The following is a 55,222-nucleotide window of genomic DNA, read 5'->3' as shown; positions in this document are numbered from 1 at the left end:
GGCCGTTAGATGCTCCTCACGTACACCCATGCCTCGGCGCCCGAGGAGAGCGTGGCGAGCACCCGCTCGTAGTCGTCCACTTCGTACTCGTCGGCGGCGGCGAGCTCGGCGTCGGTCACCTCGAACACCGCGCCCGCCACGCCGTCCCGCCCGTCGCCGGTCCGCACCACGATCGGGTGGCGGGCCAGGCCGCTGACGTCGAGCACGTACGGGTCGTCGATCTCGAGCACGTCCAGGCGGTACCCGGGAAGCTCGTCCTCCCGCCCGACCAGCTCGCGGCCGAAGTTGGCCAGCTGGACCTTGGGGTCGCGGAGGGTGCCGTACGAGAAGAGCAGAGGCATGTTTCCCCTTGGCTTCTGGAACTACTCTGGGTGGATGCTCAACCTACGCGACTGGAAGGCCCGCAGGGCCGAGAGGCGGGCGGCGAGGATCGCCGCCCAGGCCGACCGCGCGGCGCGGCGGGCGGCACGGGAGTCGGAGCGGATCGCCAACCAGGGCCGCGACGCGAGCGCGGCCGGCCCCTGGACCAACGGCGGCGCCGGCGCCTAGGACCCCAGGTGCGGCGCACCTGGGCAGGTCTCGCTCGACGATTCTTGGGGATCTGGCCACCTTGCGGCGCCGGCGCCCGGCGGGCCCCGGGCGGGCCCCCGCCGGTGATCGAAGCTCCTTTCAAGTCGTTCTAACGACTTCAAAGGAGCTTCGATCACCCTGCACCGCAAGGTCTTCGGAACGGTCGGGGTTCGCGTGGCACCCTCAGTGTTCAGGGTTCGAACGCGCCGCCGTTTCCGGCGGCCATCTGCCGCTGACCGCGGCGTCCGGAGTCGGGGCTCGGCGGCATCGAGTCGCGAAAGCAGATCGTGGTACCTGGGTGCCCTCAGAGGGGCACTGGAATACCACGATCTCCCCTGAGAGCCTTGATCGGCCGGCGGGTTGGGGAGCGCGGAGGGTGAGGCCGCGGGAGCAACGGTCCGGACCACGACGGGCGTCGCGGTAGCTCTCGTCTATGTCTTTCCGGTCGGCGGCGGCGCGGTGCTCTCGCGGACGACGAGGTCGGTGGTGAGCTCGACCCTGCGCTCGCGCGGTGCCTGGCCCGCGGCGAGCGCGACGAGCATCGCGGCGGCCGTCGTGCCCATCCGCTTGAGCGGCTGGCGCACGGTGGTCATCGGCGGGCCGGCCCAGCGGGTGAACGGCAGGTCGTCGAAGCCGACCACGCTGAGGTCGTCGGGGATGCGCACGCCGGCCTGCCGGGCCGCTTCGTAGACGCCGTGCGCCTGCAGGTCGTTGGTGGCGAAGAGCGCGGTAGGCGGCTCGGGCAGGCGCAGCAGGGCGGCGGTCTCGCGGGCCGCGCCCTCGACGTAGAGCGGGCCGACCCGGACCAGGTCGGCCTCGACCGGCACGCCGGCCTGGTCCATCGCGGCGCGGAAGCCGTCGAGCCGGGCGCGGCAGAACGGCCACTTGAGGTTGCCGCAGAGCATGCCGATCCGCCGGTGCCCGAGCTCCAGCAGGTGGCGGGTGGCGACGAGCGCGCCGCTGTAGTTGGCCGCGCCGACCGAGGGGGTGTCGTGCAGCGGCTCGCCGGTCGGGTCGAGCGTGACGAGCGGGATCGAGCCGGTGGCCAGCTGCGCCTGCTGGTGGGCGGTCAGGTCGGAGAGCACGGCGATCACGCCCATCGGGCGGCGGGAGAGCACCTGCTCGGTCCAGCCGGCGCCGGGCGTGAGCCGCCCCTGCATGGTGGTGAGCACGACGCCGAGCTTTTGGTCGCGGGCGACCTCTTCGACCCCCTGGATGATCTCCAGCGCCCACAGGCTGTCGAGCGCGTGGAAGACGAGCTCGATCAGCGGCGCCTGGGCGGTCGCGTCGCCGCGCTGGTAACCGTGCTCGTGCAGCACCGCCTCGACCCGCCGCCGGGTGCTCAGCGCCACGCCGGCCTGGCCGTTGAGCACGCGGGAGACGGTGGGCGCGGAGACGCCGGCCAGCCGGGCGATCGTGGCCACGGTGACCTTGCCGCGGCGACGGCCGTCGCCGACGGATGCGGGAGCGCCCGTCGCGGTCACGCTCGGCATTCTACGATGCGGACCTTGCGGCTGTCTTTCCGGAACCTGCCGGCACCGCCATCCATCTCCGCCTCCTCCAGGCTCTCGTGAACCTTCCATTTTGTCCGCCCTGGCCTCCTTATATAGATGGACATTTGCACGTTGATGTGTTCCGGTACATACTACGGAATGTTTCAGCACGGGCGGCACCGACGGTGAGCCCGTACACCGGCGCCCGCGCCCCGCCCAGGGCATCCGACGGTTCGGGAGGACCTACCCCGCATGAGACTCAGAAGCATCGTGATCGGCGCCGCGGGGCTCGCGACCGCGCTCGTGGCCGCCACCCTCACGCTCGCCCAACCCGCGTCCGCGGCGACGCTCGTCGAGGTGACCAACTTCGGCACCAACCCGAGCAACCTGCGCATGCACCTCTACGTGCCGGACCGGGTGCAGGCCCGCCCCGGCATCCTGGTGGCGGTGCACTACTGCACCGGCAGCGGACCGGCCTACTACTCCGGCACCCAGTTCGCGCAGCAGGCCGACCAGTACGGCTTCATCGTCATCTACCCGTCGGCCACCCGCAGCGGCCAGTGCTTCGACGTGTACTCACCGCAGGCGCTGCGCCGCGACGGTGGCAGCGACCCGGTCTCGATCCGGTCGATGGTCGGCTACGTGCAGCAGCGTTACAACGCCGACCCCAACCGCGTCTTCGCCGCCGGCACCTCGTCGGGCGCGATGATGACCAACGTGCTGCTCGGCCTCTACCCGGACGTGTTCAAGGGGGGCGCGGCGTTCGCCGGCGTGCCGTTCGGCTGCTTCGCCACCACCGACGGCTCCACCTGGAACAGCCAGTGCGCCAACGGCCAGATCGTGCGCACCCCGCAGCAGTGGGGCGACCTGGTCCGCAACGCGTACCCCGGCTACACCGGCGCGCGGCCGCGGATGCAGCTATGGCACGGCACGAACGACGAGACGCTGCGGTACCCCAACTTCACCGAAGAGATCAAGCAGTGGACCAACCTGCACGGCCTGAGCCAGACGCCGACCTTCACCGACACGCCCGCTTCGGGACAGACCCGCACCCGGTACGGCAGCAGCGGCGGCCAGGCTCCGGTCGAGGCGATCAGCCTCCAGGGCGTGCCGCACAACCTCCCGGTGAACGCGGCTGAGGCGATCCGCTTCTTCGGCCTCGACACGCCGACCCCGCCGACCTCGCAGCCGCCCACGTCGGGCCCGCCGACGTCCTCGCCGCCCACCTCGCAGCCGCCGACGTCGGGCCCGCCGCCCACGGGTGGCGCGTGCCGGGTCGGCTACACGGTCAACTCCTGGAACACCGGCCTGACCGCCTCCATCACCATCACGAACACGAGCAGCGGTACGGTCAACGGCTGGACGCTCGCCTTCACCCTCCCCAGTGGACAGACCATCACGTCCGGCTGGAACGCCTCGTACTCACCGAACAGTGGGGCGGTGACCGCCCGCAACGCCTCGTACAACGGCACGCTGGCGCCGAACGCGTCGACGGGTATCGGCTTCCAGGCCACCCACACGGGCAACACCGGACGCCCCACCTCGTTCACCCTCAACGGCACCGCCTGCACGCTCGCCTGACGACTCCTCGCGTACGCCGCCGCCGGTCCACGCGCCGGCGGCGGCCTGCGCTTCGGCCGGCTGCCTCGGGTCGGCCTCGCGCCCGGGGGTGGCGGCTCGCGCGGCGGGGCCGTTGTAGGGCGCGTAGATGTAGCGGGCCAGCATGGCGCGGAGCAGGTTGAGGTCGTCGTAGGTCAGCTCGGGATAGCCGTGCTTGACCAGCACCGCGCGCACGTCGGTCACGAGGTCGAGCGTGAGCCGGTGGTCCCCCGTGTGCCCGGGTACCGGGTAGTTGTTCATTCACCAACGGTCGGTGCCAGGCCGGTGGTGGCGTCGCACGAGGTGTCCGCATCTGCGCTGGGCGCTCCCGGCAGGGGCCGGGGTGAGACCGCGGACATCGCGGTGGCTCGAAGTCTCTTTCCGGGTTGGATCCGCTCGACACCGCCGAGCCGGCGCGGCCCGCCCGGTGGCCGGGGCCCCACGGCATGGCCGGTGCGTGGACCGGCCAGCCGAGGGACCTCGGGTCGCCCCGACGGCGTCCTGCCCGCGGGTCAGGTCGCGATGCCGGCGTACTTGGTGTTCAGGTACTCCTCGATGCCCTCCGGCCCGCCCTCGCGGCCCATGCCGGACCACTTCACGCCGCCGAACGGCGCGGCCGGGTTGGAGACCAGCCCCTTGTTGAGACCGACCATGCCGCTCTCCAGCCCTTCGACGACGCGCAGGCAGCGGTTGAGGTCGCGGGCGAAGGCGTAGGCGACGAGGCCGTACTCGGTGTCGTTGGCCAGCCGCAGCGCCTCCTCGTCGGTGCGGAACGGGTAGACCGGCGCGACCGGCCCGAAGATCTCCTCGCGGTGCATCGCCGCGTCGGTGGAGACCCCGGTGAGGACGGTCGGCGTGAAGAAGTAGCCGTCCCGCTCCGGCGCGCCGCCGCCGGTGAGCACGTCGGCGCCGCGCCCCACGGCCTCGTCGACGAGCTCGGCCACCTTGCCGCGCTGCTTCTCGTCGATCAGCGGGCCGACCTTGACGCCGGCCTCGGTGCCGCGGCCGAGCGGCATGGCGGCGAGCGCGGCCGCGAGCCGCTGGGCGAACTCCTCGGCGACCGACTCGTGCGCGTAGAACCGGTTGGCCGCCACGCAGGACTCGCCCATGTTGCGCATCTTGGCGATGACTGCCTGCTCGACGGCGAGCTCCAGGTCGGCGTCCGCGAAGACCAGGAACGGCGCGTTGCCGCCCAGCTCCATCGAGAGCCGCAGCAGGTTGCCGGCGGACTGCTCGACCAGCGCCTTGCCCACCTCGGTCGAGCCGGTGAACGACAGCTTGCGCAGCCGTCGGTCCCCGATGATCGGCTTGACCACCCGGCTGGCCGAGGAGGAGGTGATCACGTTGACCACGCCGGCGGGGAGGCCGGCCTCGGCCAGCAGGCTGACCATCAGGTTGTTGGAGAGCGGGGTGAGCTGGGCGGGTTTGACCACCATCGTGCAGCCGGCCGCGATGGCCGGGCCGATCTTGCGGGCGCCCATGGCGAGGGGGAAGTTCCACGGGGTGATCAGCAGGCAGGGGCCGACCGGCTGCTTCATGGTGAGCAGGCGGCCGGCGCCGTTCGGCTCGTCGGACCAGCGGCCACTGACCCGCACCGCCTCCTCGGCGAACCACCGGAAGAACTCCGCCGCGTACTTCACCTCGGCCGCGGCCTCCGCGATCGGCTTGCCCATCTCCAGGGTGACGAGGAGGGCGAGCTCGTCCACCCGTTCGTTCATCAGCTCGAAGCAGCGGCGCAGGATCTCGCCGCGCTGCCGCGGCGGCGTGGCGGCCCACGAGGCCTGGGCCCCGGCGGCGGCGTCCAGCGCGGCCACCGCGTCGTCCGCGGTGGCGTCGGCCACCCGGGCGAGGGGCCGCGTGGTCGCGGGGTCGACCACGTCGACCCACTCGCCGCCCGAGGCCTCCCGCCATTCACCCCCGATGAAAAGCCCATCGGGTACGGAAGCGACGAGTTCCTTCTCGTCGACGCTCATCGCACGCCTCCCTCCACTGTGGACGGTGTCCACTCGACGTTCGCGCTGGTCCGCCCGGCGGGGACCGCGTCGCTCATGAGGTCGAGTCTGCCGTAAAAGGCCGACTGTTAACAGATACTGAACACATCACACATCCGCGGGCCCCCCGGTCGGGGCGCGCAGCCAGCGGCGGAAGTCCTCGGCCAGGATCGCCGGGTCCGCCAGCAGGTAGTCGGTCCGGATCTGCTCGGTGCCCACGAAGACGCGCACGAGCAGCGGGCCGGCCGCCTCCCGTGCCCAGTCGAGCGCGGCGGTGAGCTCCTCGCCGGTACGCACCTCGCGGGCACCCGCCCAGCCGCAGGCCAGCGCCATCGCGACGAGGTCGGCGCCGGCGGCCGCGGTGGGCTGGCCGCCGGTGGCGAGGTACACGCCGTTGTCGAGCAGCAGGACGACCAGGTTGTCCGGTTTCAGGTGGCCGGCCGTGCTCAGCACGCTCAGCCCCATCAGCAGCGAACCGTCCCCCTCGACGGCGACCACCCGGCCGCCCCGCGTCCCGCGCAGCCCCAGGGCCAGCCCGAGCGCCACGCCGACGGTCTGGCCCATCGCGTCGAGGTTGACCAGGTGGTTGGGGCGGCGGCCGGCGACGGCGACCATCTCGCGGGCGGTGCCGCCGAGCGTGAGGACCACCGGGTCCGCCGGGAACGCCGCGTCGATCCGCCGCAACACGCCGGCGCGGGTGAGGGTCACGATCAGCCGCCCATGAGGTTGACGAGGGTGAACACCGGCCGGTGGGTGGTCCGCGAGTAGGTCCAGGCCCGCTTGATCTCGGGCGCCCACGCCTCCACCGGGGTACGCGCGTCGAGCTGGAACCAGCGCACGCCGGCCGCGTCGAGGATCGCCTCCACCCGCTCGCTGACCGTGTGGATCATCGAGTTGTACTCCCCCAGCCCGCCCCGGCGCGCGACCACGCCGTAGAGCGGCACGTGGTACGCCTGGGGCAGGGTGAGCAGCACGGTCAGCAGGTTGCCCACGCCGTTGTCCTGGAAAACCATGACCGGCCGGCGGCCGGCGAGCTCGAGCCCGCAGGTGACCGCGACGCCCTCCTCCTCGCGCGGCATCGCGAAGACCGTCCGCCCCGCACGGGCGCCCGGCCCGGCGAGGAAGTGGGCGAGGACGGCGCCGAGCGTGCTGCTGGCCAGGTGCAGGACGAAGTCGGGGTCGATGCTCTCGATCCCCTCGATCACCGCCCGGCTGCGCGCCGTGTGGATGGCGGCGAGCCGCTCCGCCTCGTCAGCCACCCGCGCCCACGTCCTCGATGCCGAGCACGTCGAACGTCGTCGCGCCGGCCCGCAGCCGGGCGAAGGCGGCCGCCTCCTTGTCCCGCCGGGCCTCGGCGGCGTCGAGGACCGCACCGACCCGGGCGGCCGGTACGACCACGACGCCGTCGTCGTCGGCGAGCACGTAGTCGCCGGGCGAGACCAGTACGCCGCCGGCCACCACCGGCTCGTTGACCGACTGGGCGGTCCTCTTCACGGTGCCGTGCACGCAGACGCCGGCGGACCAGACCGGGAAGCCCATCCGGCGCAGGGCCGCGGTGTCCCGGCAGCCGCCGTCGACCACCAGGCCGGCGACGCCTTTGTGCTGGGCCGCGACCGCGAGGATCTCGCCCCAGTAGCCGGCCAGGTGCCCGCCGGCGGCGACCACGAGCACGTCGCCCGGGCCGGCGGCGAGCAGCGCGCGGTGGATCGCCAGGTTGTCGCCGGGATGGCAGTGCGCGGTGACCGCCCGGCCGGCGACGGTGGCGCCGCTCTGGATCGGCCGGATCCCCGGGTCGAGGTCGCCGGTGCGGCCGGCGGCCTCGTGGACGGTCGCCGCGTCGAGGTCGGCCAGGCGGGCGACCGGGTCGCGCGGGGCGGGCGCTGCCATCCACTCCTCCAAGATCTTGAGTTACCTGACGGAACATAACCCAGGATCCGGCCCGCGGCAGAGAGTGGCGTCGCCCACGCCGCGGCCGGCCGGGTCGCGGACCACGGAGGGCGAGCCCGCGGGAAAGCACCCCGCGCGACGGTCCGGACCACCGCGGGCGCCGCGCGGGGGCCCCGCGCGACGGTCCAGACAATGCCGCTCACGTAATTCGATCAAGGTCGTGAGCTGGGCACGCCCGGGAGTGTCAGGCCGCCGCCCGGCCCGCCCCACCGGGCGGCGGTTGAGATCGTGGTACGAATCCGCCCTCGGGCGGGCGGATTCGTACCACGATCTGCTGGGACGGTCCGCTGTTGAGCCGTGAGCTCCGGTTCGAGGTCCGTACACCCCTTGATCCCTGGCTTTGGCTGATCTCGCGGCGCCGATCATGGCAAAGGTGGTCGGCTCGGGCGAGGCCGGTGATCGTTGGCCCGAGGTCGGGGTCATACGGTGCGCAAGCGCCCGATCGAGGAGGCGAGCGTCCCGGTCGTGCATGGTGCACGGTTGCCTGGCCCTGATCAAATTGGGTGAGTGGCATTGGGTCCGGACCACCGCGGACGTCGTGTCTTGAATGGACCTTCAGGGCGCGACGGCGACCACGGCCCGGTGGTGGCGCGGTGTCTCGACCTCGTCGACCAGCGCGACCGCGAGGTCCGCGTAGGAGAGCGTGCCCATCGACAGCACGCCGGTGCCGCCGGTCCGGTAGCGGCCGGTGCGGGCGGCGTCCGCGTCCAGCGGGGTGGGCGGCGGCACGAGCAGCACCCAGTCCAGCGCCGGCCCGGCGGCGCGGAGCACCTCGACCTGGGCGGCGTGGCCGAGCGAGAACGGCCGGTATTCGGCGGGGTAGTCGGGCGCGTCGTGCACCGCCACGCCGGGCGCGGTCTCCAGGGTGCTGCCGATGCCGATCACGACCAGGCGGCCGACGCCGGCCCGCGCCAGTCCGCCGACCAGCGCCCGCGCGGCGGCCGGGAAGAAGTCCGCCGCCGGTACGTCCAGCCGGGCCGCCGCGTGCACGGCCGCGTCGTGGCCGGCGGCGAGGGTGGCCACGTCGTCCGCCGACGTGACGTCGCCGGCGACCGCGGCGAGGTCGGGGTACCGGCCGGGGTCCCGCACGACCGCGGTGACCTCGTGCCCCCGCGCGGCCGCCTCGGCGGCGACCCGCCGGCCGGCCCGCCCACCCGCGCCGAAGACGATGACCTTGCTCATGGACCGCGCTCCCATCCCCGGGGGCCGGCGCCTGCTGGCCGGCCTTCGCCGCGGACGGTAGCGGGCGAGACCGTGGTTACCGCAACGATAGTTACGTACGGTGGGCGGGATGAGGGAGCCACTCGACGCGGACATGTTCACCGGCTGCACCACGACCGCCCCGCTGATCCAGATCGGTGACAAGTGGACCGCGAAGATCATCGCGTGCCTGCGCGGCGGGCCGCGCCGCTTCTCCGAGCTTCAGGTGCCGCTGCGCGGGGTGACGCCCAAGGTCCTCAGCGAGTCGCTGCGCGCGATGCGCCGCGACGGCCTGGTCACCCGCACCGCGTACGACGAGATCCCGCTCCGGGTCGAGTACGCGCTCACCCCGCTCGGCCGCTCGCTGCTGGAGCCGATGGCGGCCTGCTGCGCGTGGAGCGAGGCGCACCTGCCGGCGGTGCGGGCGGCCCGGGACGCTTCCGGGGCTAGCGGGCGTTGATCAGGCCGCGCACGTAGGCGGCCTGCCCGACGTGCTGGTCGTCGTCGTTGAGCACGCTGACCAGCCGCACGCCGAGCGTCACCGGCGGGTCCCACCGCTCGTCGACGACCCGGTCGAGGTCTTTGGCGCTCAGCCCGCGCAGGAAGTCGGCGGTGCGGGCGGCGACCGCGTCGAAGTACCCGATCAGCGCCTCGCCGCTCTCCGGCCGGACCCGGTCGACCTGGGCCGGGCTGTGCCCGTACCCGGTGTCGCCGGACGCCGGGTCGAGCCCGAAGCGGCTCGCCCACCCGTCGCGGACCCACACCTGCTCCTCGCCGACGAGCTCGGCGACGTGGTCGTCCTGGATCCGGGTGAGGTGCCAGACCAGCCAACCCACCGAGTTGGCCCCCGGTGCGGGCACCCAGTGCAGCTCCTCCGGGGTCAGCCCCTCGACGGCGGATCGGACCAGGTCGGGGAGGCGGTCGAACGCCTCGGCGAGTACCTCTCTCGCGTCCACGCCCCCACCCTAGCCGACCGGTGTGCCGGGCGTGCCCGACTCGCGACACCGTCCACAGTGGTACCGCGGCGCCCTTGAACGGGGTGGCATGGACCGTGCCGGCCTTCCGCCGCGTACCGGACCGGACTCCGTCGAGCTCGTGATCGCCGAGACCGGCGGCCCGGGCCTTCGCGGCGAGCTCGGCGTCGGCCTGGCCATCGCCTCGGTGGCGGCGCCGGCCTGATCACGGCGGTGACGCTGGTGTTCGGCCAGTTCTCGTGGGCGCCGGTGCCCGGCACGGCGGGTGGCGCCTTCACGGTCGCAGCCGCCGTGCTGGGCTCGCAGGTGCTCGGGCGTACCCCTGGTGGTGGAGACCGTCCAGCCGGACCTCTACGACCCGGAGGCCGCCGACGAGGGGCGGGCGGCACTGGCCGCGTTGGCCGCGCCGCGCCGCGAGCGCTGGCACTGAACGCAGCGTGAGGCGTGGCGGCCGGCGCGCAAGGGGCATTTTGGCCATAGTGGACAGTAGCCCGAACGGGCCGTGCTGCCCCGGCTACAGTGCGCGTTCCCCCTCCCAGCCGGCCGCCGAGCTTGGTAGTCTGCCGCTCTCACGGCTGGGATCCAGGGAGGTCTTCCAGTGACTGACAGTGGGATGAGAGGTCGTGTGAAAGGACTACTCGGCGGGCCTACGCCCTTCGTCAACGACACCCTGGAGCCGATGGACGTGTCCCCCAACGATGCCAACGCCCAGCACCACGCCCTTCAGGTGCTCACGCTCGCCCAGCGCACGGGCGAGGAGCACATCGCCAGCGCCCGGCGGGAGTCGGACCGGATCATCGCCGAGGCCCGTGCCCAGGCCGAGCAGGTGATGCGCGACGCCCAGTCGCACGCCCAGGTGTTGCAGAAGGACGCCGAGAAGGCGCTCGCCGACGCGCACAGCTCGGCCGCCCAGATCACCGAGGCGGCGCAGGCCCACTCCGACGCCGCGCAGCGCAGCGCCGAAGACATCCTCAACGACGCCCGGGCCCGCGCCGACGAGCTGGTCAAGGCCGCGCAGGCCAACGCCGACGAGCTCAAGCACCAGGCCCACCAGCGGTACGAGGACGTGGTCGGGAGCCTCGCCAACAAGCGCGAGTCGCTGCAGCGGCAGATCGAGGCGCTGGAGCACTTCGACCACGACTACCGGGCCCGGCTCACCTCGTTCATGCAGCACCAGCTCCGCTCGCTCTGGGTGGACGAGCCACGGGTCGACCCCAACGCGATCGACGGGTTCGAGGAGTTCGACGAGGCGGAGGAGGAGCAGCCGCGGGCGGCGCTCGAAGAGGCCACCATGGCGGTGCCGGCGCAGGGCGGCAAGACCGATCTCTCATAACGATCATCACGCTCGTAACAATCCGCCACGCCGCCGTAACATTTGAAGATCATCGGCGGTAACACCCTCGCCATTCACTCCACACGGTCGCGCGATCCGGACGGTCGCGCGCGTCGCGAGGAAGGAATGGCATGGCTGCTCCCACGCCGCCCACCGACGCCGAACTCGACACCTACATCAAGATTCGTTATGCCCTGATCGGCATCGACCTCTCCACCCTGCCCGAGGAGGACCCCGCCGCCCCCATGGACCAGGCGCGGGTCATGGCGAACGCGCGCAGCACCGTCCGCCAGGAGGTGCAGTACTCCGACTACGTGCCCGACCAGCAGGCGCACGCCGCCGTGCTCTATCCCGCCCCGTTCGCCGTGTGGACGGGAGAGTACAAGCCGTGACCGTCGACCTCCCCCAGGATTCCGCTGGTTCGCCCGCTCCGCCCGCCTCGGCCCCGGGCGCCGGCTCGGTTCGGGCCGGTCGCCCCGCACCCAGCTCCGAATCGAGCCAACCCCAGGACCTTGCGGTCGACCGCCGCTGGTTCCTGTCCCGCATGGCGGCCGTCTGGGCCGCGGCCGGTGCCGGCGTCGCCGTCGGCGGCACCGTGCTCGCCTCCCCGGCGATGGCCACGGGCGGCGGCTCCGGCGGCGGCCCGAGCTGGGCCGGCGCGTACGCCAGGACGATCCGCCGCGCCGCCCTCGAAGACCCCACCGAGCTGACCGTCAGCGAGGCGGCCGCCGCGTTCCGCCGCGGCAAGCTGCGCCCGGTCGACCTCATGGAGGCGTACCTCGACCGCCTCGGCAGGTACGAGGAGATCTACAAGGCGTTCCTGTGGCGCCCCACCAACGCCCAGCTGCTCGCCGCCGCGCGGCGGGTGCGGATCGACTCGCGCTCCACGCCGCTGGCCGGCATCGTCACGGCGGAGAAGGACAACTACTACACCAAGGGCATCCCGACCACCGCGATGTCGCCGGTGTACGCGGGCTTCGTGCCCGAGTACGACTCGACCGTCCACGCGCGGATGAAGGCGGCCGGGGCCATCATGATGGGCAAGGCGGCGATGGGGCCGCTCGCCTCCGGCCGGGCCCGGCTCCCCGACGGCACCGCCACCACCGTGAACGCGTGGACGCCGGACGACATCCGCTACAGCCCGAGCGGCTCCAGCGGCGGTACCGCCACCGCGGTCGCCGGGCGACTGTCCACATCGGGCACCGGTACCCAGACCGGCGGCTCGATCACCAGCCCGTCGCAGGCGCAAAACCTCACCGGCCTCAAGCCGACCTTCGGCCGCGCCTCGCTGTACGGCATCGTGCCGCTCACGTTCACCCGGGACCACCCCGGCCCGCTCGCCCGGGACGCGATGGACGCGGCCATCATGCTCCAGTCGTTCGCCGGGCCGGACCGCAACGACCCGCGTACGCTGGGCATGCCGCCGGTGCCCAACCTGGTCAAGGCGGCCAGCGTGTACACGCACGGCGGCAAGCCGAAGGTCCGCTGGGCCACCACCGTCGGCTACCCGCCGGACTTCCTCACCGGCGCCAACGCCGAGATCCTCCCCATGCGACAGTCCCTTTTGGACGCGCTGGCGAAGGTGGGGTGCCGGGTGAAGGAGATCCCGTACCCGGCCGACTGGGACCTGCTCTCCGGCCTGTCCAGCACCGCCGGCGAGGCGACCAACATGTTCCTGCCGTTCCTGCGCAAGGACGTGAGCCTCTTCTCCGACCGGCTGCCCGGCTTCCTCAACGGGATGTTCCGCAGCTCGGACAACTACATGAAGATGCTCCAGGCCCGCTACCAGTTCCTGCGGCTGGTGCTGGACCAGATCTTCGACAAGTGCGACGTGTTCCTCACCGGTACCGTCTTCGACGGCATCGGGCTGCCGCTGATCGCGTTCCCGTACGGCATGGGCGTGGACACCACCACGGGCCTGCCGGTGCCGCGCGGCACGACGCTGGGCGCGCCGCCGTTCGGTGAGGAGCGGCTGCTCGCCGTCGTCGCGGCCTACCAGGCGGTGACCGACCACCACCTGCGCCGTCCCCCGGACCCGACGCCGCCGGCCGCCGCGGGCGCGCGCGCCTTCTCCGCCCCGTACAAGGTCCCGTCCGACTACGACGCGACCGACGAGACCTGACCGCCCTCCCCCACGTCGCGCCGCTGACCCGCCACGATCGGGTCGGCGGCGTGGCCGGGCCGCTCCCGCCGGCCGCTCAGGGGATCAGGCCGTCGGCCGCCAGGGCGCGCCACAGCCGCTCGGGCACCGGCTGGTCGAGCAGTGCCACGCTGCCGGCCACCTCGTCCGGCGTCCGGGCGCCGACCACCACGGTCCGCACCGCCGGGTGCCGAAACGGGAAGCGCAGCGCCGCGGCGAGCACCGGCACGCCGTACCGGGCGCAGGCCGCCCGGATCGCCTCGGCCCGACCGCGCAGCGCCGCCGGGAGGTCGCCGGCGACCGCGGGATCGGCCAGCGCGCCACCCTGGAACACCCCGGCCGCCATCACCGCCACGCCCCGCCGCTGGCACAGCGGCAGCAGGTCGGCGAGGCCGGACTGGTCGAGCAGCGTGTACCGCCCGGCCAGCAGCACGCAGTCCGGCCCCGGCGCGGGCGCCTCGCGGATGAACCGGGCGGCCACGTCGGCGTGGTTGACGCCGAGCGACACCGCCCCGATCCGCCCGGCGGCGCGCAGGTCGGCCAGCGCCCGGTACGCGTCGGCGAGCGCCACCGGGTAGTCCTGCTCCGGGTCGTGCACGTGCAGCACGTCGACCCGCTCCAGGCCGAGCCGGTCGAGGCTGTCGGCGAGCGAGCGCAGCACCGCCGGGTAGCGGTAGTCGAGCCGCGGCCCCACGCCGGGCGGCGGGTCGGCCCAGATCGGCTGGGTGTCCGGCCCGCCCGGCTCGATCAGCCGGCCCACCTTGGTACACAGCGCGTACGCCCCGCGCGGCCGCCGCCCCAGCGCCCGCCCGGCGTACGTCTCCGAGCGGCCGTACCCGTACACCGGTGCGGTGTCGAAGAGCCGGACGCCCACCTCCCACGCCCGGTCGACGGTGGCGATCGCCTGCTCCTCGGGCACCGGCGCGAACATCCCGCCGAGCGAGGCCAGCCCCAGCCCGAGCCGGCTGACCGTCACGCCGGTGCGGCCCAGCGGGACGAGATCGCCGGCGCGCATCTCCACGACGCCGGAGGCTAGCCGCCGCACGCCCCGCGGCGCCACCGACTTCCCGCCCCCGCGGCGCCACCGACTTCCCGCCCTGCCGCGCGGAGCGTTTAGGGTGGCTTTGTGGGGGGCGACGGCTACCGGGTCGGCATCGACTTCGGCACCTCGAACACCGCCGCCGTCCTCGCCTTCCCCGACGGCCGCGTACGCCCGCTGATCTTCGACGGCTCGCCCCTGCTGCCGTCCGCCGTCTTCGCCGAGCCGCTTCCCGCCGAGCCGTCCGCCGTCTCCGCCGACCCGTCCCCCGCCGAGTTCCTCGCCGCCGACCCGTCCCCCTCCGGGGTCGCGCCGGCGGCCGGTGGGCTGCTGGTCGGGCGGGACGCCACGCACGCGGCCCGGACCCGGCCGGACTGCTTCGAGCCGCACCCCAAGCGCTGCGTCGACGACGGCACCGTCCTGCTGGGCGGCCGGTCGGTGCCGGTACCCGAGCTCATCCGCGCGGTGCTGCGGAGGGTGGCCGGGGAGGCGGCGCGGGTGGCCGGCGCACCGGTGTCCCGGGCGGTCCTCACCTGCCCGGTCGGGTGGGGTACCGCCCGCCGGGAGGTGCTGCTGCGCGCCGCGCGGGCGGAGTTCGCCGAGGTGACGCTGGTGACCGAGCCGGTCGCCGCGGCCACCTACTTCGTCGCGGTGGCCGGCGGGCGGGTCCCGGTCGGCGCCAGCGTGATGGTGTACGACCTCGGCGCCGGCACCTTCGACGCCTCCGTGGTACGGCGCACCGCCGGCGGGTTCGAGGTCCTCGCCGCCGAAGGGCTGCCCGACGTCGGCGGGCTCGACATCGACGCGGCCGTCTTCGCCTCGCTCGGCCGCACGTACGGCGAGCGCGACCCGGCGGCGTGGGCCCGGCTCGCCGCCCCGGCCGACCGCGCCGACCAGCGGGCCGCGCGGGCGCTCTGGGACGACGTGCGCCACGGCAAGGAGATGCTGTCGCGGGCGCCGCGCACCACCGTTCACGTGCCGCTCTTCGACGACGACGCGCCGCTGGGCCGCGAGGAGGTCGAGGAGCTGGCCGCCCCGATCCTGGAGCGCACCGTCGCGCTGAGCGGCCGGGTGCTCGCGGCCGCCGGCGTCGCCGCGGCAGGCCTGACCGGGCTGTTCCTGGTCGGCGGGTCGAGCCGGATGCCGCTGGTCGGCCGGCTGCTGCACCGCCACCTCGGCGTCGCCCCGACCGTCGTCGAGCAGCCCGAGCTCGTCGTGGCCGAGGGCAGCCTGCACGCCCGCCCGATCGCCGCGCCACCCGGCGAGGCGGCCCCGCCCGGTCCGGACTGGCCGGGCGAGCCACCGCCGCCGCCGGAGCCGGTGGAGCCGCGACGGCGGCTGTCACCGCGCGTGCTCGCCGCGGTCGGGCTCGCCGTCGCGCTGCTGGCCACCACCGCCGCGGTCCTGCTCCACCAGTGGCGCGAACCCCCGGCCGCCGACCTCGCCCGGCTGCCGCCGGCGTTCGGCGACGACTGCCGCCGCGGCGCGGCGTCCGACCTGCCCGGCGCCACCGCGGCGCTGCACTGCCCGGGACCGACCGGCGACGCGGTGGTCGGCCTCTTCGCCGACCGCGCGGCCGTCGACACCGCCTACGACCAGGCGGTACGCGAGAGCGGCGGGACACCCGGCGAGGGCGACTGCGGCACGGACGGACGCGGGGAGCACCGCTACCCCGACACCGGCCCGGCGCGCGGCCGCGTGCTCTGCTACCAGGAGGCCGGGACGGCCACGTTCCTGTGGACCGACGACGAGACCGCCACCCTCTCCCGTGCCGTGTCGTCCACAGAGGACGTACCGGGGCTGCGCGAGGCGTGGCGGGCGTGGACCGGCTCGCCGGACTTCCCCACCGCCGAGGAGGGGGAGCTGGCCGCGCTGGTGTCCCTCCAGGGGTGCCGGCGGGCCGGGGTCGCCGACCTGGACGACTTCGCGGGCGCGGTGGCCGCCGTCACCTGCCAGCCGAACGCTCCGGGGGCGACCGAGGTCAGCTACTTCCGCTTCCCCTCGCTGGAGGCCCTGCGGGGTGCGATGGACGCCCGGGTCGCGGTGACCGGCGCCGGGCCGGGCGTCGACTGCGCCGACGGCAAGGCGCCCGGGTTCAGTGGCACCCGCCGCTTCGACCTGCGCAGCGCGGACCTCGGCGTGCTGTCCTGCCACCCGGGTCCGCGCAGCACGCTGGTGATGGAGTGGAGCGTCGAGGCGCTGCTCGTGGCCGGCCGGGCCGTGGGGACCGACGCGGCCGCGCTCGCCGGCTGGTGGCGAGGCAGCTTCGGCCCGCCGGTCGCGCGCATCGTCGAGGCGGTCAACGCCGCGTCGACACCGCCGTTCCCCTCCGCCGAGGAGCGGGCGCTGCTCGGCCACATCCCGGAGCGCACCCGGGTCAACTGCCTTCGCCCCTCGGCCGAGCAGCGACGGGTCAACGTCGGGGCGGCCCCGGTCGTCGCGGCCGTCGTGTGTGGACCGACCAGCGGCGCGCGGATCGTCTTCTACTACCGGTTCGCCGACGTGGCGTCGATGCGGCGCAGCTACGGCAGCGGAGACGACGGCGGGAAGGACTGCACGAGGCTGCCGGACGGCTTCAACGGCGAGTCGCGGTACAGCCGCGGCGGCGCGACCGGGCGGCTCCGGTGTGGACAGTCCGAGAACGGCAACCGGTACCTGGAGTGGACCACCGACCAGCTGGCGGTCCAGGCGTTCGCGTTCCAGGGCGGCGATCCGTTCGCCATGATCGACTGGTGGCGGCACGACGCGGGACCGGTCCTCACACCCCGCTGACCCACCGCTCAGCCTCGCCGGTCTGGCGCCCGGCCGCCGGCCGGCATCAGCCGAGGACGGAACCGCCGGTGCTCGCCGTGCCCACGCCCGACGTGCTGCCCCGCGCGGTGCCCACGACGTTGCCGTTGAAGATGGCGCGCACGTCGACGTCGCCCTTGCCGTGCTCGATGACGACGCCCCACTCGTGCCGCAGGCCGTCGGAGGGGACGTCGACCGAGAGCCGCCACGGCAGCTTCCGCACACCCACCTTTGTGGACTCGCCGTCGAGCGTGTAGGTGAGCGACGTGATCCGGGCCGTGCCGGTCGCGGTGAAGACGAGGATGTGCGGCTGCCGGGCCGCCGGCGTCGAGGGGGGCGCCGGGGCACTCGGCGACGCCGCGGGCGTGCTGGCGGGGGCCTTGGCCGTCGCGGGCGGCTCGGCGGAACCGCCGGCGCAGCCGGTGGCCAGCAGCACCACCGCCACGGCCGCTGGGACAAGTCGTGCTATAGGCGGCATGCGCCGTACTCTATCCACCCGCCGCAAGCGCCGAGTGGCGGGTTTTAGGCTGGGCGGGTGGGTGGCGCGGTCGACAAGGCGTTCGAGGTGATGGAGGCGCTGGTCGAGCAGAGCCGGCTGGCCGACATCGCGGCGGCCACCGGCCTGCCGAAGGCCACCGTCCACCGCATCCTGCGGGTGATGGTCGACCGCGGGCTGGCCCGCCCGACCGGCGACGGCGGGTACGTCAGCGGGCCGCGGATGCTCGCCCTCGCCGGCCGCGTGATGCACCGCCTCGACCTGCCGGCCCAGGTCCGTCCGCACCTGGAGGAGCTCCACCGGCGCACCGGCCGCACCGTCCACCTCGCGCTGCTCTCCGGCGACGAGGCCGTGTACGTGGCCAAAGTGGAGGGTGACAAGCCGTACCGGCTCGCCTCCCGGGTCGGCATGAGCCTGCACCTGCACAGCACGTCGATCGGCAAGGCGATCCTGGCCGCGCTGGGCGACGGTGAGGTGGCGGGCGTCGCCGAGCGGACCGGGCTGCCGCGCCGGACGCCGCGCACGATCACCGACGTGGACGGCCTGCTCGCGGAGGTGGCCGCGACGCGGGTGCGGGGCTGGGCCGAGGACCACGAGGAGAACGAAGCCGGGGTCTGCGCGGCCGGCGCGGCGGTCTACGACCACACCGGGCACGTGGTGGGCGGGGTGAGCGCGGCGACCCTCGTCCTCGAGGCCGGCCCGGACCAGGTCGGACCCGAGGTCGTCATGACGGCTCGGCAAATATCGAAGGCTCTCGGTTTACCTCGGGACTTCGACGGTCAATAATGTGATGTAGGTCTCTGTTGAAACACCGTTCCATGTGACGGAACGGGAGGCGACGCCCCCGACGCGAGTTGAGGAGCGCATCACGATGACTGACACCACCGCACCGGAGCTGCGCCGGGTGGTGACCGGCTCGCTGGTCGGCACCGCCCTCGAGTGGTACGACTTCTTCATCTACGGCACCGCCGCCGCGCTCGTCTTCGACGAGTTGTTCTTCCCCGAGGCCGAGCCGGCCGTGGGCACCCTGATCGCGTTCGCCACGTTCGGTGTGGCGTTCCTGTTCCGGCCGGTCGGCGGCTTCTTCTTCGGCCAGCTCGGCGACCGCATCGGGCGGCGCTCCACACTGATCATCACCACGCTCGTCATGGGCGTCGGCACCGGGCTGATCGGGCTCCTGCCCACGTACGCGTCGATCGGCGTGTGGGCCCCCATCCTGCTCGTGCTGCTGCGCATCTGCCAGGGGCTGGGCGCCGGCGCCGAGTTCGGCGGCGCGTCGACGCTGCTCGCCGAGCACGCGCCCGAGCACCGGCGGGGCTACTACGCCTCGTTCGCGCAGACCGGCGTGCAGATCGGCCTGGTGCTCGGCACGGTCGCGTTCCTGCTGGTCGGGCTGCTGCCGGACGCGTCGCTGGAGGCCTGGGGCTGGCGGATCCCGTTCCTGGTCAGCTTCCTGATGATCTTCGTGACCCTGTACGTGCGGCTGCGGGTGACCGAGTCCCCGGTCTTCCGCGCGATGGAGCGCGACCGCACGGTCGTGCGCACGCCGGTCACCGAGGCGGTCAAGCGCTACCCGCGCAGCTTCCTGGTCGGCATCGGCGCGCACATCTGCGACACCGCGATCGTCTACATCTTCGCCAGCTGGACCGTCTCGTACGTGACGGACGAGCTCGACCAGCCCCGGTGGGTGCCGCTGACCGGCGTGATCCTCATGGGGATCGTGGTGATCACCGCCCAGCCGCTCTACGGCGCGCTCTCCGACCGCATCGGGCGCAAGCCGTTGAACTTGTTCAGCGTGGTCTTCTCGGCCGCGTTCGCGTTCCCGTACTTCCTGCTGCTCAACACCGAGGTGCCGGCGCTGATCTGGCTGGCGCTCGTGGTCGCCGGCGGGGTCGGGTTCGCCCCGATGATCGCGGTGCAGCCGGCGTTCTACGCGGAGCTGTTCGGCGCCGGCGTGCGGTACACCGGGTTCGCCGCCTCCCGCGAGATCGGCGCCGCCATCTCCGGCTTCTCCCCGCTCGTCGCCGCGTTCCTGCTCCGCGAGGGCGGCGGCGAGCCGTGGCTGGTCGCCGCCTGGATCATCCTGACCGCGGTGGTGTCGCTGGTCGCGTTCCTCGCCGCCCGCGAGGCCCGCACGATGGACATCCGCGTGGTACACGCGAGCCAGGACGAACTTGTGGGTACCCCCAAGTTGGACGACGTCGACCTGCCGGCGTCGAAGGCCGCGCCGTGACCCGCCCGCTCGCCAAGGCGGTGGCCGTGGTCACCGGCGGCGGCACCGGCATCGGGCGGGCGGTCACCCTGGCCCTCGCCCGGGCCGGCGCCCGCGCCGTCGTCGTCACCTACCGCCGCTCGGCCGCCGAGGCGGAGGCGACCGCCGCACAGGTGCGGTCACTCGGCTGCGAGGCAATGGTGGAGGCCGCCGACGTGGCCGACGACGCGCAGGTGCGGCGGATGGCCGAACGGGTTGTGGAAAACTTCGGCGAACTTGACGTGCTCGTCAACAACGCCGGCACCACCCGCGCGGTGGACCACGCCGACCTCGACGGGCTCACCGACGAGATCTGGCACGAGGTCCTCGACACCAACCTGCTCGGCGCGTTCCACTGCGCCCGCGCCTTCGCGCCGGCCCTGCGGGCCAGCCGCGGTGCGATCGTCAACGTCGCGTCCATCTCCGGCTACCGGGCCGGCGGCTCCTCCATCGCGTACGGCGTGAGCAAGGCGGCCCTGCTCCAGCTCACCCGCAACCTGGCGGTGGCCCTCGCCCCGGAGGTCCGGGTGAACGCGGTCGCCCCCGGCACCGTGGCCGCCACCCGCTGGCAGCCCGGCCTGCACGGCGAGGAGGGGTTCGCCCGGCGGGCGGCCGCGGAACGGGAGGTCGTGCCGCTACGCCGCACCGCCGAGCCGGAGCACGTCGCGCAGGCGGTGGTCGGCCTGCTCGGCATGGACCTCGTCACCGGCGAGGCGCTGATCCTCGACGGCGGCAAGCACGTGCTGTACTGACCGGCCCGTCACCCTAACTTCGCCCGGGCGTCAACATGCCGGGAGGTGCGGGTTCCACGAAATGACCAGGATCGAAGTCATGATCTTCTCATTCCGTACCGGAATCCTGGCGACCACGACGGCGGCTGCCCTGGCCGCGGGCCTCACGCCCGGCGTGCCGGCCCTCGCCGCACCGGCTTCCGCGGGCCGCAACCCCGGCGTGGCCCCACAGGCCGCCGGCCCGGCCGCGTTCGGCGCCTCGGCGCCCGCCGGCGTGACCACTCGCCCCGGTGGGCCGGGCACCCCGAGCCCGCTGCCGCTCGGCGACGCCGACCTGGCCGAGACGCGGACCACGAAGACGCTCGCCCGGGGCGTGACGCTGACCCGGATCACGCGGGGCACCGAGCCGGCGCCGGCCGACCAGATCAACACCACCACCCGCGGGCCGTGGGTGGTCAACGTGCTGGCCATCGACCCCCGCCGGGCGCGCGGCCACCTCGAGGCGACCTACGGCCCCGACCTCGGCCAGGTCGAGCCGACCACCGAACTGGTCCGGGGCGCCGGCGCGCTCGCCGGGGTGAACGCCTCGTTCTTCACGTTCACCGCCGACCCGCTGTACCCGGGTGACCCGGTCGGGCTGGGCATCTTCGGCGGCCGGCTGCTCAGCGAGCCGACCACCGACCCGGCGGAGGTCGGCTTCGTCGTCGACGCCGCCCGCGACACGGTACTGATGGGGCACCTCTCCTGGACCGGCTCGGTCCGCAACCGGCGCACCGGCGCGGCGCTCCCGCTGGAGTTCCTCAACCACCCGCCGGTCGTACCGGCCGAGTGCGCCGCGCTCACCGACCAGACACTGTGTACGGTCAGCGGCGACCTGGTCCACTTCACGCCGGAGTTCGGCCCGTCCACCCCGTCCGGCGCGGGCGTGGAGGTGGTGCTGGACCGCGACGGCTGCCCCGCGCGCACCGCCACCACCCGCGGCACCTCGCTGGCCGCCGGGCAGACCGCGCTGCAGGCCACCGGGCGGGAGGCCGCCGCGCTCCGGGACATCACGGCCACCGGCTGCCTGACCCGGCGGGTCACCCTGCGCGACCCGGACGGCGACGCGGTCGACCTGCGCCCCGGCCTGTTCGGGGTCAACGGCCGTTACCCGCTCACCGCGGACGGCCGCGTCGTGGTGCCGGCCGGCACGGGCAGCTTCTTCGCCCGCAACCCGCGCACCGTCGCCGGCACCACCCGGGACGGGCGGATCGTCCTGGCCACCATCGACGGCCGCCAGACCACCAGCGTCGGCACCACCATGGACGAGACGGCGGCGGTCGCCCACGCGCTCGGCCTGCACGACGCGGTCAACCTCGACGGCGGCGGCTCGACCACGATGTCGGTACGCGGCGCGCTCGTCAACACCCCGAGCGGCGGCGCCGAGCGCGCGGTCGGCGACGCGCTCGTGTACGTCGACCGCCCGTGGCGCGCCGGCCACCGCTAGGCCCTGTTTCAAAAGGATTGTCGAGGCGAGCCGGAGTCCAGGCGGCGATCCGGCAAGCCGGGCGCAAGGCCGCATACAACACCGGTATGCGACCTTGCGCCCGGCGCCGCCGGTCGTCGTCTGGGCCCGGCGCAGCCCGGCAAGGATTTTCGAAACAGGGCCCAGTGCGGTGGCCACCAACCTTTGCCGGCTTCGCCGACCCGGGTGACCAGCGGCCGGAGGCCGCCGGTCACCCGGTGAACGTTGGTGGCCACCGCACTGATGTGGAAGCTCTCGGGGCCACCGTCATGGGTTGTGATCGAAGCGGTCGTGCGTCCCGGCGTTTCTTCGGACCGGACTTGGGGTGCATTCCCGCGGGCAACGCGGAGGCCGGCGGGATCCTCGGCCTCCGCGGCACAAGCCCCACGTGCGGGGGCGCCGGTTGCGGTGCTCAGGTGCCGTGGACGCGCGGCCCCGAAGCCGCCCCTGACAGCGGTGATCCGGGCGCGTCATGCGTCAGCAATTGCCGGAATCGTGATCTTAGTTATGGCCGAACGGACAGGAAAACGGGCAGGTGGCGGGCGCCGCCGCCCTGCTACTGTCCCCGCCGTGACTCAGCCCCCTCCGTACGGATCCCCACCGCCCTACCCCACCTCCGGCGCGCCGCAGCAGCCCGACCCGTGGGGCCCGCAGCAGCCCGCCCCGTGGAACCAGCCGCCCCAGGACCAGTGGGGCCAGCCGCCGTCGGGGCAGTGGGGCCAGCCGGGACAGTGGGGGCAGCAGCCGCCCGGCCAGTGGGGGCAGCAGCCGCCCGGCCAGTGGGGGCAGCAGCCCCAGACCACCAACGGCTTCGCGATCGCGTCGCTCATCTTCGGCGTGCTCGGCGGCATCCTGTTGAGCGTCATCTTCGGATTCGTGGCGCTGTCCCAGATCCGCCGCCGGGGCCAGTCCGGCAAGGGGTTGGCGATCGCCGGCATCTCCCTCTCCGGGGCATGGGTGCTCGTCATCGTGGCCGTCGCGGTCGTCGGCGCCCTCAGCTCCGGCACGGACCCCGACGGCCCGACCCTCGCCGACAGCGGTGACGTCGACGTGCAGGAGCTCGCGCCCGGCCAGTGCATCAACGGCCTGAAGGAGGGGCGCGCCATCGGCGACCTGCCGGCGGTGGCCTGCACCGAGCCGCACGAGGCCGAGGTCTTCGCGGTCTTCGAGCTGCCGGGCGGCGGCTTCCCGGGCGACCAGGAGGTGGCCAAGCTCGCCGAGGACGGCTGCGTCGAACGGCTGGACACGCACGCGCCGAAGGTCGCCGACGACCCGAGCGTGGAGGTCTACTTCCTGCACCCGACGCGGACCTCGTGGCGCCTGGGCGACCACAGCGTCGCCTGCGTCGCGATGTCCAGCACCGGCAAGGTGACCGGGTCCATTCAGGACTGAGTGTCCGGTCAGCGGCGCCGGCGGCGCCTTGCCCGCCGGCGGTGCTTCACCGCCCGGCCGCCTCGTGCCGCACCGCCTCCGCGGCCGCCTTGGCCGTCGCCGGCCGGGCGGCGGCGTCTGAGGCGCTCAACGAGTTCGGCCGCTGCGGCGGGTTCGGCCGCCGCCCGCCGGACGGCGGCGACTGAAGCGCCCAGCGGCGCCTCGGGCTCAGCGACGCCTCAGGGCGAAGACACCCCAGCCGAGGTACGGCCGCAGGTAACGCACGTAGTCCAGCGGCGCCCGGTCCAGCTCGGCACGCATCTCCCCGGCGAGCACGTCGTCGGGGTTGGCGTCGAGCCATTCGCGGACGGTGAGCCATTGCGCGGCCACGTACCGGTCCCAGCTGTCCTCGTCGGCGAGCACCATCTCGACCAGGTCCCAGCCGAGCTCGCCGAAGAGCGCGACGAGTCCGGGCAGGTCGGCGAAGTCCTCCTTCTTCGTGGCGTGACAGCCCTCCAGCGTGGCCTGGTCCGGCGGGTCCTTTCGCCAGAAGGGCTCGCCGATCAGCACCAGGCCGCCGGGGCGCAGGCTCCGCTCCAGCAACGCGATCGTGCCCGCGACGCCGCCGCCGATCCAGGTGGCGCCGACGCAGGCGGCCACGTCGACCGGGTCGGGCGCGACGTGTCCGGCGGCGTCACCGTGCACGAACGTGACCCGGTCCGCGACGCCCAGCTCGGCCGCCCGGTCCCGCGCCGTGGCGAGGAACGCGGTGCTGATGTCCACCCCGGTGCCGGTGACGCCGTGGTCGCGGGCCCAGGTGCAGAGCATCTCGCCGCTGCCGCTGGCGAGGTCGAGCAGGCGGTCACCCGGCCTCAGCCGGATCGCGCGGCCGAGCACCGCCAGCTTCTCCTCGGTGAACGGGTTGTGGACGCGGTGGTGGCGCTCGCGGATGACGAACGGCTCCGGCAGGTCTGCGGTCACGGACCGCAACCTAGCCTGCCACCACGCGATCCGCGACCGATTTGCGCCACGGCGCGGCTACCGGTTCCGGCTGAGCACGGCCCGCATGTACTCCAGCGCGCCGCGGTCGTCCAGCTCCACCGGCGCCTCACGCGCCGCGCCTCCCGGCAGCGCCGCCGCCTCCTCCGCAAGCGCCGCCGCCTCCTCCGCAAGCGCCGCCGCCTCCTCCGCAAGCGCCGCCGCCTCCTCCGCAAGCGCCGCCGCCTCCTCCGCAAGCGCCGCCGCCCCTTCCGCCAGCGGCGCCAGCGGGGAAGGCGCCGGCAGCACCGGCTCCACCTGGGCCCGCCACACCGGCGAGTCGAGCAGGCCGCTCCCCCGCAGGTACGCCAGCACCGGCTCCGCCTCGGCCAGCCGCCCCGAGCGGGCCAGCATCGCCACGAACTCCACCGATGCCACGCACGCGCCCTGCATGTTGTCGCTGTCGAGCAGGTCCTCGACGTGCGTGCGCAGGACCCGGTACGCCCGCGGCCGATCACCCCGCCGGAACGCGACCCGCGCCTCGACCGTCCGGTTAGGAGAGTGGGTGCGCGGTGGCACCTCGACGTCGACCGCCGCGTCGAAGAGCCGTTCCGCCGCCTCGTGCCGGCCCTGCGCGGCGGCCGAGTAGCCCAGCAGCATGAGGGTCCAGTTGTGGAGCGTCGGCGGGCCCTGCACCCGGTACCGCTCGGCCAGCCGCCCCACGAGCGCGTCGTGCTCGGCGAACCGGCCGGTGAACAGCAGCGCCGCCCCGACGTCCACCTCGGCGTGCTCGGCCAGGTCGTGGTCGCCTTCGCGGCGCAGGTCTGCGACGGCGTCGGTGGCGGTGAGCGCCGCCCAGTCGTCGTGGACGGCGGCCCGCGCACGCCGTACGGCCGGGTGGTCCGGCGGGCCACACCCGGCCGCGAGGCGGTCGTACGCCGCTGAGTCGTGGCTCAGCTTGTAGCGCTGGGCGGCCACCGCGAGCGCGAACGGGGCACGCTCCGGCGCGAGGGCCAGCAGCCGTTCGGCCCAGTCCCCCACCTCCGCCCGGCTGCGAAACGGCACCTCCGACGCGACCGCCCGGACCAACGCGTACCCGAGGTCGCGGTCGCCGCTCGCGCAGGCCCACTCGAACGCGGCGCGCAGGTTGGGCCAGTGCTCGTCGAGCCGGGCCACTCCCTCCACTTCGGACGGCCCGGCGAGCAACCGGTTGACGGCGGCGACCCGGTCGCGGCACCAGCGGGCGTGCGCGGTGGCCGCGGGGCCGGTCCCGCCCGCCTCGGCCAGGCGTTCCGCCGCGAACTGCCGCACCGTCTCCAGTAGACGGAAGCGCCGCCCGAACGGTCCCGCCTCGGCGAGCACCATCGACCGCGCGACGAGGTGACCGAGCGCCGCTTCCACGCCCGGTCCGCCGACCGCCTCCGCCGCGGCCAGGTCGAAGGGGCCGGCGAAGACGGCCAGCCGGCGCAGCAGCGCCCGCTCCGGGATGCCGAGCAGGTCGTACGACCACTGGATGGTGGCCCGCATCGTGCGGTGCCGCTCGGCGCCGGTGCGCCGCCCGCCGACGAGCACGCCGAGGTGGTCGTCGAGGCGGGCCAGCAGGTCGGCCGGGGTGAGGCTGGTGGTCCGCGCGGCGGCGAGCTCGATGGCGAGCGGTACGCCGTCGAGGCGCCGGCAGATCTCCTCCACGTCCCGGCGGTCGTACGCGGTGGCGTCGTAACCAGGTGCGGCGGCCGCGGCCCGCTCGTCGAACAGCTCCACGGCCGCGCCGGCCGGATCCAGCGGCGGGACGGCGACCAGCATCTCGTGCCCGTACCCGACGTCGAGGCCCTCGCGCGAGGTGGCCAGGACCCGTACGCCGGGGCTGCCCTCGGCCAGGGCCCGGGCCAGCGCGGCCGCGCCGTCGACGACGTGCTCGCAGTTGTCGAGCAGCAGCAGCGCGTCCCGGGAGCGCAGGGTGGCCACAATGGACTCGCGCAGGCTCCGCCCGGCGCTCTCCCGCACGCCCAGCGCGCCGGCGACCGCGCGGGGCACGTCGGCCGGCGACGTGATCTCGGTGAGGTCGACCAGCCACGCGCCGTCGCCGGCCACGACCTCCCGGGCGGCGGCGAGCGCGAGCCGGGTCTTGCCGATCCCGCCCGGCCCGACCAGCGTCACGACCGGGTACGCGGCCAGCGCCGCCCGCACGGCGAGCAGCTCGCGGGCCCGCCCGATCAGCCGGCCGGGCCGCAGCGGGAGGTTGCCGGCCGGCGGCGGTGCGTCGAGGCGCTGGTCGAGGATCTCCGCCTCCAGCTTGCGCAGCTCGGGACCGGGCTCGACGCCGAGGCCGTCGACCAGGTGCCGCCGGGCGGTGCGGTACGCGGCGAGCGCGTCCGCCTGCCGCCCGGACCGGTAGAGCGCGGTCATCAGCAGCGCCCACAGCCCCTCCCGGTACGGGTGGTCCGCGGTCAGCTCGGCCAGCCGCCCCACCGTCGCGGCCGGGTCGGCCTCCACTCTGGACACCAGGTCGGCCTCGACCGCGCCGAGCCAACGCTCGACGAGGCCGTCCACTGTGGCCGCCAACCCGGGCGCGGTGAGGCCGGCGAGCGGGTATCCGGTCCACTCGGCGAGGGCACCGGAGACGTCGCCGGCGTCGAGGCGCCGCTGGAACCGGGCGGCGTCCACCGCGTCGCCGGGCAGGTCCAGCCGGTACGCGGCGCCGGTGCGGGCGATCGTGCCCGGGCCGAGGGCGGCGCGCAGCCGCGTCACGTACGACTGGAGGGTACGCTCGGCCGTCCGGGGCGGGTCGTTTCCCCACACCAGCTCGACCAGCCGCCACATCGGCACCGCCGCGCCGGGGGCCAGGGCGAGCGTGGCGAGTAGCGCCCGGCACTTGGCCGGCCCGACGTCGACCGGCTCCCCGCCCGCGGCCGTCGCGGCGACACCGCCGAGGAGCTGGATCCGTACACCCGCGCCCACGCTCAACAGTCTCTCAACCGGGACCCAACACGCGCCGGTGACAGTCGGCCGATGAGATTGGCGAACGCCCGCCTCGCCGGGCTGCTGTACCTGGTCATCTTCGTCTTCGGCCTCTTCAGCGAGGGAGTGGTGCGGGCCGGCGTCACGGTCGCCGGCGACCCGGCGGCCACCGCCGCGAACATCCTGGCGTCCGAGGGCCTCTTCCGCGCCGGCTTCGCCCTCAACCTGGTGTACCTCCTCGGCGAGGTGGCCCTCGTGATCATCCTGTACCGGCTGTTCGAACCGGTCAACCGAGATGTCTCCCTGCTCGCGGCGGCGTTCCGGCTGGCCTGTGTGGTCATCTCCGCGCTCAATCTGTTGAACATGTTCAACGCCCTGCTCGCCGCGCGGGACGGCGACGGCCGTGCGCTGTACTTCCTCGACCTCCACGGCTACGGCTACGGGATCGCGCTGGCCTTCTTCGCGGTCAACTGCGCCCTCATGGGGTACCTGACGATCCGCTCCGGCCGGGTGCCGCGGACGCTCGGCGCGCTGCTCGCCGTGGCCGGCCTGGCCTACCTGGTCAACAGCTTCCTGCTGTTCCTCGTCCCCGACTACCGGCTCTTTCCCCCGCTGCTGGCGCCCGCGGTGGTCGCCGAGGGCTGGTTCACGCTCCTGCTCCTGCGCCGCGGCGGCGGTCCGGAGCGGTGGTCCACGGCGGCTGCCGAAGCGGTGCCGGTCCGCTGAGCCGCACCGGCCGCCGCGGGTGCCCAGGCGGGTGCCGCGCGGCAGGTCGCGAGCACCGGCCCGGCAGCGGCAGGACGGCGGCGGGTCGAGTTGCGGCAGGTCACGGGCGCGCGGAAGACTGGCGAGCCATGAGCCTGCCGTTCCCGTCGCCGAGCGACCCCGCCGCCGGCCGGGCCGAGGTCCTCCTGCGCTACCTCGACTTCTTCCGCGACATCGTCGTCGAGCTCGCCGGCGGGCCGGTCGGCGAGTGACCGGGCGCTACGCCGCCGTCGACGTGCACTACCCACCGATGGGCGGCGCCCGGGCGGCGGTCGCGGTCGCCGCCGACGAGCGGTTCGCGTCCATCGTGGACGAACGGACGTGCTGGCTGCCGGAGGTGGCGCCGTACGAGCCGGGCCGCTTCTTCGCCCGCGAGCTGCCCGCCGTGCGCGCGGTCCTGGCCGGCCTCGGCGACCTGGAGCTGGTGGTCGTCGACGGCTACGTCGACCTGGACCCGACCGGCCGGCCGGGCCTCGGCGCGCGCCTGCACACCGAGATCCGGATCCCGGTGGTCGGCGTGGCGAAGACCGCGTTCCGGAGCGCCACGCACGCGGTACCGGTCCGCCGGGGCGGCGCGACCCGACCGCTGTACGTGACCGCGGCCGGCCTGCCCGCCGACCGCGCGGCGGCGCTCGTCACCGCGATGGCCGGCCCGCACCGCCTGCCCGACGCCCTGCGCCGCGTCGACACGCTCGCCCGCGGCGGCTAGTCCCAGCCCCAGTGGCGGCGGTGCGCGCCGGTCGACCACTCCGACACCGCGGCCAGGTCGGCCTCCGGCCGCAGCGGCGTGTCACCCGTGCGCAGGCGTTCCTCCACTGTGGCCCGTACGTGCCAGCCATCGCACGATCATCCCACCGGCGGGCGCGGCGCTCAGCCGGGTTTATACGAGCGACGAGGCGGCCGCGGCGAAGGCGTGGTAGGTGGGGGTGCCGGGCGCGCGGTCGAGGACGGCGAAGACGACGTGGTCGAAGGTGTCGACGCGGTCCAGCGCCGCGGTGAAGGCGTCCGCGACCGTCGCCGGGTCGTTGCCGAAGACGCCGCAGCCCCACGCGCCCAGGACGAGGCGGCGGTGGCCGTGCGCGGCGGCGACCTGGAGCACCCGGAGGGCGCGGGTGCGCAGGACGGCGGGGACCGTGTCGGCGAGGTGCGGCTGGTTGTCGCGTACCGCCCGCAGGTTGGGCGCGGCCGCGGTGAGGAACGCGGTCCGGTGTGGACGGTCGAGCAGGCGCAGGGTGTCGTCGCGGAAGACCGGCACGCCGGGCGAGTAGACGACGCGGTCGCTGTAGCGCAGGTCGTCGTTGGCGCGGTGGTGCAGGTAGAACGCGGGCGTCGCGCGGAGGCAGGCGTGCAGCGCGGAGGCCCGGGCGATCTCCTCCTCCTGCGCCCGGGCGCCGGTGAGGAAGCCGCCGCCGGGGTTGCGGGCCGAGGCGAACACCAGCGCCGCCGCGCCGTCGCCGAGCCGGCGGGCGGCGGCCAGTGTGGACTCGTTCGAGACCTCCACCAGCCCGCCGCCCGGACGGACGAAGCCGGCCGGGAGCGGCTCGCCGGGCAGGTACATGTGGGTGCGGGCCACGGCGCCCCGGACCGCGGCGCGGATGTCGACCCAGGCTCCGGAGCGCGCGCGGTAGCCGCCGACCTGGGTGATCGTGACGGTGTCCGCGGCGACGGCCCGCAGCCGCTGGTTGTTCACAGCCGCTCCCGCACGTCCATGAGCGCGAAGCCGAGCAGGTTGAGCCCGCGCCACTTCAGCGGGTGGGCGACGTCGGGGTTGTTGGGCCCCATGCCGATGCCCCACACCCGGTCGTACGGGCTGGCCTCCACGAGCACCCGGTCGCCGGTGGCGAGCAGGAACTCGCGCAGGGCGCCGTGCTGGCCGAACTTGGCGAGGTTGCCCGCGACCACGATCGCGTACCGCTCGTCGGCCCACTTCTGCTCGTGGAAGTCGCGCACCTTGCGCCCGGCGGCCTTGGCCGTGGCGGGGCTCGTGGCCGCGAGGACGGCGGCGAGCGCCTCGTCGTCGCCGAAGAGGCGTGCTTTGGCGGCCATCATCCAGTGCTCGGCGGTCCGGTACGCCACACCGTCCACTGTGAACTCGACCGGCCACCACTGGCTCAGGCAGCCGGGCCCGACCGCGCCGCTCGCGGACGGCCGGTGGCCCCAGAACGGAGTGATCCTCATCGGCTTGCCGTCCAACTCGGCGTCGCGCAGCGCGGTGAGGCGTTCCTTCGGTGTCATGACACTCCTTTCCCGAGGGCCTCGACGGTCGCGAGGGCGCCGACCGTCCCGAGGGTTTCGACGGTCGCGAGGGCGAGGACGGTCCCGAGGGTTTCGACCGTCCGGCGGGCGTCGAGGCCGCCGGGGCGCCGCGCGGCCGCCCAGCCGGGACGGGCGGCGATCCCGGAACGGGTGGGCACCACGCCCGGAGGCATACCCCCGAGCGGCGCGACCGCGTGCCGCGCCCACGTCTCCGGCGTGGCGTCCCCCGTGCCCCAATCCATGGAAACATCATGACTCACTTTGAGTCTTTACACAACTCATCGTGAGTAGAATGCTCTGCGTGACCGTCGACAACTACCTCACCGACGAGGACCGGAGCTTCCTCGCCAGCTACGACCCGCGGGCGTTCCCGCCGGTCGCCGTCACCGTCGACCTGGTGATCCTCACCGTGCGCGACGGTGAGCTGTGCGTGCTGCTGATCCGCCGCGGCGAGCCGCCGCAGCGGGGGCGCTGGGCGCTGCCCGGCGGCTTCGTCGGCCCGGACGAGACGCTCGACGAGGCGGCCGCGCGGGAGCTGGCCGAGGAGACCGGGCTCCGGGCCGGCGCCCACCTGGAGCAGCTCGCGACGTTCGGCGACCCGGGGCGGGACCCGCGCATGCGGGTGGTCTCGGTGGCCTATCTGGCGCTGGTTCCCGACCTGCCGATGCCGATCGCCGGCACGGACGCCGCCGAGGCGCGGTACCGCCCGATCGCCGACATCGAGTCCGGCGCCGTCCTGGCCTTCGACCACGGCCGCATCCTCGCCGAGGGGGTGGAGCGGGCCCGGGCCAAGCTGGAGTACACCGGGCTTGCCACGACGTTCCTGGACGAGCCGTTCACGGTCGCCGACCTGCGCCGGGTGTACGAGACGGTGTGGGGCGTGCCACTGCACCCGGCCAACTTCCGGCGCAAGGTGCTGTCGACGCCGGGGTTCGTGGAGCCGACCGGGGAGAAGCTGGCGACCGGGCGGGGCTGGGCCGAGCTCTACCGCCGCGGCACCACCGCCCACCTCCACCCGGCCATCCCCCGCCCACCTGCCGGCTGAGCCCCCGCGCGAGCTGAGCCCCCGCGCGAGCTGAGCCCCCGCGCGGGCTGAGCCCCCCGCGCGAGCTGAGCGGCCCGGCACGCCGACCCCGAGCCGGCAGAGCGACGACCCGCTCGGCCAACACGGACCCGAGCAAGCCCCCGTCCGGCCGAGCCCCCCGCACGAGCTGAGCGGCCCGGCCAAAGCGACGCCGGCACGCCGACCCCGAGCCGGCAGAGCGACGACCCGCTCGGCCAGCTCGGACCCGAGCGAGCCCCCGTCGGGCTTGAGGCCCGCCGGCGAAGCGGCCCCGGACGCCGACCCCTGACCGACCCGGGCAGGGGGTATGCTGCGGGTGGCGTGTTCCCGCGCCCAACCTCCTGACCGGGTCCCCACGCGACCCGGCGGTGCGGAGGCAAAGGGGTTTTCCGGCCTCGGGATGTGGTTCGGTCCGTGCAGTCTGTTCGCACCCGATGGTCGCGGCGGCCGTGCGAGCGTGGGTCGGCGGTGGCGCGCGGCCAGGCGAAGGACGCACGATGACCAGCGGCAAGCACCTCAAGGCGCGGATCCGCGCGCGCATGGCCCGGACCGGCGAGCGCTACAGCACGGCTCGGCGGCACGTCGTCGGCGCCGAGCCGGCACCCACCGACCACGGCTGGGCGCTGCGCGGCGGCATCCACCCCGACTCGGCCAACATCGCCAACCTGCTCGCGCACGCCGGCGTGCCGGGCCTGTCCGAGGCGACGGTCCTCGGCATCGGCGGCGGGCTGGGCGCCGGCTACATCCTGTGGGAGTTCAAGGAGCACCGGTACACGAACCTCACGCTCGGCTACCGGTACCGGTGGAACTACATCGACTGGACCGCCCGCACCCTCGACCGGCTCGGCGCCACCGCGCACGTGCACGCCACGTCCGGGGCGAAGGGCGCGGCGGCCGAGCTCAGCGCGCGGCTCGACGCCGGCCAGCCGGCCATCGTGTGGCCGGACCGGCAGCTGATCGGGTACTGGCACCTGCCGTCACACATCGACGGGTTCGGCGGGCACCCGGTGGTCGTGTACGCCGCCACGGGCGACGCGGTGCGCGTCGACGACCGCAACCTCGCTCCGCTCACCGTCGAACGCTCCACACTGGACCGGGCCCGGGGGCGCGTCTCCTCGTACAAGAACAATCTGGTGGTGGCGGAGACGGTGACCGCGCCCGCGGACCTGGCGCCGCTCGTGCGCGCGGGGATCGTGGACTGCGTGGCGCACCTGGGCGGGGAGTCGGCGTCTTTCGCGGTGCCGGCCTGGGGCAAGTGGGCGCGGCTGGTGGCCGACCCGCGCAACGCCAAGGGCTGGCCGCGGGTCTTCGCGGACGGCCGCGGGCTGACCGACGCGCTGCTGTCCATTTGGGAGGGTGTCGAGCCGGTCGGCATGAGCGGCGGGCACCTGCGCGACCTGTACGCGGACTTCCTCGACGAGGCGGCCCCGCTGGTCGGCGAGACGGGTGCGGCGGCCGAGGCGTTCCGGGAGGCGGGGCGGCGGTGGCACGACCTGGCCGAGGCGGCGCTCCCCGCGGACGTGCCGGAGTACCAGCGGCTGCGCGAGCTGACCGCGGACCTGGCCGCCGGCGTGGCGGCCGGTGACGACGGCGCGACGGCGCGGGCCGAGGCGGCGGGCGAGCTGTGGGCGCTGCGCGCGGACATGTACGAGAAGCCACCGGCCGAAGTGGACTTCGCCGCGCTCGCCACCCATGTGTCCACTGTGTACGAGGCGGAGCGGGACGCGGTTGAGGCGCTGCGCCGGCTGGCGTAGGCCCACCCGGCGGGGGTCGGGGCCCCACCCGCGGCGGGTGATCCGGGCTCACCCCGTCGCCCGGACGGTGGGCGGATGGAGCTCGCATTCATCCACAAGGTCGCCGAGTGGACCGGCACCACCACGGACGTCTCCGAGGCGCTGACCGAGGCGACGCTGAGCACGCTCACCCAGCGGATCAGCGGCGGGGAGGCGGCGGACCTCGCCGACCGGGTGCCGGACGAGCTGCGGCCGTACCTCACGAAGGGGCAGGAGTACCCGGAGGTGTTTCCGTACGGGGAGTTCGTCCGGCGGGTCGGCGAGTCCACCGGTGTGGACCTCGCCACCGCCGAGGCGGGCATCGTCGCGGTGCTGCGGGCGCTGCGGGACGTGGTCGGCTACAAGGAGTTCATGGACACGCTGGCCCAGCTTCCGGACGACCTGGCGAGCCTCGCCGCCGGCGGCACCAGCCGCCGCTGACCCCACCTCCCGCGCCCGAAGGCACCGCGAAACCCGAGACCCGAAACGCCGCGAGACCTGAAACCGCCGCGAAACCGGTCAGCCCTGCTCGGTGAGCACCGTCAGCAGCCCGGTGACGTCGAGGAGCCGGCGCACCTGCGGCTGCGGGTCGGCGACCACGAAGGGGACGCGCTCGTCGCGGGCGCGGTGGTGGGCGTAGACGAGCGCGCTGAGCCCCGACGAGTCCAGGAACGTGACACCGGCCAGGTCGACGGTGAGCGCCGCGGGCCCGATGTCGAGCGCCCCGCCCAGGTACTCGCGGAACTGCCCGGCGGAGATGACGTCGACCTCGCCGACGACCACGAGCCGTACGCCGCCGCCCGCCGGGACGGCGGTCACCACCAGCCCGGCCGGTGCCGCGCCGAGGTCGTCGATCATGGTCGTCCTCCATCGGGTCGGGTCCACCGTAGGGAAGAGCGCCCCGCCCGGCGTACGCGTTACGCCCTCGGGCCGGCCGGTCACCCCTTCGTGTTTGAGCTGGTCGGCGCCGGGCATGACCTGGGCATGACCGCGTTCCGCGCCGGTGTTCGGCCCCGGGCGGCGACCCGTCAGTGAGGAGGGAACGACGATGTCCGACGCCGCACGCGGCGCGGGTACCGGCGACCTGGTCCGCCAGGCCGCCGAGCAGATCTCCCGCCTGGTCCGCGACGAGCTGGCCCTAGCCCGCGTCGAGATGGTGCAGAAGGGCAAGCGCGCCGGCACCGGCGCCGGCCTGCTGGGTGGCGGCGGTGTGATCGCGCTGTTCGGCCTGGCGGCCCTGCTCACCGCCGCCGGCCTGGCCCTCGCCGAGGCGCTGCCCGGGTGGCTGTCCGCCCTGATCGTCGCGGCCGCCCTCTTCGCGGTCGCGGGCGTGCTCGCGCTCGCCGGACGGCGCCAGGTGGCGCGCGGCGTGCCGCCGGTGCCCCGGGAGGCGGCCGGCAGCCTCCGCGCCGACCTCGGCGAGGTGCGGGAGAAGGTACACCGATGACCGCGGACGACAAGCCCACACCACCGCCGCCACCACCGGCCGGCGACGCCGACGCGATCCGCGCGGACATCGAGGTGACCCGCGATGAGCTGGGCGACACGGTCTCGGCGCTCGCCGCCAAGGCGGACGTGAAGGCCCGGGCCAAGGACGCCGTCGCGGACGCCCGCGACCGCGTCCGGGACACCGCCCGCGCCGGGGAGATCGAGGCCCGCGCCAAAGGCACGGTCGCCGGCGCCCGCCACCGCGCGCGGGACGCCGGGCACTCGGTGAGCGAGCAGGCCGCGCTGCGGGCGGGCCAGGTCACCGAGCGGGTACGGCACCGGCCGGCACCCGCCGTCGCCGCGGCGGCCGGGGTGGTCGCCGCGCTGGGCACCGCCGTGGTCCTGCGCCGCCGGCGCGCCACGGTCCGCGCACGGCGCCGCTGACGCCACCGGCCTAGGCGAATCGCCGGAGCGGGTACCACCCGCGAGCCGGGCAACGATCCGGAGCGCAACGAGGTCTCGTCCCGCAGATGTACGACATCTCCGGCTGGAGCCACCGCCCGCTCTGGGGCCGCGACCGTCCACACCGGCCGGCGGGTGGCCGCCGAGCGGCGGGGCACACGGTTCCCCGCCGCCCGCACGCCGCTGGCCAAGCCGGTGCTGGCGGCCGCGGTCGCCGCGGACGAGCCGTTCGTGCTCCGCGAGCTCGGCTTCGACGGCCGGCCGGTCCCCACGGCCGTCCTCACCGCCGCCGCCCGGTCCCAGGTGGACGCGCCGCTCGCCCGGAGCGGGATGGTCACGCGGCGCGACGACGGCACCGGCGGGGCCGGCCGGGCGGCGGCGGCCTCCGGGTCGGCCCACGCGGCACGGCGGCCGTCCTCTCCGGCACCGAACCGCTCTTCCGGGCCCGTCCGAAGGGCCACTTCGCTCAGGCCGGCCGGGCAATACTCCGGATCGCGATACATAATCCGCCGGAAACATAAAACCGAAGTTACGATTTCAGGATCGACTTCACGAGCAATTTACCGGGCGGTCGGATATCGCATTTTCGAGCCGGCCGCCCGGCATCCCGGAGCGGGCTACAATTAGCCCGCATCCGGGGGGACAAGACGCATGCCGATGATCAGGATCATGCTGGTGGCCGAGCCGTCCATGCTGCGTGAGGGCATGCGCGCCGTGCTGCTCGCGGTCGACGACTTCGCGCTCGCCGCCGAGACCGCGGGCGGCCCGACCGCCGTGGCCGCGGCGACCCGCCTGGCGCCCGACGTCGTCGTCACCGACGCGCTCCCCACGGCCGTCGCGCTGCGCGGCGAGGGTGCCGCCACCCGGGTCGTGCTGCTCGCCGGCGCGGCCGACGAGGTCCCGGTCGACCGGGCGGCGCGGGCCGGCGTCGACGGGTTCGTGCTCACCGCCGAGGCCGGCACCAGCCTGATCGCCGCGGTCCGCGCGGTCGCGCGGGGCGACGCCTGGCTGTCGCCGCCGTTCGCCCGCCGCCTGCTCGACCTCTACCGGGCCGCCCCGGCGGTCCCCCGCGCCAACGGCGGGCGCCGGCTCAGCGAGCGGGAGCGCAGCGTGCTGCGGCTGGTCGCGCACGGCCGCACCAACGCCGAGATCGCCCACGAGCTCGTGCTCGGCGAGTCCACCGTCAAGACCCACGTCTCCCGGCTGCTGACCAAGCTCGAGCTCCGCGACCGCGTGCAGCTCGCCGTCTTCGCCCACAGCCACGGCCTGACCTAGCAGATCCATTCCAAGATTCGAGCTGCCGCGACGCCCGTCGTGGTCCGGACCGTTGCTCCCGCGGCCTCGCCCTTCGCGGTTTCACAACCCACCCCGGCCGCGGGCCGGGTGCCGCGGGTCACGGCGTGGCACCCGCAGGACCCACCGGAGACGCTCCGCCGACATTCCGAATTCACATTTTCCGCCGACCGGCGGAATGGCGAATGGGGAATTCGATCGCGCGGCCGACGACGCATTGCGCGATCCGATCCTATCGTTGCTCAGCGAACGGGTAATCCAATCACGAGGGGTACGGAATGACGATCAGTCCCGCCACGCTCACCGGTGGCCTGGTGTCCACCGCGGCGCCGCCGGCCGGCGAGATCATGCCCAAGACCGTCAATGCGTGGCCGCGCACCTATTCGTTGGCGAACCTCCTCACCGTGCTGCGGGCCCGGCGCAACGGCGCGACGGTCAGCCTCAACCAGGTGAAGCTCAAGGACACCGTCGTCGAGCGCAACGCTCTGATCATGGAGTACGCGCTGCTGTGGTCCAGCAGCGTGCGGCCGTACTCGATCGTGGGGCGGTTCGCCTCGCTGTTCAACACCGACGTCGGCCCGTACGCGGGCATCGCCGAGAAGGTGACGGTGGGCGCCAGCCCGCACTGGCCGCAGCTGCCGACGACGCACGTCTTCCCGGTCAACCACGAGTTCGGCTTCTGCGACGACCCCTGGCCGGCCGTGGGGCGTACGACGATCGGCGCGGACGCGTGGATCGGAGCCGGCGCGACGATCCGTTCCGGCGTGCGGATCGGTGTGGGCGCGGTGGTCGGCGCCGGCGCGGTCGTGACCCGCGACGTGGCCGACTACGAGGTGGTGGTCGGGGTGCCCGCCCGCCACCTGCGCCCGCGCTTCCCCGCCCCGATGGTGGAGAGCCTGCTCGAGCTGCGCTGGTGGGAGTGGCCGCCGGCGGTGATCCGCGAGCACCTGGCGCTCTTCCGCGAGCCGCTCACCCCGGAGCGGCTGGCGCTGCTGCACGACCTCGCCCCGCCGCGCCAGCACCGGATCGCGGCGTGAGGGCGGCCATCCGGGCCGAGGGGCTGCGCAAGGGGTACCAGGGCGTCGCGGCGCTGCGGGGCGTCGACCTGGAGGTGCCCGCGGGCAGCGTGCTGGCGCTCCTCGGCCCCAACGGGGCCGGCAAGAGCACCACGGTCAAGATCCTGACCACGCTGCTCGCGCCGGACGGCGGCCGCGCGGAGGTGGCCGGCTTCGACGTGGTCCGGCAGCCCCGGCGGGTACGGGCGGCGATCGGCGTCGCCGGCCAGTACGCGGCGGTCGACGGGCGGCTCACCGGGCGGGAAAACCTCGTCCTCTTCGGACGGTTGCACCGACTGTCCCGGGGCGCGGCGGCGCGGCGGGCCGGTGAGCTGCTCGACCGCTTCGACCTGGCCGGGGCGGCCGACCGGCTGGCCCGCACGTACTCCGGTGGCATGCGCCGCCGCCTCGACCTCGCCGCCAGCCTGGTCGCGCACGCGCCGGTGCTCTTCCTCGACGAGCCGACCACCGGGCTCGACCCGCTGCGCCGCGAGCAGCTCTGGACGGTGGTCGCCGAGCTGGTGGCGGCCGGGACGAGCGTGCTGCTCACCACCCAGTACCTGGAGGAGGCCGACCGCCTCGCCGACCGGGTCGTGGTGGTCGACCACGGGCGGGTCGTCGCGGAGGGCACGGCCGAGCAGCTCAAGCACCGCACCGGACGCTCCTCACTGGACGCCGCGTTCCTGGCGCTGACCGGGGTGGCCGCGTGAGCACTGTGGACACTCTACGGTGGAGCGTCGCGGACACCTTCGTGCTGGCCGGGCGGAGCCTGCGGCACTGGCGCCGCCAGCCCGAGCTGCTGCTGCTCTCCACGGCCCAGCCGGTGCTGCTGGTGCTGCTGTTCACGCAGGTGTTCGGCGGTGCGGTGGCCACGCCCGGCATGCGGTACGTCGACTGGCTCGTGCCCGGCGTGCTCGTGCAGGTGGTCGCCTGGGACAGCGCGAAGACCGCGGTCGGCGTGGCGGAAGACCTGGCCAGCAGCACGATCGAGCGGTTCCGGACGCTGCCGATGTCGGCGCCGGCGGTACTGGCCGGCCGCACCCTCGCCGACGCCGGGCGCAACCTCTTCGTGGTCCTCGCGATGCTCGCCGCCGGCACGCTGGTCGGCTTGCGGACGCCCGGCGGCCCGCTCGCCACGGCCGGCGCGGTCGCGCTCACGGTCGCCTTCGGGTACGCGCTGACCTGGCTCTTCACCTACCTCGGCCTGCGCGCCCGGGGCGGTGAGGCCGCGCTCGCCGCCGGCATCCTGGTGGTCTTCCCGCTGATGTTCGCCTCCAGCGCGCTGGTGCCGGTGGAGACGATGCCGGCGTGGCTGCGCCCGCTGGCCGCGCACCAGCCACTGACCGCCGTGATCGACGCGGTGCGGGCCCTGATGCGGGGCGAGCCCGCCGCCGGCGCGGTCGCGTCCGCGCTGGCCTGGACGGCTGCCATCCTGGCGCTGGCCGTGCCGCTGGCGGTCCGCCGCTTCCGGCAGGTCTCCACCTAGAGCCTTCGAAGTCGGGGTGATGGGCTGTGATCGAAGCTCCCCTCACGTCGTTCTAGCGGCGTGAAGGGAGCTTCGATCACCGAGGTGGGGGGCGGGTGAGGCCGCGGGAGCGACGGTCCGGACCACGACGGACGTCGCGGTAGCCCTATGCCGTGGCTCTCACCACGAGTTCGAGGTCGAGGACCGTCGTGCGGCGGCCGGTCGGGCTGCCCTGCATCTGGTCGAGCAGGGCCCGCAGCGCCAGCCGCCCCGACTCCTCGAACGGCTGGCGGACCGTCGTCAGGTCCAGCGCCTGGGCCAGGTCCGAGTCGTCGAAGCCGACCACGGCGAGGTCTCCCGGCACCGCCAGGCCGCGGTCCCGCGCGGCGGCGAGCACCCCGCCGGCGAGGGTGTCGTCGTGCGCGAAGATCGCGGTGGGCGGGTCGGCGAGGTCCAGAAGCTCGTGGGTGGCCGCCCGCGCCTGGCCGACGTCGTGCCGCACGAGCCGCACCGCCTCGTCGGGCAGGCCCCCGTCGACCACCCGGCGGAAGCCGGCGAGGCGGCTCTCCGACGGCGACACGTAGGCGTGCGAACGCTGTGCCTCCCCCACGTACCCGAATCGGCGGTGGCCCCGCTCGGCCAGGTACCGCGCGACAAGCTCGCCGCCGGCCTCGTCGTCGGTGACCACGGCCTCGAAGCGCGGCCGGGGCGAGTCGAGCACGACGGTGGGGAGGCGCTGGGCGCGCAGCCGCTCGACGACCGCGTCTTCCAGCGGGAGCCCCATGATGATGAGGCCGTCGAGGCGGCGGGTGATGGGGAGGCTGGCGAGCAGCGGTGAGCTGGCCGAGGCGGCCGACTGCTGGTCGAAGACCACGACCTCCAGGGCTTCCGCGCCGATCGCGGCGAAGACGCCGGCCAGGCGGCGGCTGAACGACGGGTACGAGCTGAACGGGGCGATCACGCCGATCCGGCCGACCCCCTTGCGGGCCCGGGTGACCGCGTCGGCCTTGGGCACGAAGCCCAGCTCGTCGGCGGCGGTGAGCACCCGCTCCCGGGTCGCCTGGCGCACGCGGGTGGGCGAGTTGAGCACCAGCGACACCGTGGAGATGCTCACGCCCGCCCGCGCGGCGACCTCGTAGATGGTGACCTTGTCGGTCACATCGCCCTCCTCACGCCGGCGCCGAAGCGCACCGGCGACCACCCGGGACCCGACGGCCATCGGGACCCGGGACCTGAAACCTGACGACGGACCCAGGTTAGCCGATTCTTCGAAGTGCTTCGAGCGAAGCGCTTGACAAGTTTGTAACACGGGCGTTCCATTGCCGTCATGGCTTGACACCCCACCGCACACCCCACCGACAGAGGGAGGGCACCCTCGTGAGAAAGCGACCCCTCGCCGCCGCCACGCTCGCCGTCCTGCTCACCGCCGGCTGCGGCGGATCCGGCTCCTCGACCCAGGCACCACCCGCGCAGGCCGCCGACCGGCTCCAGGCCGCCCGCGACGCCGCCGTTCGCGCCGCCGGCGGCGAGAAACCTGGCGGTACCCTCAACCTGCTCGGCGTCCTGAGCGGCCCGCAGCTCGACGCCTACCTCGGCACCTTCGCCCCCTTCGAGGAGGCGACCGGCATAGAGATCAAGTACGAGAGCACCGGCGACGTCTTCGCCGTCCTGCAGACCCGCGTCGCCGGCGGCAACCCGCCCGACGTCGTCTCCAACCCCAGCGCCGGCCAGGTCGCCCAGCTCGCCGAGCAGGGCCGGCTCGTCGCGCTCGACCCGTTCCTCGACATGGCCGCGGTCCGCGCCGACTACCCGGAGGGGCTGACCGGCCTCTCCACTGTGGACGGCAAGCTCTACGGCGTCTTCTACAACACGGCCGTGCAGGGCCTGGTCTGGTACGACCCGAAGACGTACCAGGGTCCCAAGCCGCCCGCGTCCTGGGAGGAGCTGGCCGGCTGGGCGCAGCGGACGTCGGCCACCGGCACCACCCCGTGGTGCATCGGCCTGGAGTCCGGGCCGAGCAGCGGCTGGCCGGGTGCGGTGTGGATAGAGGAGTTCGTGCTGCAGCAGGCCGGACCCGAGGTCTTCACCAAGTGGTGGCGGGGCGAGCTGCCCTGGACCGCGCCGCAGATCCGGCAGGCGTTCGAGCGCTTCGGCGCGATCGCCACCGACGCCGAGCAGGTCAGCGGCGGCCCGACCGCCGTGCTCACCACCGACTTCAACTCCAGCCCGCAGGGGCTCTTCGCCGACCCGCCCGCCTGCCACCTCCACGTGCAGGCCGACTTCCTCGGCAACGCGCTCGCCCAGACGGTGCCCGGCGTGGTGGCCGGCACCGACATCGACTTCTTCCCGTTCCCGCCGGTAGACCCGGCGCGGGCCGGCTCGGTCGAGATCTCCGGCGAGACACTCGCGCTGCTCAAGGACACCCCGCAGGGGCGGGCCTTCATGCGGTACGTGACCACGCCCGAGTTCAGCGCGCTGGTCGCCGGCACCGGCCAGTGGATCGCCGCCAACCGCCGCACGCCGCTCGACGCGTACAGCTCCCTGCTGTCCCGCCGCGCCGCCAGCGTCTACGCCGACGCGAAGACCGTGCAGTACGCCGCCCAGAACGCGATGCCGCTCGCGATGACCCAGGCGTTCCTCAAGGCCGTCCTCGCGTACGTCGAGAAGCCGTCCACACTGGACGCCCAGCTCGCCACGCTGGAGCGGGCCCGGGCCGGCGCGTACGAGGGCTGAGCCAATGGTCCCGACGACCCGCCTGCTCGCCGCGCTCGCCTTCACGGTCGGCGTACCGCTGCTCGTGCTCGGCTGGCTCTGGCTGGTCGGCCGGCTGGAGGCGGTGCTTCCGGAGCGCCTCCACCGCCGGCTGGTGCCCTGGCTCTGGCTGGCGCCCGCGCTGGTGCCCGTCGGCGTCTTCCTCGCCTGGCCGCTGGCCAACACGGTGTGGCTCTCGCTGCGCGACGCCGGCTCGGGCGCGTGGGCCGGGCTGGACAACTACCACTACCTGGCCACCAGCGGCGAGGTGCACACCGCGCTGCGCAACAACCTGCTGTGGCTGGTGCTGCTCACCGGCGGCTGCCTCGCCGTCGGGCTCCTGGTCGCCGTGCTGACCGACCGGGTCCGCTACGAGGCGGTGGCCAAGGCGGCGGTAGTGCTGCCGACCGCGATCCCGTTCGTGGCCGGCGCGGTGATCTGGCGGTTCATGTACCAGTACCGGCCGCCCGGCCTGCCGCAGACCGGCACGCTCAACGCGGTGCTCACCGCCGCCGGCGCCGCCCCGGTCGCCTGGCTCGTGGACACCCGCACCAACAACGCCGCGCTCATCGCCGTCGGCGTGTGGATGAGCGCCGGGTTCGCCACGGTCATCCTCTCCGCGGCGCTCAAGGCGGTGCCGGCCGAACTGCACGAGGCGGCCCGGATCGACGGGGCCGGCCCGTGGCAGGCGTTCCGCCACGTCACGCTGCCGGAGCTGCGCCCGACCATCGCGGTCACCGCCACGCTCCTCGCGGTCAGCGCCTTCAAGGCGTTCGACATCGTGTACGTGATGACGAACGGCAACTACCGCACCGACGTCATCGCCAACCTCATGTACCGGCAGCTCTTCGTCGACCAGGACTACGGCCGGGCGAGCGCGATCGCGGTCCTGCTCACCCTGCTCGCCGCGCCGATCCTGGTCCTCAACGCCCGCGCCACCCGGGGGAGCACCCGATGACCCAGCTGCTGACCCGGCCGGACACGACCGTACGGCCGGCGACCGTGACCGCGAAGCGGGTCCGTCCACACCGGATCCCCACCCACCTCACGCTCCTGCTCGTCTGTGGAGTGTGGACGGTGCCGGTGCTGGGGCTGCTGGTCAGTTCGTTCCGGCCGGCGTACGACATCTCCACCACCGGCTGGTGGCGGGCCGGCGAGGGGACGCTCACCACCGGCAACTACCGGGACGTGCTGGCCACCGGCGGGTTCGGCACCGCGCTCGCCAACAGCCTGCTCATCACCGTCCCGGCGGTGGCCGCGATGGTGGCGGTCGGTTCGGTGGCCGCGTTCGCGCTGGCCCGCATGTCCTTCGCCGGGCGCCGCGCGGTCACGGTCGCGATGGTGGCGCTGCTCGCGCTGCCGCTGCAGATGACGCTCGTACCCGTGCTCCGCCTCTACAACGCGGCCGGGCTGACCGGCACGTTCGCCGGAATCTGGCTGGTGCACCTGGGTTTCGGGCTGCCGTTCGCCGTCTATCTACTCCGGACGTTCTTCGCCGCGCTGCCGGACGAGCTGTTCGAGGCGGCGGCCCTGGACGGAGCGTCCACGTTGACCGCGTTCCTGCGGGTGGCGGTGCCGGTCTCCGGGCCGGCCATCGCGTCGGTCGCCATCTTCCAGTTCATCTGGGTCTGGAACGACCTGCTGATCGCGCTCATCTTCCTCGGCGGCGACCCGGGTGTCGCCCCGCTGACCGTCGCGGTGAGCAACCTGGTCAGCGCCACCACCGGCCAGGGCTGGCAGCTGCTGACCGCGGCGGCGTTCGTGGCGATGGCCGTACCGATGGTGATCTTCTTCGCGCTGCAGCGCTACTTCGTCCGCGGCCTGCTGGCCGGATCGGGAAAGTGAGAGGGAGTAGGCGTGCCCGACGTACCCTACGCCGGCGACCCGCCGGCACCGACCGCGTACGACCTCGACCTCGCGGCGCTCGCCACGTACCGGCCGCCGCGGGACGAGCCGGCCGACTTCGACCTGTTCTGGAAGCACGCGCTCGCCTACGGCCGCACCGGGAGCGCGGCGTCCGCTCGGCTCGCCGCCGTCGACAACGGACTGTCCACCGTGGTCACCCACGACCTGACCATCGCCGGGTACGGCGGGGAGCCGGTCAAGGCCTGGCTGACCCTGCCCGCCGCCAGCACCGGACCGCTCCCCTGCCTCGTGCAGTTCGTCGGCTACGGCGGCGGCCGCGGCCTCCCCGTCGAGCACCTGCTCTGGGCCAGCGCCGGCTACGTCCACGTGGTCGTCGACGCCCGCGGCCAGGGTGGCGAGACCCCCGACGCGGCCTGCGGCGACGCCGCTCCGCCGGTGGTCCGCGGGCTGCGCGACCCGGAGTCCTACTACTACCGGCGCGCGTTCGTCGACGCCGCCTGCGCGGTCGAGGCGGTCCGCAGGCTGTCCATGGTGGACACCGACCGGATCGCCGTCGCCGGGGTGAGCCAGGGCGGCGGCGTCGCGCTCGCCGCCGCCGCGCTCGCCGGCCCGGTCGCCGCCGTCCTGTGCGACCTGCCGTTCCTGTGCCACTGGAGCCGGGCGGTGCGGATCAGCGACCGCGGCCCGTACGCGGAGGTGGCCCGGTGGTGCGCCAGCCACCGCCAGCCGGTCGACGAGGTCTTCGCCACCCTGGCGTACTTCGACGGCATGTCCTTCGCGGCCCGGTGCGCGGCGCCGGCGCTCTTCTCGGTCGCGCTGATGGACCGCGTCTGTCCACCCTCGACGGTCTACGCCGCCTACCACCACTACGCCGGCCCGAAGCAGATGGTGGTCTGGGAGTTCAACGACCACGAGGGCGGTGGCCCGCACCAGCTCCGCCGCCAGCTGGACTTCCTGCGCCCCCTGCTCTGCTGACAGCAGATTCCTTTGGTGCGCCGCGCGGATCGGCCGCATCGTGGGTCCAACGACGCCTGTTCAAGGGAGACTCACATGCCGAACCTGGCCGGACTGACCGCTGGCACCCTCGACGACCAGGTGGCCGCGCGCCTGCTCCACCAACGCATCCTCGTGCTCGGCGCGGAGGTGGACGACCCGGTCGCCAACCGGCTCTGCGGGCAGCTGCTCCTGCTCTCGGCCGAGGACCCGCGCGGCGACATCAGCCTGTACATCAACTCGCCTGGCGGCTCGGTCACCGCGGGCCTGGCCATCTACGACACCATGCGCCTCATCCCCAACGACGTCAGCACCCTGGCGATGGGGCTGGCCGGCAGCATGGGGCAGTTCCTGCTGACCGCCGGCACCGAGGGAAAGCGGTTCAGCCTGCCGCACGCGCAGATCCTGATGCACCAGGGCTCGGCCGGCTTCGGCGGTACGGCGGCCGACGTCGAGATCTACGCCGAGCAGCTCGACCGGCTCGGCACCACGGTGCTGCGGCTCACGTCCGAGCACACTGGACAGCCCATCGACAAGGTCGAGCGGGACAGCCGGCGGGACCGGTGGTTTACGGCCGAGGAGGCCCGCGACTACGGCCTCATCGACCACATCCTGACCCGCGTCGACGACGTACGCCCGGCCGGCGCGCGCACGCTCGTGGGGATGGGCCGGTGAGCCAGTACCTCATCCCCACCGTCGTCGAGCGGACGTCGCAGGGCGAGCGGGCGTACGACATCTACTCGCGGCTGCTCTCCGAGCGCATCATCTTCCTCGGCACCGACATCGACGACGGCGTGGCCAACGTGGTGATCGCCCAGCTGCTGCACCTGGAGGCGCAGAACGAGCAGGAGATCGGCATGTACATCAACTCGCCGGGCGGCTCGTTCAGCGCGCTGACGGCCATCTACGACACGATGAACTTCATCCGCTGCGACATCGCCACGATCTGCGTGGGCCAGGCCGCCTCCGCCGCCGCGGTGGTGCTGGCGGCGGGCACCCCGGGCCGCAGGTCGGTGCTGCGGCACGCGAAGGTGACGCTGCACCAGCCCTCCAGCCAGGCCCGCGGCACGCTGCCCGACCTCGCGGTACAGGCCAAGGAGGTGTCGAAGGTGCGGGCCGAGATGGACGAGATCCTGAGCCGCCACACCGGGCACGACGTGGCGCGGATCCGTGAGGACACCGACCGCAGCATGACCCTGTCGGCGGCCGACGCGGTGGCCTACGGCCTGGCCGACCGGGTCATCGAACGCCGCCCCCGCGAACTGCGCACGGCGGCCTGAGGCACGCCGCGAGCCCTTGGTCAGGCGGCGAGCAGCACGACGTCGCCCGGCCGGCGGGCGGGCGACGCGCCCGGGTGCTGGCGCCGCGGGCGGTGGACCGGCGCGACCTGGGTGACGGTGACGAGCTGGAGCCGCACCTCGGCGAGGAGGTCGGCGATGTCGAGCCCCAGCGCCGCGCAGACGGCGGCGAGGACCTCGGAGCTGGCCTCCTTGCGGCCGCGCTCCACCTCGGACAGGTAGGGCATCGAGACGCGGGCCGCCCGCGCGACGTCGGCGAGCGTGCGCCGCTGCGCCAGCCGCCGGCGCCGCAGCACGTCACCGACGAGCGTGCGCAGCAGCGGCTGATGCCGGCGACGCCCGCCCGGCCCGATGTGCGCCACCTCCGCCATCGCCTCACCATACGCGCGGGCCGGCGCGGCGAGCGCCGATTTCGCGCTCAGCGTAGCCCGGCCCGACTCTGGCGGAGCGACGTCAAGAGCCGAAGACTCCGGGCTACCGCTCTGTCCGTCGTGGTCCGGACCGCTGCGCGGGGCCCCCGGGGAAACGTGGAGCGCAGCGGAGCGTTTTCTTGGGGTGCATTTCCCGCGGCCTCACCCTCCGCGGTTTCACCACCACACGCCACCCCGGGTACCCGAGCGCCGCCACTGTGGACGGTGGGTTCGCCCCACGGCTGCCACCGATCACGGCCCGGATACCGGACTCCCGCGCCGGGGCGGTCCGGCGGCTCCGGCCGGCGAGCTCCCGGGCGACGGACGCCCACTGTGGACAGAGCGGGCGGCCGCCGCCGAGCCGGGCGGCCGGGCCCGGGTGGCGCCGGCGCGGTAGGCTGTGCGCGTTCGACGGCCGCGAACGTGAGTGGAAGGGTGCCGCGGTGACGGAGGGGAGCCCAGAGGTGGCCCGCGGGCGAGTCAAGATCGACTCGAGTGTCGCGCACTCGGCTCGGGTCTGGGACTACTGGCTCGGCGGCAGGGACAACTACGCCTCGGACCGGGAGGCCGGCGAGCAGATCCGCCAGGTCCTGCCGGACGTCGTGGAGGCGGCGCGGGTCGACCGCGCGTTCCTGATCCGGGCGGTCCGGCACCTGGTCGACGAGGCCGGGATCCGCCAGTTCCTCGACATCGGCACCGGCCTGCCCACCGCCAACAACACGCACGAGGTGGCCCAGGCGGCGGCTCCCGAGAGCCGCATCGTCTACGTCGACAACGATCCCATCGTGCTGGCCCACGCCCGCGCCCTGCTCGTCGGGAGCCCGCTGGGCGCGACCGACTACATCGACGCCGACGCGCACGACCCGGAGACGATCCTGCGGGTCGCCGCCGAGACGCTCGACTTCAGCCGGCCGGTCGGCATCATGATGCTGGGGGTCGTGCAGTTCATCATGGACGACGACGCCGCGCAGGCGATCGTCAAGCGGCTCGTGGACGCCGCGCCGTCCGGCAGCCACCTCGCGGTCGCGCATCCGATCAGCGGGGTCAGCGCGCCGCTGGAAGAGGCGGTGCGCCTCTGGAACCAGACCGGCTCCGCACCCCAGGCGCTGCGCACGCCCGCGCAGATCGCCGCGTTCTTCGACGGCCTGGAGCTGCTCGAGCCGGGTGTGGTCCCGTGTCCACAATGGCGTCCCGATCCCGCCGCCACCGACCTCGACGTGGCGCCGTGGCGCGTCTGCGCCGTCGGCCGAAAGCCGTAGGGAGCTTTCGGAGCCGGGGCGCACCTCCCGGCGCTTCTTCGGACCGCATGTGCCCCGGCCCGCCTCAGCTGCGGACCGTTTGCGCGGGGTTCCCGGGGAAACATGGAGCGCAGCGCAGCGTTTTCCTGGGGTGCTTTCCCGCGGGCACCGCTATGGCCGGCGCCGAGCTGGCGCTCGCCGAGTGCCCGGGCCTCCGCTGCCGGCCCCGCGGCACAAGCCCCACCCCAGACGGCGCTCGCGCCGAAGCCCGCGGCGGGTGCGCGAAGCTGTGCGGTCGCACGCACAGACGGGGCAGCTCCAGAGCTTCCCGCACACACACATCCGCCCGCCGGCGGCCGGGGTGAGACGCGGCCCGCAGCGGTGAGGCGGTGGAGCGGAACCGGCCGCAGCGGTGCCCGCGGAAAGCACCCGCGCAGGCGGCCCGCCGCCGAGGCGGACCGGGGCCGCATGTGTCTGGGTCACCAGCGCGGTCGGAGCGCGAGCGGGCCGCGGACGTTGATGGAGGGGCGGAGCCGGATCGGGTGGTCCGGCCGGCGCAGGGTCGGGAGGCGCTCGGTGAGGACCTGGAGCGCGACGCGGGCCTGGGCGCGGGCGAGCGCGGCGCCGACGCAGGTGTGTACGCCGGCGCCGAAGCCGAAGTGGCGGCTCGGGGCGCGGGTCGCGTCGAACCGGGCGGCGTCCGGGTAGCGCTCCTCGTCGCGGTTGGCGGAGGCGAAGACGAGCAGCACGTCCGCGCCGGCCGGGATCTCCACGCCGGCGACCGTGGCCGGGCGGGTGGCGCGGCGGAAGAGGGTCGGCACCGGCGCCTCGTACCGCAGGGCCTCCTCGACCGCGTTGGGGACCAGCTCCGGCCGCCGGCACAGCAGCTCCCACTGGTCGGGGTGGTCGAGCAGCAGCCGCAGGGCGTTTCCGATGGTGTCGGTGGTGGTGATGTGGCCGGCGCCGATGGTGCTGCAGATCGTCCCGACCAGCTCCGCCTCCTGGTCGAAGGTGAGCGGCTCCGGGTCCGGGGCGAGGGCCGCGACGACGTCGCTGACCAGGTCGTCCTCGGGGTCGGCGTGCCGGCGGCGCACGTAGCCGGCCATCAGGTGCTGGAACGCGACAAACTCCCGGGCGGCGGCCGCCTCGTCCGCCTCGGTCAGGTCGGCGCTGCCGAGCTGAAACAGCGACTCGCTGCCCGACTTGGCGGTGGCGACGTCGGCCGGGGCGATGCCGAACAGGTCGGCAGTGGTGTCGACCGGCAGCGGCGAGGTGTACCGCGCGACCAGGTCGGCCCCGCCCTCCCCGGCGAACGACTCGACCAGCCCTTCGGCTCGCTTCCGGATCGACGGCTCCAGCGCCTTGACCGCGGCGGGCGAGAGCCGCTTGGTGTACGGGGCGCGCAGGCGGCGGTGGGCCTCGCCGTCCGAGGTGATGTGGTCCGGCTTGGGCGGGTAGCCCTCGGCGAACGCGGCGAACGTCGCCGGGTACAGCTGCCGGACCGGCCGGAGGCTGTGGGCCGAGGAGAAGACCTCCGGGTCCTTCAGGATCGCGTCGACGTCGTCGAAGCGGGTGACCACCCAGGCGTCCAGCCGCGCCGAGAAGAAGACCGGCTCGCTGCGCCGGGCCTCGGCGTAGAAGGGGTGCGGATCGGCGAGGTGCGCGCCGAGCGGGTCGTAGCTCTCCGCGAGCTCGCTGCCTGTCATCGCTCCAGTGTGGCCGGTGCGGCGGCCTCGGCCTATACCCCGGGATCGAAGCCGGTGAAACCAAGATGAAAGCCGGATGAAAGCGGCGAAGCGGAGGATGGCCACGGCGACTCGACGCTGTCCCTTCGGAGCAGAGGAGGCACCCCTTGCGAGCCAGATTGACCGCCGTCCTGTCCGCCCTGGCCCTCGCCGCCGTGGCGGTCCCGGCCACCCCGGCCGCGGCCGCGACCGCCGGCGAGTACGTCGCGACGATCCAGGTCGGCGAGGGCGGCAACGTCGAGCAGTTCCGGATCCACCTGGTGGAGGCCGCCGACGTCACCGCCGCCTTCGCGAGCCTCAACCAGCAGAGCGACCAGTTTCCGAACGGCTTGATCGTGCGCACCGGACCCGAGGTCAACGTCGGCTACAGCTGGCACATAGACCCGGGCGACGTGGAGTTCGTCGACCTCGCCGTCGAGGTCTGCGACGGCCTCCCCTCCGACGTGGAGAACGGCACGCTCACCAGCGACCGGTACTGCCCGTGGTCGGGGCGGGTGGTCGCGATGACGCCGCTGCCCTGACGGCGGTCAGTGGCCGGAGACGTCGGAGTCGGCGCCGGCCGCGTCGCCCTGGTCCAGCGCGGAGATCGCGGCCACCTCGCCGGCCGTGAGCGAGAAGTCGAAGACGTCGAGGTTTTGCCGGAGCCGGACCGGGTCGGTCGACTTCGGGATCGTCGCCAGTCCGAGCTCCATGTGCCAGCGGAGCACGATCTGGGCCGGGGTACGGCCGTGCCGCTCGGCCAGCTCGACCACGACCGGCGCGCCCAGCACCTCGTTGCGCTGGCCGCCGATCGGCGACCACGACTGGGTGACGATCCCGTGCTTCGCGTGGTAGGCACGGGCGGACTCGCGGGTCACGGTCGGGCTGAGCTGGATCTGGTTGACGTCCGGCACGACCCCGGTCTCGGCGATGACCCGTTCCAGGTGGGTGGGTTTGAAGTTCGAGGTGCCGACGGCCCGCAGCCGGCCCCGCTCCAGCAGCCGGGCCAGCCCCTGCCAGGCCTGCACGTAGCGGTCGTGGGCCGGGTTGGGCCAGTGGATGAGCAGCAGGTCCAGGTAGTCCAGGCCGAGCAGGTCGAGGCTGCGCTCGTACGCCTCGGCGGCCAGCTCGACGCCGTGCCAGCGCTTGTTGAACTTGGTCGTGACGAACAGCTCCTCGCGCGGCACCCCGGAGGCCTTGAGGCCGCGGCCGACGCCGCGCTCGTTGCCGTAGTTCTCCGCGGTGTCGACGAGCCGGTAGCCCAGCTCGATCGCGGCGGCCACGGTGGCCTCGGCGGCGCTGTCGTCCATCGGCCAGGTGCCCAGGCCCAGCCGCGGCATCTCGGCGCCGTGGGTCAGCGTGACGGTGGGCGCGGTAGTCGGCGTCATCGCTCCATCCAACCCCGCCGGCGACCGGCCCGCACATGACGGCCGTCACGTTCCCCACGGTCGGGCGCCGTCCGCTCAGGCGCCGGTCGGGTAGGTCTCGGGCTCGAAGACCGGCGCGGCCGGGACCCGCATCGCGCGTACGGCCGTGGTCTCGTCGAACCAGCAGAACGCGTCGTACCGGTCACCCAGCGTCGTGGGCACGTAGTTGCTCCACTGGTCCCGCTCCGGGTGGTAGACCACGCCGATCGCCCGGTGGTCGAGCGTGTCGGTGAGCAGGTCGGGCCGGTCGTCGCGGGGGAAGACGAAGAGGCTCCGCCGTGGCGCCGCCGCGTGCAGCACGCCCTCCAGGGAGGTCTCGCGGGCCGGCGGCACCACCATCTCCTCCATCGGCGCGCCCCAGCCGTCACCGGCCAGCACCGTGCCGTGGTGGCTGCCGAAGCCGAGCAGCACGACGTCGTCCTCGCCGTACCGTTCGCGGGCGAGCTGGCCGAGGTTGACCTCGCCGCGCTCGCCCATGTCGGTGGCGCGGGCGTCGCCGACGTGCGTGTTGTGCGCCCACACCACGGCCTTCGACTCCGGGCCGTAGTGGTCGAGCAGCCGGGCGAGGGTGGCGTCCATGTGGCGGTCGCGTACGTTCCAGGACTCGCGGCCGCCGCGGATCATCGCCCGGTAGTAGCGTTCGGCCCCGCTGACCACCTCGGCGTTCTGCCAGGCGGCGAAGCGGGCCGGGCCGTCCGCCTCCTGGGCCTGCCGGCGCAGCTGGACGAGCAGGTCGACGACCTCGTTCTCGCAGGCGGGCTCGACGAAGCGGGTGGCCAGCGCGTACAGCTGGGCGTCCTCGGTGTACGGCTCGAAGCACTGGTACGCGGCGAGCGCGGCCGGCACCTGCTCGGGGTCGTGCTCGCGCAGGTGGACGAGGATCTCGCGCAGCGACTCCCACAGCGAGTACACGTCGAGGCCGTGCACTCCGGCGCGTACCTCGGGCTCCGTCTGGGCGTTGTGCCAGCGCAGCCACTGGGCGAAGTCGGCGGTCTCGTCGTTGGCCCACATCCAGGTCGGCCACCGCTCGAACGTGGCGAGCGCGGCCCGCGGGTCCTCCGGTGCCCCGTCCTCCAGCCGTACGCTGCGGTCGACCCGCTCGCAGTCGGGCCAGTCCCCCTCGACGGCCACGAACGAGAAGGCGGCCTCCTCGATCAGCCGCTCGGTGAGCTGCGCGCGCCAGCGGTAGAACTCGTGCGTGCCGTGGCTGGCCTCGCCCAGCATGACGACCCGGGCCGTGCCGACCCGGTCCAGCAGTACGTCGAAGTCGCCGGCACCCTCCAGCGGCGCGGCAAGCGCGGCGACCTCGTCCCCGTACCGTGACATCGTTTGCCTCCCGGCGGGTTCGGTTGTGCCGTACCAACCGGTTACCCGGGGGCGGGTGGCTCAACCGCGCGGGCCGGCTACCCCATGCGGGCGGACTGCTCGACCGTCGTGATGACGCCGAGCGCGTGGGCCGGGGTCAGGGCGAGGGCGTTGGCGAGCCAGCCGAGCGCGTCCCGCTCGGTGGGCGTGAGCGGTCCGTCGGCGAGGCCGATCCGGGCGCCGTCGGCGAGGTAGCGCTCGCGGGCGTCCAGGGTCAGGTGGGCGGAGAGCGCGCGCAGCGGCTCGGCGGCCGCGTCGGCGGGCTGGTCGAGGTCGGCCCGCAGGTGCGTCACGTCGTACCCCTCGGCGCCGGCGGCCCGCACGGCGGAGAGCGCCGCGCCGATCGCGGCCTCGGACGTGCCGCCGGCGCGCAGCACCACCGCGGCGACCGCGCGCATGCCGGCCGGGAGGGCGCTGGCGAGCTGGGCGCTCGTGGGGGCGGCCAGCACCGCGGGGTCGAAGCGGACCCGGCAGGTCTGGCAGCGCACGACCTCGCCGACCTTGTCCAGCGGGATCACCGGGACGAAGAAGAGCGTGAAGAACCGGCGGGCGGTGCGGTGCTCGTAGTCCCGGTCGCCGCCACAGTTGGGGCAGGCGAACCGGCCCTTGCCGATCAGGCCCATGAAGTAGAAGACGGAAAGTCCGAAGATGATCACCCGGGGCAGGGTACCAGCGGTACGCCATCGGGGTTGTCAAACCGCGGAGGGTGAGGCCGCGGGAATGCACCCCGCGACGGTCCGGACCACGACGGGCGTCGCGGCAGCTCAATGTCTCTTGTGGAATGTCGGTCCTGGTCACGCCCGAGGGGGCGCGGTGCTCGCGCGGACGACCAGCTCCGGGGAGAGCAGCACGTGGTCGGCCGGGCGGTCGCCGGGGTGCTGGATCTGGTCGAGCAGGACGGTGAGGCTGCGCCGGCCGAGCTCGGCGAAGTCCTGGTGGATCGTGGTCAGCGGGGGCAGGAAGTAGCCGGAGTCGGGCATGTCGTCGAAGCCGACGACGCTCACCTCGTGCGGCACCCGGCGGCCGGCCTCGTGCAGCGCACGGAGCAGGCCGAGGGCGATCTGGTCGTTGCCGCAGAAGACGGCCGTCACGGCGGGGTCGCGGGCGAGCGCCTGCCCCTGCTCGTATCCGGACTGCGCGCTCCACGACCCGGGCTCGACCGGCGGCACCGGCGCGCCGGCCGCGTAGAGCGTGCCGCGCCAGCCCTCGACGCGCTCGCGCGCCTCCGGCCAGTCCGGCGGCCCGGCGACGTGGTGCACTGTGGAGTGTCCTAAGTCGAGCAGGTGCTGGGTGGCGAGCCGCGCGCCGGCGGCGTTGTCGATCCGGACGGTCGGCACGGCGTCGTCGTCGGCGCCACCGCCCACGCCGACGCTGGCCAGCCCGGAGGGCACCTGGACGAGCGCGTTGGTCACCGCGGGCTTCGGCGCGATCGCGACGATCCCCTCCACGGACTGCTGGCAGAGCCGGTCGACGGCCTCCAGCACCGAGCGGCGCTCGAGCGTGCGGACCGAGGCGACGGTGACGAAGTAGCCGGCGGTGCGGGCGGCGTCCTCGATCCCGTAGAGCATCGAGGCCGGGCCGAAGAGCGTGGTCTCCAGGCCGACCACGCCGAGCGTCCCGGAGCGGCGGGTGACCAGCGTGCGGGCGGCGAGGTTGCGCCGGTAGTTGAGCGCCTGCATCGCCTCCAGGACCCGGCGCCGGGTCTCCTGCCGCACGTTGGGGTGCTCGTTGAGCACGCGGGACACGGTCTGGTGCGAGACGCCGGCCAGCCGGGCCACGTCGCGCATGACCGAGCCGCGGGGCTGGGGCGCGACCGCCCCGTCGGTCCGGGCGGCCTGCCCGTCGTCGGCCGCCGGTCGCTTTGCTGCCACATCGCCCCCTGACCCCAGTTGTTACCGATCACAAGTTAGCGCCCGGAGCCGGCCCGCGTCAGTCCTGCCCGCTGGCAACGCATCGGCAACAGATCGGGATCATCTCTTGACGCCTGAGTAGAGAACGGTAACATTCTCGTTCGCGGAAGGTGACACAGGCCACTTCCGTGACCCGCGTCGATCTTCTGTGGCTAGTGGATCTTCAAGACCCTGGATACGGCCAGCAGCACGACGATCCCCGTTCTCCCGGCGGGACTCGTCACGTTTGTCTATGTTAACGCTCACCTAGCACGGTTCGCATCAACTTTCGTGGCAGTTCGCGTCAACTCTCGTGGCAGGAGGAAGCGATGCTCAGGAGATGGTCCGCAGCGGTGGCCGCCGGCCTGCTGGCCGCCGTGGCAATGACGGCGTGCGGTGGTGATGGTGGTGACGGTGCCGGCGGCGGCACCGACGACGGGAAGATCACCCTCGGGTTCTCCCAGGTCGGCGCCGAAAGCGGCTGGCGCACCGCGAACACCAAATCAATCCAGGACTCCGCCAAACAAGCCGGGATCGACCTCAAGTTCTCCGACGCCCAACAAAAACAGGAAAACCAGATCAAAGCCATCCGCTCGTTCATCCAACAGAAGGTCGACATCATCGCCTTCTCCCCCGTCGTCGAGTCCGGCTGGGACACCGTCCTCAAAGAAGCCAAAGACGCCGGCATCCCCGTCATCCTCACCGACCGCGCCGTCGACTCCACCGACACCACCCTCTACAAGACCTTCATCGGCTCCGACTTCGTCGAAGAAGGCAAAAAAGCCGGCGACTGGCTCGTCAACCAGTACACCACCACCACCGACCCGGTAAACATCGTCGAACTCCAAGGCACCACCGGCTCCGCCCCCGCCAACGACCGCAAAAAAGGCTTCGGCGACGTCATCGCCACCGACCCCAAATTCAAGATCATCGCCTCCCAGACCGGCGAGTTCACCCGCGCCAAAGGCAAAGAAGTCATGGAAGCCTTCCTCAAGGCCAACCCCGACATCGACGTGCTCTACGCCCACAACGACGACATGGGCCTGGGCGCCATCGAAGCCATCGAAGGCGCCGGCAAGAAGCCCGGCACCGACATCAAAATCATCACCGTCGACGCCGTCCACGACGGCATGCAAGCCCTCGCCGACGGCAAAATCAACTTCATCGTCGAATGCTCACCCCTACTCGGCCCACAACTGATGGACCTCGTCCAAAAAGTCCACGCCGGCGAAACCGTCGAACCCCGCGTGATCACCAAAGAGACCACCTTCACCCAGGAACAAGCCAAAGCCGTCCTCCCCGAACGGCAGTACTGACGCAATCCCTGTGGCCGCCCC

The 55,222-nt window shown here is 73.9% G+C and carries 56 protein-coding genes and 2 pseudogenes; 35 read left to right on the top strand and 23 right to left on the bottom strand.

What is annotated here, in order from left to right; genetic code table 11:
* Positions 1–5: 5 nt before the first annotated feature.
* Positions 6–341, bottom strand: coding sequence for a gamma-glutamylcyclotransferase family protein (locus RB614_RS26995; protein ID WP_308715444.1), 336 nt, complete (start codon positions 339–341; stop codon positions 6–8).
* Between the two features lie 34 nt (positions 342–375).
* Here RB614_RS26995 and RB614_RS26990 point away from each other — a divergent pair, with 34 nt between their 5' ends.
* Positions 376–549, top strand: a complete 174-nt coding sequence (locus RB614_RS26990; RefSeq protein ID WP_308715443.1) for a hypothetical protein — start codon at positions 376–378, stop codon at positions 547–549.
* Positions 550–1,001: 452 nt separating this feature from the next.
* Here RB614_RS26990 and RB614_RS26985 read toward each other — a convergent pair whose 3' ends face one another.
* The gene (locus RB614_RS26985) at positions 1,002–2,054 is read right to left on the bottom strand and encodes a LacI family DNA-binding transcriptional regulator (protein WP_308715442.1); all 1,053 of its coding nucleotides are present in this window, start codon (positions 2,052–2,054) and stop codon (positions 1,002–1,004) included.
* 261 nt (positions 2,055–2,315) lie between these two features.
* Between RB614_RS26985 and RB614_RS26980 the strand changes: the two genes are divergently transcribed.
* Entirely contained in the window at positions 2,316–3,644 is a 1,329-nt protein-coding gene (locus RB614_RS26980; protein WP_308715441.1) for an extracellular catalytic domain type 1 short-chain-length polyhydroxyalkanoate depolymerase, read from the top strand.
* Positions 3,645–4,174: 530 nt separating this feature from the next.
* On the opposite strand, the gene RB614_RS26975 is transcribed toward RB614_RS26980, so the two are convergent.
* From RB614_RS26975 to RB614_RS26955, 5 genes are all read right to left on the bottom strand, one after another.
* Positions 4,175–5,635 (bottom strand): NAD-dependent succinate-semialdehyde dehydrogenase, encoded by a 1,461-nt coding sequence (locus RB614_RS26975; protein ID WP_308715440.1) that lies wholly within the window; start codon positions 5,633–5,635, stop codon positions 4,175–4,177.
* Between the two features lie 126 nt (positions 5,636–5,761).
* Positions 5,762–6,361, bottom strand: coding sequence for a thiamine pyrophosphate-dependent enzyme (locus RB614_RS26970; RefSeq protein WP_308715439.1), 600 nt, complete (start codon positions 6,359–6,361; stop codon positions 5,762–5,764).
* A 2-nt stretch (positions 6,362–6,363) separates the two neighbouring features.
* Entirely contained in the window at positions 6,364–6,912 is a 549-nt protein-coding gene (locus RB614_RS26965; RefSeq protein WP_308715438.1) for a hypothetical protein, read from the bottom strand.
* The gene (locus tag RB614_RS26960; RefSeq protein ID WP_308715437.1) at positions 6,905–7,540 is read right to left on the bottom strand and encodes a 4-carboxy-4-hydroxy-2-oxoadipate aldolase/oxaloacetate decarboxylase; all 636 of its coding nucleotides are present in this window, start codon (positions 7,538–7,540) and stop codon (positions 6,905–6,907) included. The genes RB614_RS26965 and RB614_RS26960 overlap by 8 nt, the downstream gene beginning before the upstream one ends.
* A 615-nt stretch (positions 7,541–8,155) precedes the next feature.
* Positions 8,156–8,782 (bottom strand): NAD(P)-dependent oxidoreductase, encoded by a 627-nt coding sequence (locus RB614_RS26955; protein WP_308715436.1) that lies wholly within the window; start codon positions 8,780–8,782, stop codon positions 8,156–8,158.
* 109 nt (positions 8,783–8,891) lie between these two features.
* Here RB614_RS26955 and RB614_RS26950 point away from each other — a divergent pair, with 109 nt between their 5' ends.
* On the top strand, positions 8,892–9,260 hold the full coding sequence (locus RB614_RS26950; protein WP_308715435.1) for a winged helix-turn-helix transcriptional regulator: 369 nt from the start codon (positions 8,892–8,894) through the stop codon (positions 9,258–9,260).
* Here RB614_RS26950 and RB614_RS26945 read toward each other — a convergent pair.
* Positions 9,247–9,756, bottom strand: coding sequence for a mycothiol transferase (locus RB614_RS26945; RefSeq protein ID WP_308715434.1), 510 nt, complete (start codon positions 9,754–9,756; stop codon positions 9,247–9,249). The two genes, RB614_RS26950 and RB614_RS26945, sit on opposite strands and share 14 nt — an antisense overlap.
* A gap of 31 nt (positions 9,757–9,787) precedes the next feature.
* On the opposite strand from RB614_RS26945, the gene RB614_RS26940 reads away from it, so the two are divergent.
* From RB614_RS26940 to RB614_RS26925, 4 genes are all read left to right on the top strand, one after another.
* Positions 9,788–9,979 (top strand): hypothetical protein, encoded by a 192-nt coding sequence (locus RB614_RS26940; protein WP_308715433.1) that lies wholly within the window; start codon positions 9,788–9,790, stop codon positions 9,977–9,979.
* A gap of 420 nt (positions 9,980–10,399) precedes the next feature.
* Positions 10,400–11,107, top strand: a complete 708-nt coding sequence (locus tag RB614_RS26935) for a DivIVA domain-containing protein (protein WP_308715432.1) — start codon at positions 10,400–10,402, stop codon at positions 11,105–11,107.
* A gap of 131 nt (positions 11,108–11,238) precedes the next feature.
* Positions 11,239–11,499 carry a hypothetical protein gene (locus tag RB614_RS26930; protein WP_308715431.1) on the top strand — a complete coding sequence of 87 codons (261 nt, stop codon included), beginning with the start codon at positions 11,239–11,241 and terminating at the stop codon, positions 11,497–11,499.
* A 152-nt stretch (positions 11,500–11,651) separates the two neighbouring features.
* Positions 11,652–13,229 carry an amidase gene (locus tag RB614_RS26925; RefSeq protein WP_308715430.1) on the top strand — a complete coding sequence of 526 codons (1,578 nt, stop codon included), beginning with the start codon at positions 11,652–11,654 and terminating at the stop codon, positions 13,227–13,229.
* 76 nt (positions 13,230–13,305) lie between these two features.
* On the opposite strand, the gene RB614_RS26920 is transcribed toward RB614_RS26925, so the two are convergent.
* On the bottom strand, positions 13,306–14,262 hold the full coding sequence (locus RB614_RS26920; RefSeq protein ID WP_308715512.1) for an aldo/keto reductase: 957 nt from the start codon (positions 14,260–14,262) through the stop codon (positions 13,306–13,308).
* Between the two features lie 111 nt (positions 14,263–14,373).
* On the opposite strand from RB614_RS26920, the gene RB614_RS26915 reads away from it, so the two are divergent.
* Positions 14,374–17,058: an Hsp70 family protein gene (locus RB614_RS26915; RefSeq protein ID WP_308715429.1), complete on the top strand. Its 2,685-nt coding sequence runs from the start codon at positions 14,374–14,376 to the stop codon at positions 17,056–17,058.
* A 46-nt stretch (positions 17,059–17,104) separates the two neighbouring features.
* Here RB614_RS26915 and RB614_RS26910 read toward each other — a convergent pair whose 3' ends face one another.
* Positions 17,105–17,554: a hypothetical protein gene (locus RB614_RS26910; RefSeq protein WP_308715428.1), complete on the bottom strand. Its 450-nt coding sequence runs from the start codon at positions 17,552–17,554 to the stop codon at positions 17,105–17,107.
* Between the two features lie 57 nt (positions 17,555–17,611).
* Here RB614_RS26910 and RB614_RS26905 point away from each other — a divergent pair, with 57 nt between their 5' ends.
* From RB614_RS26905 to RB614_RS26880, 6 genes are all read left to right on the top strand, one after another.
* Complete coding sequence (locus tag RB614_RS26905; protein WP_308715427.1) at positions 17,612–18,358, top strand: IclR family transcriptional regulator; 747 nt, start codon at positions 17,612–17,614, stop codon at positions 18,356–18,358.
* Positions 18,359–18,443: 85 nt separating this feature from the next.
* Positions 18,444–19,805 (top strand): MFS transporter, encoded by a 1,362-nt coding sequence (locus RB614_RS26900; RefSeq protein WP_308715426.1) that lies wholly within the window; start codon positions 18,444–18,446, stop codon positions 19,803–19,805.
* A complete protein-coding gene (locus RB614_RS26895; protein WP_308715425.1) occupies positions 19,802–20,575 on the top strand; it encodes an SDR family NAD(P)-dependent oxidoreductase in 774 nt (257 codons plus the stop codon). Before RB614_RS26900 ends, RB614_RS26895 begins: the two co-directional genes overlap by 4 nt.
* Before the next feature lie 79 nt (positions 20,576–20,654).
* Positions 20,655–22,040, top strand: a complete 1,386-nt coding sequence (locus tag RB614_RS26890; RefSeq protein ID WP_308715424.1) for a phosphodiester glycosidase family protein — start codon at positions 20,655–20,657, stop codon at positions 22,038–22,040.
* A 588-nt stretch (positions 22,041–22,628) separates the two neighbouring features.
* Positions 22,629–23,450, top strand: a complete 822-nt coding sequence (locus tag RB614_RS26885; RefSeq protein ID WP_308715423.1) for a DUF4190 domain-containing protein — start codon at positions 22,629–22,631, stop codon at positions 23,448–23,450.
* 41 nt (positions 23,451–23,491) lie between these two features.
* Entirely contained in the window at positions 23,492–23,635 is a 144-nt protein-coding gene (locus RB614_RS26880; RefSeq protein ID WP_308715422.1) for a hypothetical protein, read from the top strand.
* A 22-nt stretch (positions 23,636–23,657) separates the two neighbouring features.
* Here the strand turns inward: RB614_RS26880 and RB614_RS26875 are convergent, their stop codons facing one another.
* Complete coding sequence (locus RB614_RS26875; protein ID WP_308715421.1) at positions 23,658–24,410, bottom strand: SAM-dependent methyltransferase; 753 nt, start codon at positions 24,408–24,410, stop codon at positions 23,658–23,660.
* A gap of 57 nt (positions 24,411–24,467) precedes the next feature.
* Positions 24,468–27,365: an AfsR/SARP family transcriptional regulator gene (locus tag RB614_RS26870; protein ID WP_308715420.1), complete on the bottom strand. Its 2,898-nt coding sequence runs from the start codon at positions 27,363–27,365 to the stop codon at positions 24,468–24,470.
* 51 nt (positions 27,366–27,416) lie between these two features.
* Here RB614_RS26870 and RB614_RS26865 point away from each other — a divergent pair, with 51 nt between their 5' ends.
* The 3 genes from RB614_RS26865 (at position 27,417) to RB614_RS26855 (ending at position 28,839) form a co-directional block, all read left to right on the top strand.
* Positions 27,417–28,091, top strand: coding sequence for a DUF4386 domain-containing protein (locus RB614_RS26865; RefSeq protein WP_308715419.1), 675 nt, complete (start codon positions 27,417–27,419; stop codon positions 28,089–28,091).
* Between the two features lie 128 nt (positions 28,092–28,219).
* A complete protein-coding gene (locus tag RB614_RS26860) occupies positions 28,220–28,342 on the top strand; it encodes a hypothetical protein (RefSeq protein ID WP_308715418.1) in 123 nt (40 codons plus the stop codon).
* On the top strand, positions 28,339–28,839 hold the full coding sequence (locus RB614_RS26855; RefSeq protein WP_308715417.1) for an endonuclease V: 501 nt from the start codon (positions 28,339–28,341) through the stop codon (positions 28,837–28,839). Before RB614_RS26860 ends, RB614_RS26855 begins: the two co-directional genes overlap by 4 nt.
* A gap of 171 nt (positions 28,840–29,010) precedes the next feature.
* On the opposite strand, the gene RB614_RS26850 is transcribed toward RB614_RS26855, so the two are convergent.
* From RB614_RS26850 to RB614_RS26840, 3 genes are read right to left on the bottom strand one after another with little or no spacing between them, the layout of a single operon-like run.
* A complete protein-coding gene (locus RB614_RS26850) occupies positions 29,011–29,820 on the bottom strand; it encodes a TIGR02452 family protein (protein WP_308715416.1) in 810 nt (269 codons plus the stop codon).
* Positions 29,817–30,365, bottom strand: coding sequence for a riboflavin biosynthesis intermediates N-glycosidase (ybiA, locus tag RB614_RS26845; protein WP_308715415.1), 549 nt, complete (start codon positions 30,363–30,365; stop codon positions 29,817–29,819). Before ybiA ends, RB614_RS26850 begins: the two co-directional genes overlap by 4 nt.
* Positions 30,362–30,628 carry a hypothetical protein gene (locus tag RB614_RS26840; protein WP_308715414.1) on the bottom strand — a complete coding sequence of 89 codons (267 nt, stop codon included), beginning with the start codon at positions 30,626–30,628 and terminating at the stop codon, positions 30,362–30,364. Before RB614_RS26840 ends, ybiA begins: the two co-directional genes overlap by 4 nt.
* A 50-nt stretch (positions 30,629–30,678) precedes the next feature.
* Here RB614_RS26840 and RB614_RS26835 point away from each other — a divergent pair, with 50 nt between their 5' ends.
* The 3 genes from RB614_RS26835 to RB614_RS26825 all read left to right on the top strand — a co-directional run bounded on the left by RB614_RS26835 (position 30,679) and on the right by RB614_RS26825 (position 33,662).
* Positions 30,679–31,431 (top strand): NUDIX hydrolase, encoded by a 753-nt coding sequence (locus RB614_RS26835; protein ID WP_308715511.1) that lies wholly within the window; start codon positions 30,679–30,681, stop codon positions 31,429–31,431.
* A 515-nt stretch (positions 31,432–31,946) separates the two neighbouring features.
* A complete protein-coding gene (locus tag RB614_RS26830; RefSeq protein ID WP_308715413.1) occupies positions 31,947–33,203 on the top strand; it encodes a BtrH N-terminal domain-containing protein in 1,257 nt (418 codons plus the stop codon).
* 75 nt (positions 33,204–33,278) lie between these two features.
* Positions 33,279–33,662, top strand: a complete 384-nt coding sequence (locus tag RB614_RS26825; protein WP_308715412.1) for a DUF2267 domain-containing protein — start codon at positions 33,279–33,281, stop codon at positions 33,660–33,662.
* Positions 33,663–33,740: 78 nt separating this feature from the next.
* Here RB614_RS26825 and RB614_RS26820 read toward each other — a convergent pair whose 3' ends face one another.
* Positions 33,741–34,079, bottom strand: a complete 339-nt coding sequence (locus RB614_RS26820; RefSeq protein ID WP_308715411.1) for an STAS domain-containing protein — start codon at positions 34,077–34,079, stop codon at positions 33,741–33,743.
* Between the two features lie 190 nt (positions 34,080–34,269).
* Between RB614_RS26820 and RB614_RS26815 the strand changes: the two genes are divergently transcribed.
* The 6 genes and pseudogenes from RB614_RS26815 (at position 34,270) to RB614_RS26790 (ending at position 38,945) form a co-directional block, all read left to right on the top strand.
* Complete coding sequence (locus RB614_RS26815; RefSeq protein WP_308715410.1) at positions 34,270–34,668, top strand: phage holin family protein; 399 nt, start codon at positions 34,270–34,272, stop codon at positions 34,666–34,668.
* Positions 34,665–35,093: a DUF3618 domain-containing protein gene (locus tag RB614_RS26810; RefSeq protein ID WP_308715409.1), complete on the top strand. Its 429-nt coding sequence runs from the start codon at positions 34,665–34,667 to the stop codon at positions 35,091–35,093. Before RB614_RS26815 ends, RB614_RS26810 begins: the two co-directional genes overlap by 4 nt.
* Positions 35,094–35,762: 669 nt before the next feature.
* Positions 35,763–36,386 carry a response regulator transcription factor gene (locus tag RB614_RS26805; RefSeq protein WP_308715408.1) on the top strand — a complete coding sequence of 208 codons (624 nt, stop codon included), beginning with the start codon at positions 35,763–35,765 and terminating at the stop codon, positions 36,384–36,386.
* 296 nt (positions 36,387–36,682) lie between these two features.
* Positions 36,683–37,441 carry a DapH/DapD/GlmU-related protein gene (locus RB614_RS26800; protein WP_308715407.1) on the top strand — a complete coding sequence of 253 codons (759 nt, stop codon included), beginning with the start codon at positions 36,683–36,685 and terminating at the stop codon, positions 37,439–37,441.
* Positions 37,438–38,133, top strand: a pseudogene (locus RB614_RS26795) (ATP-binding cassette domain-containing protein); the annotation flags it as partial. The gene RB614_RS26800 and the pseudogene RB614_RS26795, both read left to right, overlap by 4 nt.
* Positions 38,134–38,165: 32 nt before the next feature.
* Complete coding sequence (locus RB614_RS26790) at positions 38,166–38,945, top strand: ABC transporter permease (protein ID WP_308715406.1); 780 nt, start codon at positions 38,166–38,168, stop codon at positions 38,943–38,945.
* A gap of 145 nt (positions 38,946–39,090) precedes the next feature.
* Here RB614_RS26790 and RB614_RS26785 read toward each other — a convergent pair whose 3' ends face one another.
* The gene (locus RB614_RS26785) at positions 39,091–40,083 is read right to left on the bottom strand and encodes a LacI family DNA-binding transcriptional regulator (protein ID WP_308715405.1); all 993 of its coding nucleotides are present in this window, start codon (positions 40,081–40,083) and stop codon (positions 39,091–39,093) included.
* Positions 40,084–40,301: 218 nt separating this feature from the next.
* Between RB614_RS26785 and RB614_RS26780 the strand changes: the two genes are divergently transcribed.
* The 6 genes from RB614_RS26780 to RB614_RS26755 all read left to right on the top strand — a co-directional run bounded on the left by RB614_RS26780 (position 40,302) and on the right by RB614_RS26755 (position 45,814).
* Positions 40,302–41,657, top strand: coding sequence for an ABC transporter substrate-binding protein (locus RB614_RS26780; RefSeq protein WP_308715404.1), 1,356 nt, complete (start codon positions 40,302–40,304; stop codon positions 41,655–41,657).
* 4 nt (positions 41,658–41,661) lie between these two features.
* Entirely contained in the window at positions 41,662–42,633 is a 972-nt protein-coding gene (locus tag RB614_RS26775; RefSeq protein ID WP_308715403.1) for a carbohydrate ABC transporter permease, read from the top strand.
* On the top strand, positions 42,630–43,520 hold the full coding sequence (locus tag RB614_RS26770) for a carbohydrate ABC transporter permease (protein ID WP_308715402.1): 891 nt from the start codon (positions 42,630–42,632) through the stop codon (positions 43,518–43,520). Before RB614_RS26775 ends, RB614_RS26770 begins: the two co-directional genes overlap by 4 nt.
* Positions 43,521–43,532: 12 nt before the next feature.
* Positions 43,533–44,516, top strand: coding sequence for an acetylxylan esterase (locus tag RB614_RS26765; RefSeq protein WP_308715401.1), 984 nt, complete (start codon positions 43,533–43,535; stop codon positions 44,514–44,516).
* Between the two features lie 75 nt (positions 44,517–44,591).
* Positions 44,592–45,209, top strand: a complete 618-nt coding sequence (locus RB614_RS26760) for a ClpP family protease (RefSeq protein WP_308715400.1) — start codon at positions 44,592–44,594, stop codon at positions 45,207–45,209.
* On the top strand, positions 45,206–45,814 hold the full coding sequence (locus RB614_RS26755; RefSeq protein ID WP_308715399.1) for an ATP-dependent Clp protease proteolytic subunit: 609 nt from the start codon (positions 45,206–45,208) through the stop codon (positions 45,812–45,814). Before RB614_RS26760 ends, RB614_RS26755 begins: the two co-directional genes overlap by 4 nt.
* A gap of 95 nt (positions 45,815–45,909) precedes the next feature.
* Here the strand turns inward: RB614_RS26755 and RB614_RS26750 are convergent.
* Positions 45,910–46,203: pseudogene (locus tag RB614_RS26750) on the bottom strand (helix-turn-helix domain-containing protein); the annotation flags it as partial.
* 503 nt (positions 46,204–46,706) lie between these two features.
* On the opposite strand from RB614_RS26750, the gene RB614_RS26745 reads away from it, so the two are divergent.
* On the top strand, positions 46,707–47,501 hold the full coding sequence (locus RB614_RS26745; RefSeq protein ID WP_308715398.1) for an SAM-dependent methyltransferase: 795 nt from the start codon (positions 46,707–46,709) through the stop codon (positions 47,499–47,501).
* A gap of 458 nt (positions 47,502–47,959) precedes the next feature.
* On the opposite strand, the gene RB614_RS26740 is transcribed toward RB614_RS26745, so the two are convergent.
* A complete protein-coding gene (locus RB614_RS26740; RefSeq protein ID WP_308715397.1) occupies positions 47,960–49,186 on the bottom strand; it encodes a cytochrome P450 in 1,227 nt (408 codons plus the stop codon).
* 146 nt (positions 49,187–49,332) lie between these two features.
* On the opposite strand from RB614_RS26740, the gene RB614_RS26735 reads away from it, so the two are divergent.
* Positions 49,333–49,746, top strand: a complete 414-nt coding sequence (locus RB614_RS26735; protein ID WP_308715396.1) for a BP74-related protein — start codon at positions 49,333–49,335, stop codon at positions 49,744–49,746.
* Positions 49,747–49,752: 6 nt separating this feature from the next.
* Here RB614_RS26735 and RB614_RS26730 read toward each other — a convergent pair whose 3' ends face one another.
* The 4 genes from RB614_RS26730 to RB614_RS26715 form a co-directional block, all read right to left on the bottom strand.
* Positions 49,753–50,592 carry an aldo/keto reductase gene (locus RB614_RS26730; protein ID WP_308715395.1) on the bottom strand — a complete coding sequence of 280 codons (840 nt, stop codon included), beginning with the start codon at positions 50,590–50,592 and terminating at the stop codon, positions 49,753–49,755.
* Positions 50,593–50,667: 75 nt separating this feature from the next.
* The gene (locus tag RB614_RS26725) at positions 50,668–51,957 is read right to left on the bottom strand and encodes an erythromycin esterase family protein (protein ID WP_308715394.1); all 1,290 of its coding nucleotides are present in this window, start codon (positions 51,955–51,957) and stop codon (positions 50,668–50,670) included.
* 77 nt (positions 51,958–52,034) lie between these two features.
* Entirely contained in the window at positions 52,035–52,652 is a 618-nt protein-coding gene (locus tag RB614_RS26720; protein ID WP_308715393.1) for a zinc-ribbon domain-containing protein, read from the bottom strand.
* A 138-nt stretch (positions 52,653–52,790) separates the two neighbouring features.
* Positions 52,791–53,783: a LacI family DNA-binding transcriptional regulator gene (locus RB614_RS26715; protein WP_308715510.1), complete on the bottom strand. Its 993-nt coding sequence runs from the start codon at positions 53,781–53,783 to the stop codon at positions 52,791–52,793.
* Between the two features lie 431 nt (positions 53,784–54,214).
* On the opposite strand from RB614_RS26715, the gene RB614_RS26710 reads away from it, so the two are divergent.
* Positions 54,215–55,201, top strand: a complete 987-nt coding sequence (locus RB614_RS26710; protein WP_428983117.1) for an ABC transporter substrate-binding protein — start codon at positions 54,215–54,217, stop codon at positions 55,199–55,201.
* The last annotated feature ends 21 nt before the right edge of the window (positions 55,202–55,222 follow it).

The organism is Phytohabitans maris, assembly GCF_031085175.1.
Lineage (GTDB): Bacteria > Actinomycetota > Actinomycetes > Mycobacteriales > Micromonosporaceae > Phytohabitans > Phytohabitans maris.
The sequence above is the reverse complement of the archived record's forward strand: the minus strand, read 5'-3'. Positions and strand labels throughout refer to the sequence as shown.

Excerpts from the sequence above, each read along its gene's own strand:
- RB614_RS26730 (WP_308715395.1), bottom strand. The coding sequence starts at position 50,592 with ATGACGCCGACTACCGCGCCCACCGTCACGCTGACCCACGGCGCCGAG.
- RB614_RS26980 (WP_308715441.1), top strand. The coding sequence starts at position 2,316 with ATGAGACTCAGAAGCATCGTGATCGGCGCCGCGGGGCTCGCGACCGCG.
- RB614_RS26955 (WP_308715436.1), bottom strand. The coding sequence starts at position 8,782 with ATGAGCAAGGTCATCGTCTTCGGCGCGGGTGGGCGGGCCGGCCGGCGG.
- RB614_RS26890 (WP_308715424.1), top strand. The coding sequence starts at position 20,655 with ATGATCTTCTCATTCCGTACCGGAATCCTGGCGACCACGACGGCGGCT.
- RB614_RS26960 (WP_308715437.1), bottom strand. The coding sequence starts at position 7,540 with ATGGCAGCGCCCGCCCCGCGCGACCCGGTCGCCCGCCTGGCCGACCTC.
- RB614_RS26950 (WP_308715435.1), top strand. The coding sequence starts at position 8,892 with ATGAGGGAGCCACTCGACGCGGACATGTTCACCGGCTGCACCACGACC.
- RB614_RS26860 (WP_308715418.1), top strand. The coding sequence starts at position 28,220 with ATGAGCCTGCCGTTCCCGTCGCCGAGCGACCCCGCCGCCGGCCGGGCC.
- RB614_RS26740 (WP_308715397.1), bottom strand. The coding sequence starts at position 49,186 with ATGACAGGCAGCGAGCTCGCGGAGAGCTACGACCCGCTCGGCGCGCAC.
- RB614_RS26715 (WP_308715510.1), bottom strand. The coding sequence starts at position 53,783 with ATGCGCGACGTGGCCCGGCTGGCCGGCGTCTCGCACCAGACCGTGTCC.
- RB614_RS26710 (WP_428983117.1), top strand. The coding sequence starts at position 54,215 with ATGCTCAGGAGATGGTCCGCAGCGGTGGCCGCCGGCCTGCTGGCCGCC.
- RB614_RS26800 (WP_308715407.1), top strand. The coding sequence starts at position 36,683 with ATGACGATCAGTCCCGCCACGCTCACCGGTGGCCTGGTGTCCACCGCG.
- RB614_RS26810 (WP_308715409.1), top strand. The coding sequence starts at position 34,665 with ATGACCGCGGACGACAAGCCCACACCACCGCCGCCACCACCGGCCGGC.
- RB614_RS26920 (WP_308715512.1), bottom strand. The coding sequence starts at position 14,262 with ATGCGCGCCGGCGATCTCGTCCCGCTGGGCCGCACCGGCGTGACGGTC.
- RB614_RS26910 (WP_308715428.1), bottom strand. The coding sequence starts at position 17,554 with ATGCCGCCTATAGCACGACTTGTCCCAGCGGCCGTGGCGGTGGTGCTG.
- RB614_RS26835 (WP_308715511.1), top strand. The coding sequence starts at position 30,679 with ATGCTCTGCGTGACCGTCGACAACTACCTCACCGACGAGGACCGGAGC.
- RB614_RS26840 (WP_308715414.1), bottom strand. The coding sequence starts at position 30,628 with ATGGATTGGGGCACGGGGGACGCCACGCCGGAGACGTGGGCGCGGCAC.
- RB614_RS26760 (WP_308715400.1), top strand. The coding sequence starts at position 44,592 with ATGCCGAACCTGGCCGGACTGACCGCTGGCACCCTCGACGACCAGGTG.
- RB614_RS26820 (WP_308715411.1), bottom strand. The coding sequence starts at position 34,079 with ATGATCGACGACCTCGGCGCGGCACCGGCCGGGCTGGTGGTGACCGCC.
- RB614_RS26725 (WP_308715394.1), bottom strand. The coding sequence starts at position 51,957 with ATGTCACGGTACGGGGACGAGGTCGCCGCGCTTGCCGCGCCGCTGGAG.
- RB614_RS26815 (WP_308715410.1), top strand. The coding sequence starts at position 34,270 with ATGTCCGACGCCGCACGCGGCGCGGGTACCGGCGACCTGGTCCGCCAG.
- RB614_RS26805 (WP_308715408.1), top strand. The coding sequence starts at position 35,763 with ATGCCGATGATCAGGATCATGCTGGTGGCCGAGCCGTCCATGCTGCGT.
- RB614_RS26975 (WP_308715440.1), bottom strand. The coding sequence starts at position 5,635 with ATGAGCGTCGACGAGAAGGAACTCGTCGCTTCCGTACCCGATGGGCTT.
- RB614_RS26990 (WP_308715443.1), top strand. The coding sequence starts at position 376 with ATGCTCAACCTACGCGACTGGAAGGCCCGCAGGGCCGAGAGGCGGGCG.
- RB614_RS26775 (WP_308715403.1), top strand. The coding sequence starts at position 41,662 with ATGGTCCCGACGACCCGCCTGCTCGCCGCGCTCGCCTTCACGGTCGGC.
- RB614_RS26865 (WP_308715419.1), top strand. The coding sequence starts at position 27,417 with ATGAGATTGGCGAACGCCCGCCTCGCCGGGCTGCTGTACCTGGTCATC.
- RB614_RS26995 (WP_308715444.1), bottom strand. The coding sequence starts at position 341 with ATGCCTCTGCTCTTCTCGTACGGCACCCTCCGCGACCCCAAGGTCCAG.
- RB614_RS26825 (WP_308715412.1), top strand. The coding sequence starts at position 33,279 with ATGGAGCTCGCATTCATCCACAAGGTCGCCGAGTGGACCGGCACCACC.
- RB614_RS26900 (WP_308715426.1), top strand. The coding sequence starts at position 18,444 with ATGACTGACACCACCGCACCGGAGCTGCGCCGGGTGGTGACCGGCTCG.
- RB614_RS26925 (WP_308715430.1), top strand. The coding sequence starts at position 11,652 with ATGGCGGCCGTCTGGGCCGCGGCCGGTGCCGGCGTCGCCGTCGGCGGC.
- ybiA (WP_308715415.1), bottom strand. The coding sequence starts at position 30,365 with ATGACACCGAAGGAACGCCTCACCGCGCTGCGCGACGCCGAGTTGGAC.
- RB614_RS26930 (WP_308715431.1), top strand. The coding sequence starts at position 11,239 with ATGGCTGCTCCCACGCCGCCCACCGACGCCGAACTCGACACCTACATC.
- RB614_RS26830 (WP_308715413.1), top strand. The coding sequence starts at position 31,947 with ATGACCAGCGGCAAGCACCTCAAGGCGCGGATCCGCGCGCGCATGGCC.
- RB614_RS26770 (WP_308715402.1), top strand. The coding sequence starts at position 42,630 with ATGACCCAGCTGCTGACCCGGCCGGACACGACCGTACGGCCGGCGACC.